The organism is Anaerovibrio slackiae, assembly GCF_009695585.1.
GTDB classification, from domain to species: Bacteria; Bacillota; Negativicutes; order Selenomonadales; family Selenomonadaceae; genus Anaerovibrio; species Anaerovibrio slackiae.
In genome coordinates this window covers 1-50,050 of record NZ_VUNR01000019.1, presented here as the reverse complement: position 1 = coordinate 50,050, position 50,050 = coordinate 1, and the positions used below count along the sequence as shown (strand labels likewise).

Annotated in this window: 39 protein-coding genes; 7 read left to right on the top strand and 32 right to left on the bottom strand. The window is 42.8% G+C overall.

Annotation, left to right across the window (positions count from 1 at the left end; all coding sequences use genetic code 11):
• The 5 genes from FYJ84_RS14480 to FYJ84_RS09865 all read left to right on the top strand — a co-directional run.
• Positions 1–197: hypothetical protein (locus FYJ84_RS14480; RefSeq protein ID WP_205764192.1), on the top strand; the 197-nt coding region annotated here is incomplete at its 5' end.
• A 120-nt stretch (positions 198–317) separates the two neighbouring features.
• Positions 318–485: a hypothetical protein gene (locus FYJ84_RS09880; RefSeq protein ID WP_154407448.1), complete on the top strand. Its 168-nt coding sequence runs from the start codon at positions 318–320 to the stop codon at positions 483–485.
• Positions 486–854: 369 nt separating this feature from the next.
• Positions 855–1,871, top strand: a complete 1,017-nt coding sequence (locus FYJ84_RS09875; RefSeq protein ID WP_154407447.1) for a type IV pilus twitching motility protein PilT — start codon at positions 855–857, stop codon at positions 1,869–1,871.
• Positions 1,872–1,889: 18 nt separating this feature from the next.
• Positions 1,890–2,486: a 5-bromo-4-chloroindolyl phosphate hydrolysis family protein gene (locus FYJ84_RS09870; RefSeq protein WP_154407446.1), complete on the top strand. Its 597-nt coding sequence runs from the start codon at positions 1,890–1,892 to the stop codon at positions 2,484–2,486.
• Positions 2,487–2,549: 63 nt separating this feature from the next.
• Positions 2,550–3,179, top strand: coding sequence for a hypothetical protein (locus FYJ84_RS09865; protein ID WP_154407445.1), 630 nt, complete (start codon positions 2,550–2,552; stop codon positions 3,177–3,179).
• 76 nt (positions 3,180–3,255) lie between these two features.
• On the opposite strand, the gene FYJ84_RS09860 is transcribed toward FYJ84_RS09865, so the two are convergent.
• From FYJ84_RS09860 to FYJ84_RS09800, 12 genes are all read right to left on the bottom strand, one after another.
• Complete coding sequence (locus tag FYJ84_RS09860) at positions 3,256–4,461, bottom strand: hypothetical protein (RefSeq protein WP_154407444.1); 1,206 nt, start codon at positions 4,459–4,461, stop codon at positions 3,256–3,258.
• 24 nt (positions 4,462–4,485) lie between these two features.
• On the bottom strand, positions 4,486–5,403 hold the full coding sequence (locus FYJ84_RS09855; RefSeq protein WP_154407443.1) for a hypothetical protein: 918 nt from the start codon (positions 5,401–5,403) through the stop codon (positions 4,486–4,488).
• Between the two features lie 130 nt (positions 5,404–5,533).
• Complete coding sequence (locus tag FYJ84_RS09850; RefSeq protein ID WP_154407442.1) at positions 5,534–6,403, bottom strand: hypothetical protein; 870 nt, start codon at positions 6,401–6,403, stop codon at positions 5,534–5,536.
• 27 nt (positions 6,404–6,430) lie between these two features.
• Positions 6,431–8,296 (bottom strand): peptidoglycan DD-metalloendopeptidase family protein, encoded by a 1,866-nt coding sequence (locus FYJ84_RS09845; RefSeq protein WP_205764191.1) that lies wholly within the window; start codon positions 8,294–8,296, stop codon positions 6,431–6,433.
• Between the two features lie 158 nt (positions 8,297–8,454).
• Positions 8,455–15,288: a helicase-related protein gene (locus tag FYJ84_RS15115; protein ID WP_235901416.1), complete on the bottom strand. Its 6,834-nt coding sequence runs from the start codon at positions 15,286–15,288 to the stop codon at positions 8,455–8,457.
• Positions 15,289–15,302: 14 nt separating this feature from the next.
• Positions 15,303–16,028 carry a hypothetical protein gene (locus FYJ84_RS09830; RefSeq protein WP_154407438.1) on the bottom strand — a complete coding sequence of 242 codons (726 nt, stop codon included), beginning with the start codon at positions 16,026–16,028 and terminating at the stop codon, positions 15,303–15,305.
• Positions 16,029–16,046: 18 nt separating this feature from the next.
• Entirely contained in the window at positions 16,047–18,071 is a 2,025-nt protein-coding gene (locus FYJ84_RS09825) for an ArdC family protein (protein ID WP_154407437.1), read from the bottom strand.
• Between the two features lie 140 nt (positions 18,072–18,211).
• Positions 18,212–19,861 carry an AAA family ATPase gene (locus tag FYJ84_RS09820; RefSeq protein ID WP_154407436.1) on the bottom strand — a complete coding sequence of 550 codons (1,650 nt, stop codon included), beginning with the start codon at positions 19,859–19,861 and terminating at the stop codon, positions 18,212–18,214.
• Positions 19,862–19,939: 78 nt separating this feature from the next.
• Positions 19,940–21,448, bottom strand: coding sequence for an AAA family ATPase (locus FYJ84_RS09815; RefSeq protein WP_154407435.1), 1,509 nt, complete (start codon positions 21,446–21,448; stop codon positions 19,940–19,942).
• 135 nt (positions 21,449–21,583) lie between these two features.
• The gene (locus tag FYJ84_RS09810; protein ID WP_154407434.1) at positions 21,584–22,501 is read right to left on the bottom strand and encodes a hypothetical protein; all 918 of its coding nucleotides are present in this window, start codon (positions 22,499–22,501) and stop codon (positions 21,584–21,586) included.
• A 64-nt stretch (positions 22,502–22,565) separates the two neighbouring features.
• Positions 22,566–23,699, bottom strand: a complete 1,134-nt coding sequence (locus FYJ84_RS09805; RefSeq protein WP_154407433.1) for an ArdC-like ssDNA-binding domain-containing protein — start codon at positions 23,697–23,699, stop codon at positions 22,566–22,568.
• Between the two features lie 315 nt (positions 23,700–24,014).
• Positions 24,015–24,332, bottom strand: coding sequence for a nucleotidyltransferase family protein (locus FYJ84_RS09800; RefSeq protein WP_154407432.1), 318 nt, complete (start codon positions 24,330–24,332; stop codon positions 24,015–24,017).
• A 733-nt stretch (positions 24,333–25,065) separates the two neighbouring features.
• Between FYJ84_RS09800 and FYJ84_RS09795 the strand changes: the two genes are divergently transcribed.
• Entirely contained in the window at positions 25,066–25,392 is a 327-nt protein-coding gene (locus FYJ84_RS09795; RefSeq protein ID WP_154407431.1) for a hypothetical protein, read from the top strand.
• Between the two features lie 52 nt (positions 25,393–25,444).
• Here FYJ84_RS09795 and FYJ84_RS09790 read toward each other — a convergent pair whose 3' ends face one another.
• The 19 genes from FYJ84_RS09790 to FYJ84_RS09700 all read right to left on the bottom strand — a co-directional run bounded on the left by FYJ84_RS09790 (position 25,445) and on the right by FYJ84_RS09700 (position 48,564).
• Positions 25,445–27,022, bottom strand: a complete 1,578-nt coding sequence (locus FYJ84_RS09790; RefSeq protein ID WP_154407430.1) for a type IV secretion system protein — start codon at positions 27,020–27,022, stop codon at positions 25,445–25,447.
• Positions 27,019–28,494, bottom strand: coding sequence for a hypothetical protein (locus tag FYJ84_RS09785; RefSeq protein ID WP_154407429.1), 1,476 nt, complete (start codon positions 28,492–28,494; stop codon positions 27,019–27,021). The genes FYJ84_RS09790 and FYJ84_RS09785 overlap by 4 nt, the downstream gene beginning before the upstream one ends.
• 185 nt (positions 28,495–28,679) lie before the next feature.
• Positions 28,680–29,474 (bottom strand): hypothetical protein, encoded by a 795-nt coding sequence (locus tag FYJ84_RS09780; protein ID WP_154407428.1) that lies wholly within the window; start codon positions 29,472–29,474, stop codon positions 28,680–28,682.
• Positions 29,475–29,488: 14 nt separating this feature from the next.
• On the bottom strand, positions 29,489–30,088 hold the full coding sequence (locus tag FYJ84_RS09775) for a lytic transglycosylase domain-containing protein (RefSeq protein ID WP_235901415.1): 600 nt from the start codon (positions 30,086–30,088) through the stop codon (positions 29,489–29,491).
• Positions 30,089–30,091: 3 nt separating this feature from the next.
• On the bottom strand, positions 30,092–32,536 hold the full coding sequence (locus tag FYJ84_RS09770; RefSeq protein ID WP_154407427.1) for a hypothetical protein: 2,445 nt from the start codon (positions 32,534–32,536) through the stop codon (positions 30,092–30,094).
• A 46-nt stretch (positions 32,537–32,582) separates the two neighbouring features.
• Positions 32,583–35,066 carry a TraG/VirB4 family ATPase gene (locus tag FYJ84_RS09765; RefSeq protein WP_154407426.1) on the bottom strand — a complete coding sequence of 828 codons (2,484 nt, stop codon included), beginning with the start codon at positions 35,064–35,066 and terminating at the stop codon, positions 32,583–32,585.
• Positions 35,059–36,078, bottom strand: coding sequence for a hypothetical protein (locus FYJ84_RS09760; RefSeq protein ID WP_154407425.1), 1,020 nt, complete (start codon positions 36,076–36,078; stop codon positions 35,059–35,061). Before FYJ84_RS09760 ends, FYJ84_RS09765 begins: the two co-directional genes overlap by 8 nt.
• A gap of 81 nt (positions 36,079–36,159) precedes the next feature.
• Complete coding sequence (locus FYJ84_RS09755) at positions 36,160–36,426, bottom strand: VirB3 family type IV secretion system protein (RefSeq protein ID WP_154407424.1); 267 nt, start codon at positions 36,424–36,426, stop codon at positions 36,160–36,162.
• 15 nt (positions 36,427–36,441) lie between these two features.
• Entirely contained in the window at positions 36,442–36,882 is a 441-nt protein-coding gene (locus tag FYJ84_RS09750; RefSeq protein ID WP_154407423.1) for a hypothetical protein, read from the bottom strand.
• Positions 36,883–36,960: 78 nt separating this feature from the next.
• The gene (gene trbB, locus FYJ84_RS09745) at positions 36,961–37,935 is read right to left on the bottom strand and encodes a P-type conjugative transfer ATPase TrbB (protein ID WP_154407422.1); all 975 of its coding nucleotides are present in this window, start codon (positions 37,933–37,935) and stop codon (positions 36,961–36,963) included.
• Positions 37,919–40,666: a type IV secretory system conjugative DNA transfer family protein gene (locus tag FYJ84_RS09740; protein ID WP_154407421.1), complete on the bottom strand. Its 2,748-nt coding sequence runs from the start codon at positions 40,664–40,666 to the stop codon at positions 37,919–37,921. The genes trbB and FYJ84_RS09740 overlap by 17 nt, the downstream gene beginning before the upstream one ends.
• An 11-nt stretch (positions 40,667–40,677) precedes the next feature.
• On the bottom strand, positions 40,678–41,976 hold the full coding sequence (locus tag FYJ84_RS09735; protein WP_154407420.1) for a TrbI/VirB10 family protein: 1,299 nt from the start codon (positions 41,974–41,976) through the stop codon (positions 40,678–40,680).
• Between the two features lie 10 nt (positions 41,977–41,986).
• Positions 41,987–43,156, bottom strand: coding sequence for a type IV secretion system apparatus protein CagX (locus FYJ84_RS09730; RefSeq protein ID WP_154407419.1), 1,170 nt, complete (start codon positions 43,154–43,156; stop codon positions 41,987–41,989).
• Between the two features lie 13 nt (positions 43,157–43,169).
• Positions 43,170–43,922 carry a conjugal transfer protein TrbF gene (gene trbF, locus FYJ84_RS09725; RefSeq protein ID WP_154407418.1) on the bottom strand — a complete coding sequence of 251 codons (753 nt, stop codon included), beginning with the start codon at positions 43,920–43,922 and terminating at the stop codon, positions 43,170–43,172.
• The gene (locus FYJ84_RS09720; protein ID WP_154407417.1) at positions 43,913–44,815 is read right to left on the bottom strand and encodes a hypothetical protein; all 903 of its coding nucleotides are present in this window, start codon (positions 44,813–44,815) and stop codon (positions 43,913–43,915) included. Before FYJ84_RS09720 ends, trbF begins: the two co-directional genes overlap by 10 nt.
• Positions 44,778–45,230, bottom strand: coding sequence for a hypothetical protein (locus FYJ84_RS09715; protein WP_154407416.1), 453 nt, complete (start codon positions 45,228–45,230; stop codon positions 44,778–44,780). The genes FYJ84_RS09720 and FYJ84_RS09715 overlap by 38 nt, the downstream gene beginning before the upstream one ends.
• 244 nt (positions 45,231–45,474) lie before the next feature.
• Positions 45,475–46,806, bottom strand: coding sequence for a hypothetical protein (locus FYJ84_RS09710; RefSeq protein WP_154407415.1), 1,332 nt, complete (start codon positions 46,804–46,806; stop codon positions 45,475–45,477).
• A 117-nt stretch (positions 46,807–46,923) separates the two neighbouring features.
• Positions 46,924–47,409: a hypothetical protein gene (locus FYJ84_RS09705; protein ID WP_154407414.1), complete on the bottom strand. Its 486-nt coding sequence runs from the start codon at positions 47,407–47,409 to the stop codon at positions 46,924–46,926.
• 174 nt (positions 47,410–47,583) lie between these two features.
• A complete protein-coding gene (locus FYJ84_RS09700) occupies positions 47,584–48,564 on the bottom strand; it encodes a tyrosine-type recombinase/integrase (RefSeq protein WP_205764189.1) in 981 nt (326 codons plus the stop codon).
• Between the two features lie 42 nt (positions 48,565–48,606).
• Here FYJ84_RS09700 and FYJ84_RS09695 point away from each other — a divergent pair, with 42 nt between their 5' ends.
• The gene (locus tag FYJ84_RS09695; RefSeq protein ID WP_154407412.1) at positions 48,607–49,062 is read left to right on the top strand and encodes a hypothetical protein; all 456 of its coding nucleotides are present in this window, start codon (positions 48,607–48,609) and stop codon (positions 49,060–49,062) included.
• A gap of 20 nt (positions 49,063–49,082) precedes the next feature.
• Here FYJ84_RS09695 and FYJ84_RS09690 read toward each other — a convergent pair whose 3' ends face one another.
• Entirely contained in the window at positions 49,083–49,799 is a 717-nt protein-coding gene (locus FYJ84_RS09690; RefSeq protein WP_154407411.1) for a gp53-like domain-containing protein, read from the bottom strand.
• Between the last annotated feature and the right edge of the window lie 251 nt (positions 49,800–50,050).

Genomic DNA, 50,050 nt, shown 5'->3' with positions numbered 1-50,050 from the left:
CGCATAATCTCTTTGATTATTGTAGCATCAGGAAATCCAATTTCATAGAAAAATATTTAGTTGTAAAAAGAAAAATAAGTTTTGCATACAAGGCGGATATCTTGCTTACAAAACTTATTATACGAGGAGTTGATAACGTGACAACCTGGCCATTACCACTTGCTGGAGCATATGACATAACATATAACTCCCTGTAGAACTTAAATTGCTCAAGAAATGATTTGGAGGCGTGTTCATTTATAAACTGGCATTAGCGTATGATGTTATCCAGGAAACGGATATGGAAATCAAATTTTACTTTGAGGAGCGTGGTAAGGATGACTAACAGAGAAAAATTAGCGACTATGAGTAATGAAGATTTGGCAGAAATATTAAGCAACTTAGTAGATCCTTGTAGGTTTTGTATTGACGATTCTTGTGGTCAAAAAACTTGCGTTGATAATATAAAGAGGTGGCTGGAAAGCGAGGCTGAAATAACGCAATGATGGATGAAGTGTATGAGAATCTCGTAACAATTTCGTTTGCTATTGAGATTAGCGCGATAATAATTTGGGTAATTGATGAGGTGATTTTATGACAATTTATTGCGGCATAACCCCTATGTTGATAGGATTATGGAATGGTTAGAAAGTGAGCATTTTGATGAGCTTTAACGAATTTATATCAAGTATCTTTTTATGGATTGTCCTGGACATCGTCTGGTGGATATTAAAATATTTTAGATGTCCAGGTTATAAAATTACTGATGCACTACGTAATATAATCATTAGTATTGTTCTATTTTTGCAACTGTATTTTTTGATTATATTATTTTCAAGCAACTAATTTTTAATGAATCATAGGAGTAATTGATAATGATTAATATGAAGATAACCGAACTTATTGAAAATTGCAGAGCAGCTCATGGTAGCGATATACACATAAAAGCTGGACAGAAATTTGTATATCGTGTTGATGGCAGCCTGAAAACATCTACCAACTCTTTTTCTAACGAAGATATAAAAGAACTTATCCTATCTGGCGAAATTTCTTTGACATCAATACAAACGCACATGATTCAATCATATCAAATTGGGATGCCAATTAATATGGATACTACATGTACCATGGATATGAATTGCCGTATTAATATCTACTCGGATTTGCAGGGATTAAATCTTGCCATACGGCTGCTGCCGAAAAACATACCTACCATGAAAGATCTACGCCTTCCCCCTGCCATACAAAACTTTACCAAGCTGGAACACGGCCTGGTCGTTATTTCCGGCCCTACAGGCAGCGGAAAAACCACTACAATCGCATCTATTCTTAATGAAATCGCTGCCACGCAAGCAAAGCATATCATAACCATTGAGCAACCTATAGAATATAAAATTTCATCTGCCCTATCACTTGTTACTCAGCGTGAAGTCGGCACCCATGTATTAGATTTTGCTGAAGGGCTGATCGAGGCACTCCGCCAGGATCCTGATATTATCCTGGTAGGCGAGATGCGTAATGCAGAAACCATCTCCACCGCTATGCAAGCAGCTGAAACAGGTCATTTAGTTTTTACAACATTACATGCAGGCAATACCATGGAAGCTATTGACAGATTTAGCCAGTATTTTCCTGCCGACCGCAATTTAGAGATAAGAAATCAGCTGGCGAATTGCCTGAAAGCGATTGTCACACAGAAACTATTACCTGCATCAGAAACAGCCCCATACAACAGAGTGGCCGCTTTTGAAATTATGTTGGTTACGGATGCAATAAAAAACACCATCCGCAGCGGTAAATCTTTCAGGCTAAAAGATTTTATGAACCGTGCAGATGGCATGATTACTATGGATGAGTCTGTCACCGGACTAAAAAATAGAAATTTAATTTGAAAATTAGGAGGACATATTATGAACGGGGACTTTTCTTTTACTTTTTTTATTTTTCTAATACTCGCGTCGATTGGGGGATTTTGTATGGCTTATGCCGAAAACTTAGAAAAACAAAAGGAGAAAGAAAAAGATACTGTAAAGCAGAATACATCTAAGGAAGATAAAGATAATTATTTTGATGAGCTTTATAAAACAATGATTATAAACACATCAAAATTTAATGAATTAATAAAAAAATATCAAACGATTAACTATGGACCAACCGATACAGAGTTAATATCAAACCTAAAAAAGATGGAAACAATCACCGAAGCCATCATAAATGAAGTAGAACGTGATGAGTCAACGAAAAAACAAAAGCTACGTTTAGCAAGAGACTTTATAAACTATTATCAAAGCAAATCTATATATTTCTTGGATTCTTTGTGTAATTTGATCTCATCGGGAGTTGAAAACTCAAAATTTGAAAATACTATTCGTTCAATTACAAAAACGCTATATGATTTTGGTAATGAATATGAAAAACAATACTGTAAAATTATGGAAATCGAAATTGCAAAAATCGAATCTGAAATTAAGGTTATCAATATGAACGAAACTTATACAAAAGACTAAAGTATTATTGCTTACACTTCTTGATATATGTAATCAGCACAATCGAAAATAGAGGTGAAAATAATGATGACTAATAAAGCATCTGATAATTCATTAAAAGGAGAAGATTATATTGTAATATTTATTGTATTTTTTATTTCAATTATACTGCTTGTATATGGACTTCTTTATAATATTTACAATTGCTTCGAAAATTTAATATTTAAAGAAGCTGTAATTGAGACAAATTCTGATAAAAATATATTCAATGAAGATATTCATTTAAAAGATTTACATAAAACGATATTGCTAAACACCTCAAAATTTAATGAATTAATTAAAAAATACCTTAATATAGTCAATAATAAACAAACCGATACGGAACTAATATCAAACCTGAAAAAGATGGAAACAATCACCGAAGCTATCATAAAGGAAATAGAACGTGATGAGTCAATGATAGAACCAAAACTACGTTTAGCAAGAGACTTTATAAACTATTATCAAAGCAAATCTATATATTTCTTGGATTCTTTGTGTAATTTGATCTCATCGGGAGTTGAAAACTCAAAATTTGAAAATACTATTCGTTCAATTACAAAAACGCTATATGATTTTGGTAATGAATATGAAAAACAATACTGTAAAATTATGGAAATCGAAATTGCAAAAATCGAAGCGCAGATTAAAATTCATGAAATGAACAGTCAGTAAACTTGAATTATAACAATACAAAAAAGATGTTCCTTGTTTGCTATATAGGAACATCTTTTTCTGTATATATTGATAATTATCTTTTTTTCGCAACAGCGGTTATTTTCCCCTGAGACAACACAGATTGGCCTTCTTTCTTAATGCTATCAAGTATCTGCAACTGCTCCTTTGAAGTTAGCCCAGAAGCTCTCAGGGCCTCCAAGATGTCATTTTTCACTGCACTAATCGTCTCTATTCTGGCAGCTTTCTCGCCGTTCTTGATAAACTGCTTAACCTCATCTACGGAATATGGAATAGTATCATTATACTCGATCGCCTCTAAATTGATTTTATCATAGTTGTGTTCTATAAAATTTTGGCTCAACTTATACTTTCCAGAAATACACTCCCAGCCATTTTCTTCCAGGCCGGATTTATATTTTTCAATGAACGCCTCTGAAAAGTTTCTTTCTTGCGATATATACCGATATGTAACCAGGCGATCTATATTATCTAATACACAAAGCTTGTCTTCATATTTTTGCAGTATATTTTCTGAAAGCATATATCCTGTATTTACTCTTGCTGCTAAAGCCTCAGAAGGAAGCTCGTCTATATGAGCTTCAATAAACTTATCATCCAAATTGTACTGATAAGTTGCAATATTCTTCAATATTTCCCACTGATAGCCACTGTAATCCTTACTCATGAAGTATTCCAATGTCAGCTGGTCCATATTGGTCAAATTGTGTGTGAGCCAGCAAACCTGTGCACCATGCCAAGGTTGATGCAGCAGAAAATCTCTTGAAGAAAACTCACTCATATCAGGATCATGAAATTCTTTCAGCTTTGCCATATCCACTGCTTCCACTGTTGATAGCAAGCTCAATTTACCTTCATACTCTAAATACGCACATTCATTTCCAGCAGAAGCAAATTCAAGCAAGGCCGCCTTAGTGCCTAAATCATATGGAACAGTAGGATTATTATAAAAAGCATCTGCATTGAAATGATCCTTATTGCAGTGCTTTACTACCAATTCTTTATATTCACTATCATATGGCTGATAACAGAAAATATTGTAGCTGCACGCATTAATCTCATACCATGTGAAATTATGATCAGTATGGTACTTGAAGGCCTCCGGATATGTACAAAATTCATCCAGCATCTTCTTGTTTACCTTATAATCATGAAATAAGGTCTGAAAATCCACATTTCGCTCTTGCCACCCCGGCACATCTTCCCAGGTATTAATCTCACCCTGGGAAAGTGGTAAATTTTTATAGATTTCGTTTTCCATAGCACACTACCTCCTAAAATCTTTTTATCTGTTCCTCGTTATGTTATTTCTATCTTTGTTCACCAATGCAAATCCGATGGATTTGATATTTTCCACCATGCGCAGCTTTTCAGCAGGCTCATTGGAAAAAGAATTAATTTCAGCAGCCAGTTCCCCAGGGGTAAGTACCGCATTATTCTCCCTTGGCAGCCCAGGCATAACCTGCCAGTTTACCATTAAGTTTTCCAAGGCTTCATGCAGCTTATCATAATGGCTGCCACAAAGCCGTACATTATCCTGCTCATCAATTTCACTTCCTTCAGGAGCTGGCACTTTAACTTGCTGTTCCTCCAAAAAATCCTCAAAAACATCGATAATCTGACCTAAAAATTCCCCACGTTGTCCTGCATCCGCCAAATTAACCGCATCAGCCATTTTTGCCTTTTTGTCCTCCGGCATAAACTTTTCCTGCAGCTGCATCCATGTAAGCCGTTCCTCCGGAATAGCATATTTATCTGCCATCGCCTTTGCGCCGCCACACTGCAGAGCTATCTTTTCTAATACATCTTTCATATCATAACGTGTATCGCCTGCCTGCCAATCTACAGTGGTCTCCCCTACACTAATCTCGTACATGTTAAGATTTTTAACAATATCATCTGACTCCTTACCGACACGTACATAATCACCGCCACACCTGTCACACCAATCATTCAGAAATTCATCTTCTCCTATGCTCCACCTCTTATAATTAGGCCAATGCAGCACAATGACATCCTCCGGCGAATTACCATTTACAACATCTAAGCTATCAATCGAGGTTGTTTCTCCAAGCACCAGCTTATCAGCTTCCTGGAAAAAATCTTCCAGCTCCTTCTTATGCTGATGTTGGCTAACTGACTTCAGCATTTCCTCATAATCCCTCCGCTGCATTGCTGCAGCAATCTCACTATAAGTCCCCATATTTTTACCTTCTTTCCTATATGTTTATGATGTATCAAGTATATCCTGCCCAAAACGCTTTAAAAACGTGATTTGTCGCAAAATTTGAAAGCCATCTGAAATGCAGCTTCAGATGGCTTTTTCAGGATCTTCAATCTTCAAATTTTACAAAACCAATTGGTTCTGGCTTTGGCACCAGCTTCTCCTGATGCTCCGATCTGTTATATGGATCCTGTATATTCAGTTTCGCCTCCCTGATTTGTCTGGCCGTGTTCAACAGTTCATTATTTTTTACTGTCTCCGTAACGCTTCTCATGTTGGCTAAATTGACCATCAACGCATTTCGCCTCGCCCAGACGGCATCCTTTAACGCTTGTATCTGCATGTTAATTTGCGCCAATTCCCGTTCTCCTTTTGCCTTAGCTGCCTGCTGCAAAAGTGCATCCAGCTGCCGATTAATTTCCTCTGTATCGGCTATGGCAGCTGCCGACGTTTCAGCAATTTTGGCAGTGGCATTCTCCACTGCCTGAGCCTGTTTGTCTGCACTGTATTCGTATTCATCTTCATTCCAGCGATTGGATTTCCTAAAATCCTCACTACCGAAAATTCCCTGCCCCTGGGATCTTTTATACGCTTCCGCAGTAATGGTCTGAGTCTTTTTTAACATCTGCTGATCCTTGTTGAAAATATCTGCAGATATTGGCAGACTGTTGATTATTTTCAACTCCAAGATATTTTCAGCATTGGAAAGCCAGCTTACGCACTGGCTGACAGTAGTAACCCACTGTGCCAGCCGCTTGGGATCCAGCACAGAGCCACCCTGCCAGCCCAAATCACGATAGAAAAAACTCGGATTATTGGTATCTGCCCAGGATATGCTTGTAGGCGAATAATAATTTGGCGGATCCCAAGGTTCATCCCAGCCTGGAACCGTCCTTGCATATACTGCGCTGCCGCCTACAATCACTAAGGCAGCAGCAACTGCTATGCAGCTTTTTTTCTTCAGTGATAACTTTGCCATGATAAAAAACCTCCCGATATAACTCTCTTATCCCTGCTCATTTCCCAGCCTGAACCCCGGCTGCCCGAATTGTTTCATAAATCTGCCGGAAATACAGTCAGCCATCTTCATAAAGATGATAACAACAAGCAGCAGCTTAAGCATAACAACATAATTTACTCTCTTTTCCATCACGAATCCCACACTGCCAGCAACCTTCCTTTGATATTCGTAAGCCTCTGCATTTTCCATGCCACCTGTCCCCTGGTTCCAGGCCCTGGCAGCAGCTTCCCAGCTGCCATATTCCTGATAATACCCCCTTGTGATATAACTTGCTACCAAATCCTGATTATGCGGACTCCACGGCCAGTGCGTTGCTGGCTCCGGAGCTGTCCCCTGCTCCCCATACCCATTAAAGCGTGTATAGCTGCTGTCATCATCAAGGGCCGGCCCATTACCACGATTAGCCATATAATCATCACACCAGCTGTCCCAATAATCCTTGCAGACCTGATAAGCTCCATAGTACCCAACACCATTATCGCAGTGGTAATTGCCATTGTAGGATTCCACCCTGCGCATCCCTGCCAACAGCTGCTCCTGGGATTGTATCTTACCAGTTGCGACAGCTGAAGCCGGATTATTTACCTGAGTTATAAATTCAGCCGTTGTAATATTCTGCATGGTATTTGTCAGCATAACGGAAAACACGCAGAAAAACATAAGATTTATGGAAGCCACAAATACACCGTTAAGGGCATTGGCTCCATATTTTCGCGTATAGCTCCAGCCGGAAAACAAAAAACCAGTAAAACTCATCAGGATTGTAAAATAGAATTGTAGGTATGCCTTGGCAATCTGGATGCCAATGATAAAGAAACATATCATAAATATCATCCCAAATATACCGCAGGAAATAGCCGTTATATTAAGCATCAACACATCCAGCATGGAATTAATGCTCAGCATCTCATTTATCAGCTGCGCTACAATGCTCATGCCCTTTTGGATAACTGCTGTCGGATCTGACAACAATTTTCCTGCTTCCCCCAAATTGCTGCCCACTGAAATTGCACCGATTGCCGGAAAACTATTTAATGCCAGGGTGCTGATTGTATCGCTCCAATGAGTTATGATGAAAACCAGGCAGCCATATAAGAAAAATTTCTCAACAAGCCAAACCCAGAATCTTCCATCTTCCGTTTGAAAGCGAGTGATAATTGCCCAGCCTAAATCTATGGTAAGCAATATAGCAAAAACAGTGTAAATCATGTCCTTGATATTGCTTATGCCCTTAGTGAGCAGTTCAACTGTATGATTGATAATGTCCCTCACCACTTTGGCAAAATCTTCCGCGATTTCCAAGGTTATAGGCGGCTTTCCCGAATTATATCCATCTGCGCTGCACTCCGCTGTCAAAATAGCTGGAATATACAGCCCTGGGTCTACCTTCGTGCCGGAAAAGACATCTCCTTGGATTACCTCAAAATGCAGATGCGGGCCCGTGCTGTGGCCGGAATTGCCTGAATAAGCAATAAGCTGCCCTCTGCTGACAACCTGCCCGGCATACACAAGCCGTTCATCCAGATGCCCATAAATAGATCCCATGCCATCGTTATGCTGTATGGCAATCCAATTTCCATAACCGCCCTCATCATAGCCGGATAATACCACGGTGCCACTATCAGCAGCATAAACAGGAGTGCCTGTCGGCACGCCTATATCCACACCTTTATGGATATGGTTTCTCACACCGCTGATTTCGCCAAAAGGGGACGTAACCTGAAACGGCGGATTCAAGGGACTTTTCATTTCCGCATAGGCTGTTGTTGCCAGACCTGTACCGCATATCAAAATCTGTATAAACGCTGCTATCATTAGCATGACGAAAAAATTGTGCTGTCTTTTTGGCATATATCCATCCTCCCACTTTGCTAAAACCATCATACTAAATTTATGGCATTTCAAATTGCGAATTTGTCGCAAATTTGCCCAAAAAAGAGTACCCACGCTATGTGGATACTCTAAATATCAAATATATGTATTGTTCAAATTGGACAGACTATATGTTTTTATCTCGCTATTGCCATACCTGCACAAGAGTCCTGATATTCTTCCCTGGCTGCTGTCTGTTCAGAATTATGATATTGCTCCATAATCATCCCTAAATCCTCATAACTCGGTACACTAGGGGAATTTTTAATAATCACATCCACAACATCAAATGCATCATAGCCGTGCTCGCCGTTGCGAGATTCCGTTATACCAAATTTTTCCACCAGCTCCTTGTAAATTTCAAAATCAAATTCCTTGTCCCATTGATTGTCGTGCTCCTGATAAAGCATTGCCGCTTTAAACCAAAAAGCACGCATCAGCAAATCTTCTTCCGGCAGCCTGTCCGGGCAAAACTCCCCTTCATTGTCAAAGAGAGCTATGACGTTCCCCAACCTGACATAACCTTCCTGCTTTATCGCACTATCCTCGTCCATAGCTGACTGGATTTTCAGTTCCAGCTCCTTCTGCCTGGCAGTCACTTCCCGGAGCAGTTCTTCCTTCTCAAAAGGCTTTTGCAGTTCCTGCTTGGCAAGCTCAAAATCATGCTTCAGCTGATCCAGTCTTTTCGTCTGGTTCTTGATGTCACTGTATATCTGCTCTATAGCTGCATCCATACGCGTTATATTATACGTATCCACACCAGACAAATTACATTCCTGCTGCCCTTTGTAGCTGAGCACAATATTCGTCAGCCCGGTCCGCAGTTCATTACGCATCGTCAAAGCCAATCCCCTGTAGTGTCCCTTTACCTTGGTTAAATCGCCTTTGGCTGCCTTCATAAGAGCCTGTCCGGCCTCTTTCTTGTCAATATATGTCTTGCCGTTCAGCTCCAGCGAAAATAAAATCTCGCCACTTTCCATCTTTATGGTATTGGCTTCCGCCTGCCGCTTCATATCCTGCAGCTTTTCAATATTGGCTTCCAGGGACTTTATCTGCAGCGGATATTCCATCTGGCACTTTCTCTTGAGCTTATCCTGGGCAGTCAGATAATTAGACTTGTCAATTTCCAGCCTCTTTACCTGATTATCAACTTCCATTTTTTCCTTAATAAGCGGATTGCCTGTGGCACATGCCTTGACTTCTGCATAGGACAAGGTTACTTCATCACAATCCTCCGAAGTACGCGTTGGCACCTTCGATGTCATGATCTGGGATATAAACCGCTGCTTATTCTCCAAAATCTGCCACATATAGGCATCAAAAGTCCCCTCAGTAATATACCGAAAAATCTTCACACTGGCATTGGTATTTCCTCGCCTAACTATCCGGCCCTTGCGCTGTTCCAAATCTGACGGTCTCCACGGCACATCCAGGTCATGGGTGGCAATGAGCCTGTCCTGTACATTGGTACCCACGCCCATCTTATCCGTTGAACCTAACAGGATTCGCACCTCACCTTTCCTTACCTTGTCAAACAATGCATCTTTCTGCGCATCCGTCTTGGCATCGTGTATAAAGGCAATTTCTTCAGCCGGTACTCCGTTAGCAATCAGCTTTGACTTGATGTCATCATACACATTGAAATTTCCTGCCTTATTCGGTGTGGACTTATCGCAGAATATCAGCTGGGTAGCTTTATCCTCGCTGGTTTCCCTGTACAATTCAAGCACATTGCTGACACACTTATTTACCTTGCTGTCCGGGTTATCAGGTGCATCCAGCTGCATAATCCTCTGGTCAAGAGCTAGCAATCGCCCCTCATTGGTGATTTTAAGCATGTTATCAACCGAGCTGTCCACCAGCTTGTCACGTACTGCCTTGGCACGTTCAGCCAGCATATTAACCATTTCCTTCTGCAGCGGTGTCGGCTTCATGCGCTCCACGATAATATTTTCCTCTGGAACCGGCAAATCCAGCATATCAGAAGTCTTGATATCAGCAATCTCCTTGAACATGGCCATAAGCTCCGGTAGATTCTGAAACCTGGCAAATTTGGTACGCTCCCGGAAGCCCTGTCCCTCCGGATTGATTTCCATATCCGTTTCCTGCTGACCGAAGTTCGCAGCCCAGGCATCAAAAAATCCAAGCCCGCTTTCCTTCAATGTCTCAGGCTGCAGGTAACGCTGCATGGTATACAGCTCCGTCATGCTGTTAGATACCGGGGTGCCCGTGGCAAATACAAGACCGCGGCAATTAGTGATCTCATTGATATACTTGCACTTCTGATAGAAATCCATGGTCTTATCTGCCTCAGTCGTCTGAATACCGGCTACATTGGATAATTTGGTAGGTGTATATAAATTCTTGAAGTAATGAGCCTCATCCACATAAAGCCTGTCAATGCCCAGATCCTCAAACACAACAGTCTGATCCTTCTTTTCCTGTTTGTTCATGGACATGAGCTTTGATTCCAGCTTCTTCTGCGCACGAATCATCTGCTTGACCGTAAAATTATTTTTGCCATACTCATCGGCATATTCTTCCATGCCCTCAATAATCTCATTAATCTGTTCCTGCAGAATAATCTTCTGCCTTTCCAGGCTCAAAGGAATTTTTTCAAACTGGGTATAGCCCATAATGACGGCATCCCAATTCTGGGTAGCAATCTTTGAACAGAATTCCTCCCTGTTTTTGGCTGTAAAGGTCTTGTCTGTGGCCACAAGTACCTTTGCTCCCGGATACAACCTCTGAAAATCCTCTCCCATCTGCTCTGTGAGATGCTTCGGCACGACAATCAGTGACTTGCTTGCCAGTCCTAACCGCTTGGATTCCATTGCACTGGCAATCATCTCAAAGGTTTTTCCGGCTCCTACACAATGAGCCAGCAATGTATTGCCACCATACAAGGTATGAGCTACTGCATCCTTTTGATGCTTCTTTAAAGTAATATCCGCAGTCATGCCGGGAAATGTCAGGTACTCGCCATTGTACTCCCTAGGCTTGATGCTATTAAAATGGCGATTGTAATACTCCGTGATTTTTCCTGAACGCTTTTCATCGGCAAAAAGCCATTTCTTAAAAGCATCTTTCAAATCCTGCTGCTTGATGCGTGCCTCCAGCGTTGCTTTTTCATTGAGTTTTTTCCGCTCACGGCCATCCACGTAAACCGTATCATAAATCTTCGCTTCACGCAGATTCAAAGCCAGCTCACAGAGCTCAAGGGCATTTTTCCCATTTGCACTGGAGCCGGATGTACCATAGGTAGTATTCACCAGCGGATTATCTTCCAGAACATTTTTATTGTTGATTTTCCATTCCCCTGTCACATGGGAAAATTCCACCGTTATATTGCTTTGATAAGATGGGATATTCAAAGTCTCAAAAAGGAACTCCCTGACAGTGGATGGTTTTAGCCAGGTTGCACCGAGATTGACCGAAATTTCTCCCGGCTGCAAATCTTCCGGCTTGGCAGCTTCCAGAGCCTGCCGGTTGCGCTCCAGCTTATCAATTTTTTGCTGCAGCTGCCGAACCTCATCAGCTTCTACCAACTCGGCAACCTTTTGCTGATAAGCTTCCAAAAAGGCAGGAAAATCTGCCGCTTCCTTGTCAAAAAAAGCTTTTTGTTCCTGGTAGGATAAGCCACGCACCTTGCTCTGGTATTCTTCCACATCCAGCTCTGAACCCTTTTTCAGCAAAAAATTGTACACTGGAGCCATGTATTCCGGATTTTTCCAGGCATCTGGATGGTCAGGATTATCAAACATGCACTCACGGATATTAAACTGAACAAATTCTGGAATTTTAAGCCGAAGCAAAAGTTCATGATAATATGACGCCATATCCCATCCCCTATACCGCTGTTCCATCGGTCTGCCCAGCTTGATTGCCTGCAACGGAAATAATGGATCCTTGTCATATTCAAGCGGTATGGAGATTAACTGTGCCGCATATGCCATCAGCATCAGGTCACGATTGTCATAGTGTTTATGGAGATACATCTTGCAGTCCTTGTCGACATTGTACTCCTTGACACGGTTTTGAATCGCACTGTAAATATGCGCCTCTATCTCATTTGCCGGGGTGAACTCATATCTGTCCCAGCCAGGAAAAATCTTTTCTGCCACAGCCTTTTGCTTCCGCTCAGACAAATCAGCTATAACCTGCTCTACTTCCTCAATTTTCTGGCGAATATTGCCGGACAAGTATTCATCTGCCAGCTGGTATTTATCTGCTGCAGGATTGTAGTAAATGCTGGTAAACTCCAGGTCATTGATAACATCCTGCTCTGAGCTGCCTGTCAGCCCTGCCATATACTCAAGGTCTACATCGCCACGCTCATTCAAGGAAATCTTTAGGGCATCCTCAGCTGTATCAGCATGTTGAGGTGCAATATCTGGCTTGATAGTTCTCTTGGTGAAAATATCCGCCTTTTTAAGGAATATCTTGTTATCATACACTTCCAAGGAACGCAGCAGGGAATAAGACGGATCCTGGGCAAATATCTTTTTCAGCTTGCTGTCCTGCTGAATCCTGCCATATCGTGCCACATGCTCATCGTACCATCTGTTCAAAATGTGCTGCTTTTCTGCCAATACAGCATCCGTGCAATCCTTACGCTGATTTTCCAGCAAATCATACACTGCTTCCCGGATATGGATAGCAGAAATAAGCCGCTTTTCATCAGCAGCTGAAACATCAATATTATCCCGCGTGCCATCAGACTTAATCTGCACAACACGGCCATCCTCATAGAAAAATCCTATAGCCCCTGCACGGGCAGCCTTTTCCTGCACCGGCACAGGCAACGGAATTGCACTTTCCTGATATATTCCCTCTGGAATTTTCGTCTGCACTGCCTCATCCAGCAGCTCGGCCAAAGGCCTGTCCGGGTTTTCGTCACAGAACCATTCAGTGCCAAACGGACCGCTGCGCTGCCGCATATTCCCCAAAACATTATCCGTGAAGTTTTTTCCAGATTTTGCATAAATATCGCGATAATAATCATTTGTGGGTATGTAGCCATTAACATCCGAATTGATCCATTTCTCATGACGTACCTCATCCAGAGATAATTCATGCTCACGTTTTTTGAAAAAAAGGATATCCGTAGTTACTTCCGTACCTGCCCCCTTGAACGCTGTGTACGGCAGGCGAAATGCCCCTACCAGCTCCGCTCTCCTGGCTATATACTCACGGGTCTTGGAATTGTGCTTATCCAACGTCCCGGAAGAAGTAATGGCAGCAACAATACCGCCTGGGCGCACCTGATCCACCATCTTGGCGATGAAATAGTCGTGCAGCAGCATCCCCTTGTCTCGATACGGCAAGTCAGCACGCATCTTATAATCGCCAAATGGCACATTGCTGATTGCCAGGTCAAAGGAATTGTTGGCAAACTTGGTCGCCTCAAAGCCCTGATTGGTAATCTCCGCTTCTGGATGAGCAAGAGCAGCAATACGGCTGGTGAGGCTGTCCAGCTCTACGCCAAAAAGATTGCTGCCCTCCTTCATTGTCTGAGGCATTTCCTCAAAAAACCTGCCGGAACCCACTGCCGGTTCGAGGATATTGCCACCCTGAAAGCCCATCTTCTCAAGAGCCTTGTAGATCCCCTGAATAACCTCCGGGGAAGTATAATGGGCATTAAGCACAGAACCCTTGGCAGCCGCATATTCCGCTGCTGTCAAAATGTCCCTGAGCGCATCATACTCATTTTCCCAGGACTTATTAAACTCATCGAACACCTCCGGGATGCCGCCAAAGCCCCGATAATTTTTCAGAAGTTCTCGCTCATTGGGCAGGGCCGGTCTCCCGGCAGCCTCCAATTCCTTTGCCAGCTTGATAGCTGCCAGATTTATGGCAAACACTGCCCTCTTGCCTTTAGCCGAAGACATATCAGCAGTGAAATCAAAGCTTCCCAGGTCTATATCTGTCAATCCATCTCGCAAATCTCCCTCAGCAGGCACTCCTGGACTATCTCCCTCACCTGGTTCAGCAGTCCCGCGTACTCCAGGCACGACATCCCCGGTGGAAGCTGCTCCGGTATGCCGTTTCTCTCCATCAGCTGCTTCTCCAGACGATCCGCTTTCTGGCTGTATTCCTCCTGATAATTCGTCAGGTAGCTTTTCGCCGTCCCCTTCTGCAGCATCTCCTGCCACTGGTTCGGCCTCTCGCTCATCAAGAAGCTTCTCCGGGCGTTCCCCCACTGCCCCAGATACAGATTCTCCAGAGGAATTTTCTCCCTCTCCCAGCTCATCTCGTTGTCTTCCATTGCTCTCATCGCTCCTCGTTTCTTCTTTTGCTTTTTCCTGATTCTTGATGATAAGGCCAATAGGAGTTAGCATGTTTCCTGTCATGCTGTTAACCTGGCTAAGCATGAACTCCGCATTGAAATCCTGCCAATCGTGCAGCATGAACTGCATCCCCAGCTCATCCTCCGCATTATAGCCCAGCCGCTGCAGCATGATATAGCTGCAGCTGAGGGCATAGAGTTCTGTATCAGAGATTTTTTCACTTATTCCATCCAGGGCATTATATCGCTCTGCTGCCGCAGTAAAGCTATCCATCATGCGCTCTGCCAGGGAGCCTTCCCCAGGAAACATATTATCCAGTATCTCCTTGTGCTCATCCTCGCGAAATGACCACAAAATACTTTCCGGCTGTGTCCCGGCCTTGTACTTATCAGTATAGCGAAAATCATAAACTTTCTCCACATCAGTAGATGTAGAATCTAAAATTTCTATACCGGGAGCATTTTCTTCCAGCTGCCAGCCAAGGGTGCTGTTCCATATAGGTGCTGTTGCCACAGCTACGGTGGATGCCGGAGCATGGAAAAACAGGTTAATCTGCTGCGCCAATGAATACTTGTGAAACTTTGCCATTGTATTCAAAAATTCCACATATCTCTCAGGATTATTCTTAACATCAGCCAAAAACTGGCTATTCTCAGCCAACAGGCTTTCTTTGCTTGTCATGATATGTTCTCTCCTTATCTGCCTTTAGCCTGGTCCTGGCTGCTGGCATAATCCTTCTCACCTAAAAATCTCTGCAAGGCCTCCCTGCCTTTGGCCTTGATGCCATCCAGGGACTGTACCATTTCACGGAAATCCAGCATAGCTTCCTTCATAGTTTCATAAAACTCCGCCACCAACGATGGTTCTTTAATCGGCTCGTCGTAAAACGCTTTTTCAGCAAACCTCAATATATCTGTACTTTTCCGAAAAGCTTCCTCCGCTGGCATATCAGGATTATCCAATATTACAGCCTTATGGACATAGGTCAAAATATCAGCTGCGTAATATCCATCCTCCAGCATTTCCATTGCCTTGACTATTGCTTTTTCATCGGACTCCTGAAAGTCCCTGAAATCTACAGCATCGATATACATCTCCCTGAGCTTTGGCATAACGCTGCACAGCATCTCTCCGGCAGCTTCCACCCTGGCATTAATCTCAGGCATTATTTCTCCTGCCCTGTAGGGATTTTCATCTGCAACAATCAGATAATCATCACGCCCGGCTATCCTCAGCTCCCCAAAATCACCAATATCCTTCTCATGTTCCCATGCCTGCAAAAATTCCACCGGATCAGCAGGATAGTATTCATCCGGCGAAAAATACTCACCCACCACTTTTTCTGTGAGAATTTCCCTGATAATCTCAATCTGATTATCATTCATGCCAAAATCCCGCAATTCCATTTCATACTCACTCATAACGCTATACCCTCCTATCTATCTCTGGGAGCTATTTTCTTTGCTCATTCCCATGCCTGTTTTGATTTTCTGATATTCCGGATTTTTCATGATGCAATCCGTAAGATAATCACTGTATTCCAGCTTTGGATTAGCGACCGCATAGGGGCTATGCTGCTGAACGATGTTTACAGCATTAAACATAGCTACAGCATCACCCATGCTGTTCTCAAAAGCCTTCAGGCAAAAATCCATATCAGCCTTTTGCCAGGCTTTCTGATCGCATGGCCGGATTCCAGATAACCCGTAATCAAAGGTATGATCATAAATAAATTTTTTATACTGCATCTCCACATTATCTTTGATATTTTCATGGGAAGCCTTTTCCCCGGCAAAAAACACATCCCGGAACTGCGCCCTGTAAGCATCGAAAGCCTCCTGCCCAATCTGGGCAATCTGCTCCGCCTTGATCTGCTCCCTTTTCTTTCCTTCAAGCGGCGCAAAAATCTGCATACCCTTAAAATTACGGATTGAAACTTCCTGAAAAAAATTATTCTCCTTGATATTTGACAGCTTACCCGATTTGTTTAGATAAAACAGCCTGTCTTCCACCTGCAGCACATCACCAGCCTTGACATCCAGCTGCATCAGATACTCTGTCATTTTCTCCTGCACAGCAGGTATAATATCCGCCGAAGACGATTTGTACTGCTTAAAGTCGATTGGCAGCTTTTCCTTAACTGTTTCAATAAATGATTTGCCTGCCCACTTCATCCCATCATCTACATGATGAAGCCTGACACTCATCAGTTTTTCGAGGCTATCGGCAGTTTGGGGAGTTTCCGGCACTGGCTCCGGCTGATTGCTCTTTTCCTCTGATCCCTTGCTGCTTTTTCCTTCTCCACCCTTTACCGCTTCATCTGGCTTGGCAGGATTATTCTTCCTGCCCTTGTTTTTGTCCTCACTATCCGAATATTCACTATCAGGATTTTCCCGGACAGCTTCCAGCTCCTTTACCTTGTCCCTGACAAGGTTGTTGATGTAATTAATAATCCGATGAGCCTCACGCTGGGCCATCTCCATCTCTTTGGGATCTTTATCCAGGACTTCCAGCCAGTTTTTCAGATAGGCACCATGCTGCTCCGAAAGCGGTATATTGAAATTGCTACAAATAAAAGCTGCAGCAATTTCAACGCGCAATTCTTCCCTGGCATATTCCCTGCTGCCAAAACCGCCTCTCAGATTGCGATTTAACCTGCTGGAATGACCTGTCCAATGGCACAGCTCATGCAGTGCGGTACGATAATAGTCATTAATATCCTTGTAGGTTGAAGGCGGTGTCAGATGCAAAGCATCTTCCCCAGGCCGATAAAAGTTCCTGTTGCCCTGGTCATGGGAAATTACTGCACCAGACTTCTTTATTAAAATCTCAATCAGCTCGTTAGTTTCTTCATGAGTGTAGGGCCTAAACCGGGGCACATACTTCGGAAACGGCTTGTCTTCCATCTTGTACAAAAACTTGCCGTTTTTGCCTATGCGCTGATTGCCATCCTTATCCAGCAGGGGAATTTTATTGCCATCCTTATCCAGCACATATACTGACTGCCTGATCTGGCTCGGATGAAACACAGTGCAATAGGTCTTATGCCACTTTTGCTCCTCCAGCGGTAACGGCTCCCCATCTTTATCGAGGGTATTTTTGAAATACATGGTGATGCAGCAGCCATGCGCCCCTTTTACCAGGTGATACCCTTTGTCCGCGTGCTTTTCTATCTGCTTGTAAGTATAAAAGCGCGGATCAACGTTGCCTTCCGGATCACGCAGCTGATTGAGCAGCATAGTCAGGAACAATTTGTTAGCACCTGTATAACCTCTGCCGGAGCCACCGCTGATAGGAGTTCCCAGCAGTTCATTTCCCACATTGCCATCCCACGGCTTCTGCCAGGGAACATCATTATTCATGATGCTGTCAACCAGCTGCTGATATATATCCTGATAACTCTTATTGCTCATTACCGCATTGATTTCTTCCAGTTTCACTTTTTCTTCTTCAGATATAGCCACTTGAAAAACCTCCTACAGAAATATCTATTTTATTGCTGGCAATAGCATATCCTATCCAGAGGTTTTTAAATTCCGAATTTGTCGCAAAATAAAAGAGATGCCATTCTCATGACACCTCTAAATGGACTACGATTACCTATTCATTTTGTTTTGCCTTGTGAATGTGAGGCAACTATTCTCTGCCCCAGATTTTTGACATTATCCGCTACAGCTAAGCTATTGGGAAACCTGACAATTTCCTCTGCCAGATCTCCGGGAGTAACACATCTTTTTCCACGTTCATAAATCTGTGTAAAACACTCAAGAGGGGACATTAAAAAGTCCTCTGCATTAACGTAACTCACCCCATACAAATTTTCTGGCAAGGTATCTCCCATATATATAACCATCTTACAAACAATTTGAGACTGCATTTGAGCTTCATATTTAGCACAAAAATCATCATCATTCAAGTACCTTGTCTGAGCCTTCACTGCTCTGTCAGAATGTTTTACCTCAATGACACACGAATTGCCGTCCTTTTTGTTCATTACCGCAATATCAAATTCGCATGAACCATCACTGAACTTGCTTATAATGAATTTCTCTGAAAAACCAGGCTCTTTAGCTAACTGATAGAAAATGATATCCTCCAGCATCTGCCCTTTCACATCGGCATCCAGCTGCTGGCATAATTCATCCCTGACCTCATAAGATAACTCTGATAAAACAGAACTATTCTTTAATAAATCCATTGCTGCCGTAACCTGGCAATATCGCAAGCCAGGCTGAGTAAATATAACTTCCTCATCCTGCCCTGCTTCCTGGCTTGCAGTCCCCGGAAGCCTATATATTACATCCAATGTCTCCAGCCACTTTTTTGCAGCTTCAACCGCCCTGGCATCGGCAGTCTGTACCAATGGCTCTTTTATTTTCAGGGCATCCATTATTTGCTGCCGGAGGTCAGGCGATTTGAGCTTTTCAATAATCAGCCTCTGATTTGCGGACTTTTTTGCCACTAAATCTTTTAAACTGCCTATATCATGCGATTTAAACCTTCTATTAACAGTCTTCGCCAAAAATGTTCTATTATGAAGCTCAATAATTTTGTTCAGGAAGGTAGTCAACTCATCATCAGCATAAAAGGACAATAATGGGCCAAACTTACCTCCCCTGCCAATATACTCCAAGCTATGCTGTATATTTTCAGCAATAGCACTATTAGTATATGCCTCACATATCTCTTTGTTGTAAAACGTACCATCCGGAGTAAGCGTCCCACCATACATTATATAATCTTCCAGACCTTTGCCCAGCAGATAATTATATTCTTTATATGGGATATACGTTGTATGTATAAGGTAACTGCGGTCAAACAGCTCATCCTTGGAAGCTATTTCAAACCCCAGGGAATCCGTACCTGCCATAATTATATGTTTCCCTGCAGTAGCATATATATCCGAAAGAACGGAAGCTGTGTTGATAAAATTTTCTAACTTGGTAGCTTCGTCAATAAATATATAGTCACAGTTATCATTATCTTCAATCGCAGATCGCAAATCCATCATATCGTCAGAATACTGGCATTGAATGAAACACATTCTATCATACTCATTTATCTCCTGCATAAGCTGCTGCATGAGAACAGTTTTCCCTGTCCTGCGCAAGCCGTACAAGGAGATAACTTTCTGATTATGCGGATTCAAAAAAATACCTCGCATATCATCATAGCAAAAACGTTTCCGATAAGAAGCCAGGTTCTTGTTGTTATCAATATATTTTTTTAATACATCATGTGTTAATGTAACCATAATTCATTCTCCTAAAACGTTGCGCTATTAATACATCTCCAGCGAGGATAGAATAACATTTAGAACGATACATTCACTTTACCGTTCATCATTTTCCTGAGCTCGCTCCACATATTTTAATGGTGATTTCAGCAGGTCTTCTGCACCTACATAGTTCACATTAAAGCATTTTCCATCCAGGGTTTCCCCCATATACACAACCATTTTCCCTGTTATCTTCGTGTGAGCCCAAGCTTCAAATTCTTGGCAGCACTGCGCATTATTTAAATGTCGTGTCTGCTGCTCTACACGTTTAGCAGAATGTTTCACTTCCATTACCACCGCTTCATTTGACCTTCTATGTATACATACAATGTCAAATTCGCCATCAGCGGCTGCTGTCTTAAACTTATCCAAAACATAATCCCTGTTAAAATCAACATCCTTAGACAACTGATAAAAAATTATATCTTCAAGTATTCTCCCCTTTATATCGTTTAAAAGCACCTTTGATAGTTCTTCACGTTCCGTTACGCTATAAGGCAACAAGGAAGTGCTCTTTAATACTTCCACTTGTGCTGCAGCCTGGCAATATTTTAAGCCTGGCTGCGTAAATATAACCTCATCAGTATTCGGCACTAAAAGTACCACATCCAGCATTTCCAGATATTTTTTCGCTTCAGACACGGCTTTCTCTGTGGCCTGATTAAGCAATGGCTCCCTGATTTCTAATTCTGACATAATTTCTTGCCGTAAAGCTTCATTTTTTCTAGTGTCTAAAGGAGCAACATCCTCAACAATGTCATGCCTGACTGCATATTTTTTTAAGTTCAAAAAGTCATGGGTCTTGAACTTCTTATTCACAATCTCCATTGTGAACCTGCGTGTATACAGCTCAACAATCTTATTGATGAACGTAGTCATCTCGCCCTTTTCCCGGAAGGATGCCAAGGCCCCGTACTCACCATCCCGGCCTAAATTATCAAGACTATGCTGTATATTTCTAGCAATGGCGGTATTTGTATACTCATCACAATTTTCCTTGTTGTAAAACTCACTGCCATCTGTCAAAGTACCGCCATACATAATATAATCTTCCAGGCCTTTGCCCAGCAGATAATTATATTCTTTATAGGGTATATACGTTGTATGTATCATATAGGTACGATCATACAATTCATCCTTCTTAGCAAGATAAAAGCCTAGTGAGTCAGTTCCTGCCATGATTATTTTCTTGGCATACAATTCACTATATTTATCTGCCAGGATTGAAGAACATTCTATAAAATCTTCCAGCTTAGTTACTTCGTCTACAAAAAAATAGTCACACTTTAAATTATCATTAAGGACATTCTTTAAATCCTGAATACCGTCACCTTTTTCGCACCTGATAAAACACGTTTTTTCGGAATCACCTATCTCATTAAGCAGCTGCAACATTAACACAGTCTTGCCAGTACGGCGCAGGCCGTATATCGACATAATCTTGCGCGTATTGGGTTTTGATATATAGTCCTTTAATTGGTCAAAACAAAATCGCTTTTTATACGCATCAATTTCTTGCAGCCTTGGGATATTTTTCAATGTATCACCTGTAAAAAATTCCATTCTTCTCACCACCTAAGACACCAATTCAGATAATACTGCTCTTGTTAAGTATACTATAATTGCCCCAAAAACAAAAGACTGCCTTATTAGCAGTCTTTTTAGAACTTATATCCTGTCCAAATTGAACAGAACTTATTATCGCCTTGCTAAATCCAATTCACTTTCTGACTTCATGCGCACTGGAGAAATATCCTTAAGAAACTTAATACCAGTATCTTTAAGTACACTGCAGGCAGTTACGATGTCGCGGACACTATACCCGTTCTCTTTCATGCTCAGAAATACAGCTGCCATCTCTGCCGGAGAAATAATATCTGCCTTATTGAAAACAGTCCTAGTCCTGACTATAAAACTCGGCTTCCTGACTTTGAAAGACATAAAATTCTCCGTAACCTGATAATTATCATGGGCAATATCCTGCACTGTCTGAGCTGCCTTTTCTTTAAACGCATTGTAGGATTCTCGCGTTCGCTCCTTTACTTTATCCAAGACCTCCCGCGGCATCTGCTTGATACGCATCGTCATATTCTTTGCCCTGTCCAAGAAGCTTCTGCCCTGCTCCACAATATTTTCGACTGCCTCTTTCGCTTTGATGCCCTTGCCCACCAGCTCTACAGCCATAGCTTCTGCCATTGCCTTTGGTGAAATTATATTCAACATGATATACTGTTCATCGTTGTCCATCTGAGCCATAAAATACGGCTTACCTTTGCCAGGCTCCATATACGGAACCAGCTTCTGCCATTCCTGCCTGGACAAATCCAAGGTAGGATTTTCTTTCAGGGCTGGCAAATTTATCTTATCCAGATTCTGTATGACAAATTCAGGCGTCATATACTGTGTTTTTGATGCCATATTCCAATCCAGATAATCACCAAGCTTTTCCATAATATTTTCTGAAAGATACTCGCTTTCACAAATATCCACCCACATGTCATCATCAGGCGAAGGACCATCATACTCATTATAAATTGCCTCTGGAGATAATCCTCTCACATCATCAAGAGACATGTTCTCAAAATCTTCACGCATTTTTTTCCAATTAAAAGCCATTTTCTGCACCACCTTTTAATATCGACTGCCCGGTAAACCAGGCAGTCGAAGCCCAGATACCACATTACCGAGAAAATACCTTAGATTCTATATTTTCCTGAACCATCTTTAATCCCTGTTCCTTGATTTTGGCAAATGCCAATAACATCTCACCGTCACTTGCTCCAATTGCTTTCATGCTGTCAAACAGTGATTTCGCTAAATTTTCACTGAAAATTATCGCCGGAGATTTTGCCATATCCGCCTCCAGGGCAGCTTTTTCAACCTGCACTTTCTCTGCACTCTGCGGCCTGACTGCTACCGGCTCAGCTACATTATTTACCAAGTTTTCCGGCACAGGACCAAACGGAATATCATCCTCATAATTATGTTTGACTGGCTCTGCCTTATGCTGCTTGCCAGCTTCCCATGCCAATTCCCTGTATTCCTTTACAATGCAAGACGCATCATACACGGCATTGGCAAATTCCTTCTTATTAGCGTGCAATGCCTGAAGCATAGCTTCCCTGTCCATAGAATAGTCATCGCCAATAGTTGCCTTGTTATTGGTTTCCGCAGCAACCATCATGCTTGCCAAGGCTGCCCGCAAATCTCGCTGGCCAGGATCAGATACATTCTGCAACGTATTTTCAACTGCCGTATGAAAGCTTGCAGCCGTATCGTGATTAACCAAATACGCCTTTTCCTTGACATTTGGCTCCACAGGCGGAATAGGCACATCATTATAACGATACAGAGGCTGATTGTTGTACTTGCTGAATCTCTGATTGCCATCCCTATCCAAAAGCGGCACCTTATTCCCCTGTTCATCAGTCAGGTACACACGCTTTACAACATCGCTGGCATGAAATACATTTTCAAAATGGCTTTCCCGTTTCCCCTGATCATTCTTCACCTGATCGATAGCAATAACCGCAACAGATTTCGTACCATACGGAACAGAATAGCCATGCTCCTGAAGCTGCTTATAGGTGAAAAAACGCGGATCATTGCTTTTCTTCTTCTGCTGCTCCATCATGAGCAACAGATTGCTGTTAAAATCATAACCTTTGCCAGTAGCACCATTGATCGGGATTGACACCATATCCAGATTGTCAAAAAAATCTGCGCCACTCTCCAGGTGCTCAATCACGGTATTGGTCATCGTCTGATACCAATCAAACTTCTTCTGCTCCTGTGCTCCATACTCATTAGCCATAATGAATTACTCCCTTCAAATTAACATTGTATTGAAATTTACTATGGCTAAAGTATATACTGCCCAAAACATTCTAAAAACGTGATTTGTCGCAAAAAAATAAGTGCAGATGTCAGAGTTGATTATCTCCAACAACCACACTTTTATGGTCAGTAGTTATTTTCTTTTTATGGAATTCATATTTCCTGCCTGATTTTTCATAAACGCTTTAACATCTGGCATATCCTCAACAACATTCACAATTTCCAGCATATACGGCTTATTGCCCTATATTGCCGTTTTGACATATCTAGCAAAGTTTCTCTAACATAAGTCTTATCCTTTATCATAAACAGTTACTCCTGTTCGGCAAATTTCATAATCCAACTTACGATTTACGGTAAAGTTATCCCACTTATCCCAAATACTCATATCACCTAATGATGGCCAAGGAGTTTTATTTCCTTCAAACTCATAATAAATATCAATATCGCTGTCTGGTCGGCAATCATCTCGAACGCTACTGCCAAATATGACCACACGTTTTATATTCGGATCCTGCTTGCACAGCTCCACCATCTTCCCTACAGCTTCCTGCTGGTGAGGATGTATTTTTTCGATATTCATAAATGGTTTTGCAACTGCTTTCCACATGACAATCACCACCTTGCTTTACATACATTATACCATATAACATAGACATACGCACCATATATGACAACCATCTTTTTTTATAAAACCTAAATTCTGTCCAAATTGAACAGAACATAATCTTTATTTAAATAAAGACATAAGAAAAACCGCCATGCCTGCCAGCTAACGGCGGTTTTTCTATAACCACTGTATGATTGGGGCAACCGTCTATCGGTACTCCTCTTCTTCTATTGTACACAATGCAGTTAAACCTTGCAAGATTTTATAGATGTGTTATAATGTTGCATAAGAGGCATTGATGTGTCGGCTTCCTCCTCTAAGGAGGTGATGCCATGAGTTTGTATGAAATGTTATCCTTACTGGTAGCAATTCTGACACTTATGGTGTCAATCATACAGTTTTTCAAGAAATAACCTTCTGAAAAAACACTGAGCCGACCATTTGCACTGGTCGGCTCACCCTAAATTCGCTGAGGCAGCTGACAATCGCAACATCAACTGCCTCTTTATGCTTTGATTATAGCACCAAATAAACAATTTGACAATATATGACTATATTTTATACAAAGCCTGTAGCTAAGGCATAAGAAAAACCGCCATTTAGCTTCCAGGCATGGCGGTCTTTCATGATACGTTTAAAAATCCTGGGGCAACCGCTTATCGGTGCTCCTTTTGCTACTATTATACACAATGCAGTAAAACTTTGCAAGATTTTATAGATGGGAGTTGTTGGTATGGGATTGTTTTCATCCAGCTATGAGAAAGAGGATAAACGATACAATGAGCTGATTAGAGCCCTCAAAAAGCCTATAGAAGAACGTACTTTAGAGGAATATGATGAAGATTGGCATCCTGGAAAAATATACAGGACACGAAACCATGCTGAGTTGGCATATTTAGCCGAAAGATGCGGTTATCAGGGAGATTATATAGGAGTTATATATAGAAATACTATTTGCATCTATGACAAGCTGGAGGAAATGACCAAACGAATGGATAATCTTGTTGCCCGTCTTGAAAAGTTAGAAGAAAAAGTAAACACTTCTAATTTGACCAGATAGAAAAAGAGTTTATTACAGCAAACAATGTATTACCGTAATAAACTCTTTTTATTTAGCTCTCACTCTTTGGCGTATTCGGCTTATTTGTTGGATTGGCCATAGTATCAACCTTCTTTTCCAATTCCTCCACTCGCTCAACAGCCTGTGCCGCCTGCTTCCTTTGTTCATCCAGGAACATTGTTACTGTCTTCCCCTGCCTTGCAGCAGTTACAGACTGTGCCCCGGAGTATTTTGCATTTTTCAGACCACCTATAGCCCCCATCTCATTCATATAGGACAAACCTATATCACGAAGCATACCTTTACCGAATTTTGCATTATTTCTGTAGGCTGCACCAGCCCTTCCGGCAAAGCTGGCACCGCCTGTAGCAACAGATGCCCCAGCATCCACGGCACTTTTAGCGGTATTCTTCAGCTGTGCTGTCATCATGCTGCCACCGAGGGACGGTTGGCCACTGAGCAGGCCGGATACTATGTTGGAGATATTCTTTGTCAGCAAATACATCAGCAAGGATGCCAAAAATACCTGCAGCATTATAACTAAAGAATCACCAACACCTTCTGCCTGCTGCAAATCCTTTATATAAGCATTGAAGAATGGCACCATAATCCCTGTCATGCAGGCTATGGTACATACCTTGATTGCCAGGTTGAGCATCAAGCCTATAGCCTTGTCCGAAAGAAAACTGAACTTGCTGGTAATCATGAACGGCAACAGCGGCATCACCATCATCGCCATCAAATAAAATTCCATCCGCGCCATGAACATGTCTACTGCTGTTACCAAAAGCAAACCAACTGTCAGGATGGTAATGACCAGCTTTGCTCCTGCAATTCCTATGGAATCATTCTCTGTTGGCCAAAACATATTGAATATAATCATCCCATTATTGACTATGCTGTCAGGGCTTAAATCCAGGCCTGCATTGGACATGGCATATCCCAATGCCTCAAAACCATGGGACAATGCCCCCATCAAATTCATGCCATCCAGCCAGTTCTGTTCAATGAATACTATAATGCAAAATTTCACAACTACAGAGATTAGGTATTTTATCTTGTCACCAGAAATTAATTTGAAGGCAACATCATAAGAAGCCTGAATAATGGTCAGGATTACCAAAAGCTTTAGAGCAATAGGCAGAACTGCCCTGGAGCCGGGTAAGACCACCTGATCTTTAATGTAATTGAATGTCTGAGACAATATATCTGTCGGCCCGTCTGCACCCTGCTTTAAATCCACCTGCAAAGGCGGCACGGTATGCGCCCCTCCCCCGGAGGCAGCAATCATATGGTCTACCCCAATAGCCATAAGCACTGAACCAAAATTCATAGCCAGACCAATGCCTAAAATCCAATTGAAAGCCATCTTTGGGAACTGCTCCAGCCCGATGAAATACATCAAAATGCCGGCACCTGTCATGCAGACACCTATAATCCTGGACAAAAGCACAAAGCCCTTGGCTAAATCCTTCAATGTATTATCAAATGCCGTATCCATGCCAGTGCCCTGCTCTATAAGTCGCATGGAATCATCACTGGCTGCCAGGGCTGTACCACAGTCCAGCATGTACCATATAGCTATGGCTGCCAGCCCCAGCAACATCAAATTTGGTTTTATTTTACTCATCTGCACTTCATCTCCTCTTTCTTATCCCCCTGCCCTATCCTGCCTGCAACCGCATCCACCATTGTTTGGGCGGCTCCCATCGCCTGGGTACGATTCAGATTCCTAAAGCATGGTGAATGACTGACCGCCAGCATCACATCATCTTCGCTCCGCCTTGCCGCCAGCAATTTTTCTATAATCAAGTTATCAGCTTCATCCTGGGTTACACCGGAATTTTTTGTTACTACATCCTTTAATGCAGCAAAATACAAGACCTCCGCAGCTATGCTTTCCCGGTGAATGACATCTGACAGTGGTTCCGCGTGCTGAACCTCCGGCAGCTTCATCAGGGGATTTTGCTGCTGCAACTCAGCCATTTTCTTCATAAGTTCCTTAGAACACATCTCTATCTTGGCATACAGGGGCCAAAAAGCATTCCATTGCTTCCTCTCCTCCTGCACATCCTTGATGGATTGAAGCAAAGCCTTGATATTTGCCTGCAGCTCCTTATCAGGACTGGCATTCAGGCCAAGCTCCATCGAAGCTCTTTCCAGCCCCACAGCCCAGATATTCAGTGTCTTTCCCATATTTTGCAGATGCTGCAGCCGGGACATGGTATCACTGATGATATTGATGGCTGTCTGCCAATACTGGAACCCATCTCCCTTTTCGTGCAGCTCCTTCATGGCGCGAATCTTCTGCTGCATATCATCATAAATTTCCTGATCAGACAACTTTTTAACCTTAAATGGCCCCGGGGCTTCCTTTGTCTTTCTGACTGCCTCTGCCAAAAAGTTATCCAGCTTTTCACCGACAATTTTGTTATGTTCATGCCGTACAACAAGGTCATCTGAATTGCTGAAGTTGAAATTCAGTGAATTGCTCATAATCTGGTGCAAAAGCCTGTCATCTTCCTTAACACCTGCATTTAAAAGCAATCTGACAATTTCCTCATCTGCAGACTGGATTGTAAGATTAGGCATCTTGCACAATACAGTCTTCAGGCAGCTGCTATATATTTCCCCAGGCTCGTCAGCATGTATATTTATCAGTGCCAACGGCTTTGCCTGTACCATATCAGTGAAGGATAAAACAGGATTTACAGCCAGGCAGGTAAAGGATGTTGCCTTGTCCCACCTTTTCTTGAAATCTCTCTTGCCTGAACCTGCAAACATAGGAGAATAGGACATGCAACGAATGATTGACTGGTAGTCCATATTGGCATGAAGCATTTTTTCGGCAATGGCAAAATTCAGGACATTTTCCTCTGCCTCGCTCTTATAAAAATAATTTTCCCCATGCAATGCTTCCTTTAAAAATGCGTAATATATATCTTCATCAGTTGCACTCATATCCATCAGCACATCTGCCACTGCGCCTGCCTTTTGAATGGCTTCCATTGGATCATCAACCATCTCATACAGCAAATCATCCGTGTAGCAATCTTTCAGGCTGTCTTCCAAGCTAAACTCAACAGAAAGCTCCAATGCCATAACTCCTGCTCCCTTCTACTTTATGTTCTGTCCGATTTGAACAGAACTGATAATCTGTCCAAATTAGACAGAATAAACATTCTCTTTAGCATAAACATATTTTCTGTCCGATTTGGACACAACAAACGATCTGTTCAAATTGAACAAGACGTATATTCTGTCCACTTTGAACAGAACATATCCTTTTAAAAACTCTTAACCCATTCGTCCAGTTTTTGATGTGCCACCTGCTCTGCCTTGCGCCGCATGGTATCTTCCATATTATTCGCAGCCTGAACCTGGGCAGTGGAAGCTGCCATCTGTGCCAATATCAGATTGCCATTCTGAATGCTCCGCACCTGAGCTGCAGCTATCACTGCATTTGCCTGCTCCACCTGCATGATGCCTTCAGCATTATTGGCTGCTTCCAGGGCATCATCGATGCTCTTTGCCAGCTCCGCATCTGAATACTGCACATTGCTTGCAGTCTGGGCAGTGTCCTTGAGGCTTGCTTCAACTGCAGCTGCCCTGGTAAATGCCCTGTCATTAGAATTTTGCCAAAACTCAGCATTATTGCCATTGATGACATCCTGCACCCTGCCTATCGTCGATGCCATGACCGCTGTCGGAGTGGAATGACGATTCAATACTCCCGGCAGCTCCCCGGATTGGGACAATTCAGCCGGAGTTTTGCAGAAATCACCATTGCTATTCTGCGCCTCTGCTTCTGCCTGGCCTTTCAATATGGCAAGCCACTTGCCTGCATCCAGCTTTTTGTTATTCAGGATATCTATCAGCAGCTGCTTTTGGAGATTGGTCAGTATGTTATAAGTATTGGCAACGGTTTCGATAGCCTGGGCTATATTTTCATCATCGTGTACCAGCACCGCTGCATTAGTATTTTTGGTTGCCAGCAATGAACCACCTACAAAAGATGCAGCTCCCAGAAATACTCCCAAAATTATTGCCTTTTTCTTGTTTCTTGATATGCTCCGCAGCATAATAAACGCCCCCTTTATTGGCTGTAGTAAGATGTCAGAAGCCTGTTGTAGGCATCTGACACACGGATAACATAATTTTGCGTCTCACTATATGGCGGACAGCCGCCATAAGCAGTCACAGCAGCCGGGCCTGCATTATATGCAGCCACTGCATTGGTCACGGCATATTCACCATAGCCGGAAAAATCATCCAGCATGTTCCTGAGATATGCCGTACCGCCAACGATATTGCCTAGCGGATCGTATGGATCTACGCCTATGGCAGCAGCTGTCCCAGGCATAAGCTGCATCAATCCGATAGCCCCTGCCGAAGAAGTTGTATAAAAAGTGCCAAAGGAAAAATGGCTTTCTGTTTCCATCACAGCAGTAACCAGCAGAGGATCTACCTGATAGAGGGAAGAAGCGTAGCAGATAGCATCCGTTATCCAGTAAATTTGGGTACTGTTACTGTTGTAGCAGCTTATATCTCCGGCAATCACATCTGAAACCTCTGCCGCTTCAGCATCCTGCATGGCAATGCCAAAAGCAATAGAAAAAATTAATACCATCCAAAAAATGATCGCTGACACCGTATCATATATGGATTGCTTGATTTCCTGCAACCTGTTCATCAAGACTTAACTGCCACCTTCCACAACTGTACTTCTTATATTTTCTGTCACATTTCTGCTGAGAACGCGGCTATTGACCAGGCTATTGTCCTCATAGGTATTCTCTATAGTAGTTTCAACAATAGTCTCCCGCTCCTCCACAATGCTTTTGCTGGCAGCATTTTTCGTAACAGACAAGCCATAGTTTTCCTGATTCTCCCGGCACGGTGAACACTCATCCAACGCCCCGGCAATCTCATACTCAGGATAGCCCTGCAGAAGCATAGTCTCTGCTATCAGCACATCCATAGCCGTCTCAAATGGCAAGGCGATAGCTTCAAGAATCTGCTGCTTATGATATTCATACTCCCTGTCAGCATTCTCCTCTTTCTGCTGCCGAGGTGACGGATGATAAGTTTTGAGCTTTTCTTTTTCCGTCCTGAACAGGCTGACAGCTGTCGGATAGACATACTCCATATAATAGTCACTCCCCCTGCCTGGCTGAGCAGCGATAGGGGAAAGCTCCTGCACAACATCTTTGATCTCTGTCTTTTTATAAACCTTTGCAGCCAGCATATCCTTGACTATTTCCGGGTCCATGCTGGCGTTAATAGACTTTCTGAGTTCGTGCTGCAGTGCCAGGCGATTGAGATAAAAAATCCTGGCTGAAACGCTTTTATCCTGCCCGGATGGAATATGTTCCTCCACGATCTTCATCCTGTTCAGCACTTCCCTGTTCTTCTTGATGATGCTGTTGGTAATAGCTTCCATCTGATCTTCCGGCGCATCCACGTTGCTGATGATCATCTTGCGCAAAACCATCTCATCGGTGTTATTCTGCATCATTGACAGTGCAGCCCTGCCCACATGATAAATTGGCATCTTCATGCTGGCCGTTTCCCCTGTCACGCCCTGATGCAGCACATCCTGCTTCTGGCGAAATGCCTCCTTCAGCTGCTCGCTCTCCTTGTTTGTTTCTTTTTGCTTGTCAATGCGCTTCTTCGCCGTTTCTACGACATTTTCCACATAGTTCTTTTCCTCCGCCATCTTGCTGCCAGACAAGATAATAGCTCTGGGAAAGTTTGCAAATACGCCCCGCATAGCATCGAGGTCAAAATCCGGATACCTGCTAAGTGCGCTCTCTGCCAAATCCTTATCTACAAAATTTTTATGCAGAACATGCCTCATGCTCGGATTCAGCTCCAGGCGTTTTTGCAGCAGGGAGATAATAATATCCTTGGGCGCAAATCCCTGGGCAATTACCTCACTATAGCTTCCTTCCGGCAGGATAATAGGCGGCTTGCTGAGGATATATTCTTCCTTTTCAATAAGTTTCCTGGCTTTAGTCATTACCCAAAGGGTATAGCCGGGAAATGACCGTGCTGCATCCTCCGGGCTAAATTCCTTCAATACCCGGACAATATCCGCCTCAGAATAATGCTTGTTAAACAGCTCCTTGACCGCCAATGTATCAAAATAAACCCTGTTGATGCCCTCTTTTACGCCATCAGTAATGCCCTTTTTCTTGAGCTTGCTATTATATATTTCAATAAGAGCCTTATACTCCTGCTCAACATCTACCACCGGCTGACGTGCCAGGCCATCTGAAAACTCGCTGTGGTTGCTGTCTCCGCTGAGAACAGCCTCCACATAAGCCTCGTTTTTTCTGCCCGGCTCATTGGCTACAGGCGATGCTTTGAGCATGGCCGTGCGGATAAATTTATCCGGGAGCTTGATTGCCTTCAGCTGTTCAAAAATTGCCATATCATCACTGTAGGACAGGGTTTTGATGCCCAGCTTTGCCATGTGCTCCTTTGCCAGGGAGCGATATACGTCAAACTCATTGCGTGCCTTTGCAAGCGGCGGTGCGGCCTGGATATCTGAATAGGCACGCTTGACCACCATGCACTTTTCCATGAGGCTTTTGATGTATATCTCATCATGCTCAGTATTTTTCATCAGCACATCAGCGACTGTCTTTTCTGGATATCCTTCATTTACCAGCATGCTGATTACAATTTCGCCATCATGATATTCACTGAATGAATTATCATCATCCATATACTTTTTGCTCAGATTTTTCTTGATTCGCTCAAAAGCATCTGATGCTTCAACAAAGTCGGTTTTTGACCGCTTATGCCTCTCGGCATTGACAAGCTCTATGACCTCATCTGTATATTGCTTAATTAATGCAGCATCATCATATTCATTGATAATCATGGGATTATTGGCGTAATTCTCCATGACATCGCGCCAAGAATAACCGATATCCATCAAATCACATATAACTGACAAATCAGCCTGCTTGTAAATCTTGACAATATCTTCCCTGTGCTGCGCCATATATTCTTCCGGCTTGATATTCCGGCTCTGTGCCTGATGCAGCAAAGCAGCTTTGCTGTTTGCTACCTTGTCATTCACCTCTAACTTATCAATCAGGCGCAGATACGCATGAGTCAGCGATTCCATCATCTGCTCCCCCTTTCCTTATATGTCACGATTATTTCCTTTGACAACATCAGACAGCCTCCTCTTTTGCTGCAAATGTACCTGGTATGTCCAATCCATGTTCCTTTAACCAGAATTGGTTAAACTTTTCCAAGCCATAATTCTCTATAATCTTCTCGCACAATGCCAGGTCTTTCTTGCCCACGGCTACATAGGCAAGGCTTAAAGGGCAGCTTTCCAGCCCCAAATCGTAGAGCCTGGAACCTTCGGGCGAAGTGTAGTAATAATGCTTTTGCTTTTTCGCAACAGAGAGAATTTCCATCTGCCGCTCATTAAGCTTGAACTGTGAATAAACAGCCTTTCTTTTCGGCTCCATTGCCATCTCATCCGGCAGGAAGATATGTGTTTTGCAGGAACCAAGAATAATATCAAAAAGCGGTGACTTCACCACATCATCCAGGGACTGGGTTGCGAAAATAACCGAAGCATTGAATTTTCTAAGTGTACGTAGCCAGTCCTCTATCTTTAGCGCAAAAAGTGGATTTTTGAAGAACATCCAGCACTCGTCCAAAACTATCAGTGTAGGGCCATCCTGTGTCACATCATGACCATCATACCCCTTCAGCATATTCTCGATGCGATGGAAAATATACATCAGCACAGGCCCGATGATATTCTGCTTGTTGATAATCTTGCCCATTTCAAAACTCTGCCAGCTGCTCAGCTCAAGGGTATCAATATTGGAATCAAAAATGCTGCCATATTCATTCCCCATCGTCATAGGCGCAATAGCCTGCTTCAGATGCTCATTCTGTATATAATCCTTAAAGGTAGATATGGTCCTATGCTCTTTGGGCAGGCTGGACAGGGTTGAAAGAGCCTCCCTAATCAGGCTCTTGATATGCGGCATAACCTCTATGCCTTCATCCTGCAGAAAATCACACAGCCACTCCATAGCCCACTGCCTCTCGTCAGGGTTATCAACCTGGGCAAGGGGCTGAAAGGACAGGCCATTCCTTTCATCCGCCAAATCGTAAAACCTGCCTCCAACCCCATAAGTAAGCACCTTGCTGGACTTGCCGTTATCAAAAATAATAACCCTGGCATTTTTATACCGCCGGAATGCCGCTTCTATGCAGCATAAATGCACAGATTTACCGGCACCAGTATCTCCCACCAGCATGGTATGCCCTATCTGGCCTACATGGAGATTAAGCCTGAAAGGCGTGTTGCCATTGGTCTCCGTGTATAAAAGCGGTGGCCCCTCAAGATGCCTGTTATAGCCATTACCAGCCCATATAGCAGAGATGGGCATAAGATGGACCAGGTTGCCGGTACTGATGATTTCCCTGCGGATATTTCTCCCCACCAGCCCCGGCAAGGAACCCATCCAGGCTTCCACGGCATTCAGGGTTTCCACACTGACTTTTTTGAAGCCACTATCCAGCATGAGCTGCTTGATAGTCCTGGCTCTCTGATCCGCTTCCTCCGGATCATCTGATGCTACAATAATCGCCGTAGTATAATACACAAACCCAAAAGAATCGGCCTCTACTGCCAGCCTTGCTTCTTTAATTTCGTGAATCAGTCCCTCCACGTGCTCATCATTGTATCTTTCCAGGTTTGGATCATCCCGGTGGATGAAATAGCTCCAAAAGCTCTGCAGCTTGGCATACCACGCCTTGCGCATGGTTTCCAACGTGCTCAAGGTATCGTTCTTGGTCATGCAGAAGCAGCGAGTGGACCAGCGATATGGAAAATCCAAATTATTCAGGGCATCCAGCAGTCCGAAGGCCGTTGCATGAGGATATTTAACCGGCACGACAATCCGCAAATGCTGCTTGTTCAGCTTCGGCTCCAGGCCACCGTATAGGGGCGTATCATAGAGATAGCTGTCCAGCAGAAGCGGCTTCCCTGGTACTTTTATGGGACGCGGATTATCCGATATGGTAGAGTGCAGATAGGTAACTGTCTCATCAGCAGTCAGGGGCCGTATCGGTATTCTCAGCCCTGTTATTACCATGTAGAACTTATTGACCTGCTCCAGGAACCTGTCTAACGTATCCTCCGCATGAACCACCTTTTTCTTGCGCCCCTCAATGAATATTTCCTTCATTTTCTCGGCACTGTCCAATGGTGGGCGATAATAAATTGTCACATAAAATTTTGATTCATAGTGACCGCCATCAGAAAACAGCACCTCCCGTTCCTTGTCCATCGCCTTAGTAACCATATCAGGGAAGTACTGCTCTGTGGGATATGCTAACGACGGCACACGCTGAGATTCAAAGTACAGTACATAATCTGTAGGCAGCGAACAAAATTCCTTGCTGAGCTGCACTGTTATCATCGAAAGCTCCGCCTCTATAGACGAATCCAGATCCGGCCCATGATATGCCATAGTCAGCTGAAAGGAACCATCCTTGTTCAGTACGATAGCTACCTTTTCATTGCTTCCCGGCAATCTGCCTGTATGCAAAGTCCCCCACACCATTGCATCACGCAAAAAGTGTTTTTTCTTGTATGTATTGGAAAATAAGTTCATCTTATACATTTTCTTCATCTCCTGAGTGCAGCAAAAGCTCATCGATGCTGGCAAACCCAACTGCTGGCGGATGGGCATAAGGCTCTGCCATGCCCGGCAGGCTTGCCCACCAGATATTTTTGCTGTTATACGCTTCCATGATATACGAAGCTTCCTCCCTGGCTAAAAACTCCTGCAACTGCTGTCTTGCTTCATCAGTTTTGCTTTCCGGCACAGATATAATCCAGGCATTCAGATAATAGCCGTTTAGTCTGCCAAGTATATTGGCTGTTATGATACTTTTCACTGAAGGACGGCCCATGCACCACAGGCGGGTATAGATATTTTTTTCTCTTTCAATGTGCTTTTTATCAATAATCAGCAGCCTTTGCACATGGCGATAATTCAGCTCCTTGGCATTGAGGAAATCCATTACTGTCCTCTCATCACAAATATTGGATGGCGGCGGCATTGTAACAATCAGGAGATTGTTGCTGCCTATAAAGACAGAATTATTGCCAAAAAATATATCTGCATCCTGTGTAAGCAAGGCATCCATATACAAGGGAACATCCGGCATTTCAATGCTTGGCTCCTTCACGGAAATTGACGACTCCAAAAAGCTAATCAAGCCTTGATACTCCAGGATGTGACATGGCGTAACTTTGTATAATATGTTAAATATGCCCACCACCACTTCCAGAAACTTTTCCCTGGCATTTTCTACCATGATTTTCCCTGTCACATAATTTTTAATCGTGTCACCATTGGTATAAAATGGATTCCAATAAATCACCAGGAAGCATTTCGTGCTTCCATTTATGTGCTGGTCTTCAATCCAGTACGCCCAGCCATTGCAAAGCTCCTGCATCTGCTGCAGCATATCGCCTATATCCGACTTATACGGCTTATAGGCAATCACGGAAAACATACTATAGTCTTTATTCTGCATGATTTGTGAATGCAATAATCCGCTCCATTTGAGCCAGTAGCTGACATTTTCCTCGTCTTCTATGTATTCCTTCCAGCTTGCATCTTTCAAAAAAATCACCTTTCTTATGAAAAAGGCGAGACTTGCATCATCACTCCAGCAGAATCTCGCCTAGCCAATTTCCCTGCTTGCTCAGGTTGAATAATAATCATGTTTTTTGATGTACTTTTGATAACAGTCAAAAAACTGTGCATCCCCGGCTGATAAAATTGCAGCAACAAAATACAATACCCCTGTGATAACAAGTATGTAAAAGAATTTGAATATCACTAAAAAGGCTGCCGTTATCACACCCAGGACTACCAGCACTGACTGCGGCACCTTGGCAAACAGCGGATGCTCAGTCAGTGCCTGGAACAGTGGCAATTTTGCCATTGTGAATCTCTGTCCGTCCTCCATATCGCACTACCACCATTAGAAAAATACCAGGCCGGATGCATCCAGGGAAACGGAGAGCCCTGTTACACCTACCAGCGAATCAGCATTTGCCAGAGCAGCACCGCCACCTACAAGGCCTATAGATGTACCAAGCCCCTGCTGGCTTTGTGAGGTGAATTTCTCATATGCAGCCTTGCCAACACCAACTGCTGCCATCAAGCCGCCTACACCTTTGGTAGCAAAAAATGCCAACTGGGTTATCGGAGCTCCTATAGCCTTCATGAAACCATTCGTGTCAGACGAAGCGTTTTGGGCAAATCCTGTATCCGTAAACACACATAATGCTCCAATTAATACTCCGGCATAAACGACTTCCACACGATGCTTATGAAAAATTTCACCAGCCTTTTTGCTCAACACCTCCCGCAGCTGCCTGCCACCCTGAACTTTCTTGAAAATCTTTTTTGATATACTCATGATATTTAGCCTCCTTTTGCTAATCTGATAATATTGTACGCCTGTCAAGCTTTTCTAAAATGCTAATTTGTCGCAAATTTACACAACCTGCTCAATCTCATATTCCTGAGATTGAGGATTATATTTCTTTACCCGGATTATTTCCGAAACTTTCCTTTTTACACCATCCTTTTTGATATAGATTACCATGCCTACGGCCTGCCCGATTGTACGCTGCTGGGGAGATACAGAAATCTCTGAAATCATCTGCTCCAAACGATACAGCGATTCCAGGGCAGAATCACTGTGCAACGTTGCACAGCCTCCATCATGGCCTGTATTCCACGCCTTTAGCAGTGTCAAGGCTTCCTTGCCCCTGACTTCTCCCACCACAATTCTCCGTGGCGATAAGCGCAGGGACATTCTCAAAAGCTCGTTCATGTCAATATACGGCTTCTGAGTTTTCAGCCTCACATGATTCGGCGCATTGCACTGCAGCTCAGGCGTATCTTCGATGATAACTAGCCTATCCCCGGTATCAGAGACCTTATCCAATATGGCATTCAATAGGGTTGTTTTGCCGGAACTTGTACCACCAGCAGCAATGATGTTTTCATGGTTCTGTATGCCCTGCAAAATAACCTCCCGCTGCCGCTCTGTCATAGTCCCCTGCCGTACATAATCATCCAGGGTGAATACTGTCCTGGCATGTTTCCTGATATTGAATATGGGCACATCCACAATATCAGGAAGCTCCGCCTGAAAGCGGCATTTGGGCCAGTACGGCTCCCAGGGCTTCATTTCAGCTTCCAGATACGGCTTGTTTTCCACATCAATGACTGTATCTGCCATCGCTGCCACACCGTAAATAATCTGCTTGGCGATAGACGGCAAAACTTTATGCCCGGTATCAACCCATCCCCTATCGAAGGTATCAATCCAAAGCCGCTGATCCGTATTGACCGCCAGCTCCAAAACCTTGGTGTCAGCCAGGTATTCAAGAATAAATGAGCCCATTGCATTAATCAGTGTCTTACGAGTTCTGATTTCTGCTTCATTAAGCTGATGTTCCATGCTCTCCACTTCCTTCCTGCTTTATATTGTTCAAATTACCCAGGCAGAACCTAAACTCAGGATCGTTATTGACAGGTTCATCATCATACCTAATCACTTCTTCCTCACCTGCTGGCCATGACCGTGGTATATCAGATTGCTGAGATTGCCTTTTGTCAATGTCTCCTGGTTCTGCTGTATGGTCTTTTTCTTTTTCTGGCTTAACGTCCTCTGATTGCTGCTGAATGTCGCCTTCGGCAGTGTTCTCTGCGTGTTCAATTTGCTCATCTTCCTTTCCTGAATCTTCCGTCACTGCTTCCAGCGACTCAGCAGCTTGATTTTCCACTGCCTTATCGGTTCCCTTCTCGGTTTGATTACCTGCACTATGATTGTCAACAACTGATTTTGGGGCATCACCAGCCTCTGTATCTGCTATTTCGGCAGGATGTTCATCAGTATTAGCGGCATTATTAGTGGCATTTGCACCACTTTCTGCCGTTTCACTATCCATACGTGCCTGATTTACCTTTTCCTGCCGTTCTTTTATATCTGCTACCTCAGCTGCATGAATGGCAAAAAGCTGCTCATAGTCCCTGATAGCTGTACAGGTATCAGAAAAAATAGGAGCTGAAATAGCAAAGACACGCTTTTTAAAGTACGGTTCCTTATACCACCTGATTTTTTTAGCCATAATCGGCTTACCGCCCTGGACAAGCACCAGCTGATTTTTGTCCTTGTCCATACGCATTATCTCATCCGGGTTAAGCAGTTTTCTGCCCTGCTCCGATGTAGATGTGGATCCGCCTTTAAATAAACCATTGCTTGATGTGCTTTGCGCTGTAATGGTCTTGTCACCGATGGTATCAGATAAAACCTTGGCTGTATCATATTCCGATGGTGTCATATAAATCTGTACCTGGCTGTTTGATAAAATCTTGTTGGAGCCGTCCTTGGTGTAAATCTCGTTGAGCTGTGTGATATTCTGGACAACAATGCAGATTTTTACACCATAACCGGCACAAATTGCCAGCGTATTTCCGATGGTTTCCATCTTCTTTAGCTGCGGAAACTCATCCAGCATCAGCAACAGCCTCTGCTTCTTGGCATCAGGATTGTCAAATTTCATATCCCTGACCGTTTTGGCTATCATAGTATTGACAAATAATCTGGTAAGCGGCCGAAGCTTCTCTATATCATTTGGCTGCAGCACCATATACAAGGATATTGCCTGCTCCGGATTCATCAGGTCCCGGAAACAAAAATCTGACACTGCCGTATTCTTGCGGATGAGCGGGTCCTGGTATAGTGCCAATGGCGTTTTGGCAGAGCTCAGAATTGACTGACGTGTTTCCTTGGCACCTTCCAAAATATTGGCTGCCGACTCTGCCACCTTGGCATGTACCAAAAGTTTATACAGGGGCGATTTGTGGGTATTGATAACCGCCTCTATCTCCTTGATATCTTTGCAGCTGCGGATTTTACTCATGGGAGATTTCCAGCTGACCAGATCTTTTCTGACCACAATCGCCTTGCGCAGATTTTCAAAGGCTGCCTGCAATTCCTCAGTAGGATTTTTCCCTTCCATGTCCATGATGGAGCTGTACTCCTCATCTGTCAGCGGATTTGCCTTTAGTGACTTGAGATAATCTACAATGGGGGCAAAATCCGTATAATAAGTGCCGTACACTTCCTTTAAGGGATTATGGTACTGCTTCTTTAGCTTTCTCTTTTCTGCTCCATCTCCCACTTCTTCCTCGTATTCCAGCTCCATGAATTCTTCCGGGGAAATATGCGGATAAACCTTCATTATAGAGAAAAGCTGATCCGTATTCAGGTTTGGAGAAGACAGGAAACTGAATACATCTGTCGGACAGGGCAGCTCCCTGTTCTCCTGGCAATTCTTGTACATTAAGTGCATCACAACACCATTCAGCACATTGATGGCAGAATCATTCCAAAATGGATCTGAATTGGTCTGCTCCCCTGTCTTCACCATCGTTTCATTGATGGTTGTGACATCCGAATATTCCTCATAACTCTGAAAATTAATTTCCGCATAAGGATTCCACTTGGCTGCGGAACCATCACTGCACAACGGCTCAAATTTCAATACCTTCTGCTTGAGAATTTTCTGCCGGAAGCCAGCTGTAGAGGCCCATAATTCCCCCTTTGGATCAAAGAAAAAGATGGAATGTTTCCAGATGATACCTGTCGGTATGATAATGCCCACGCCCTTGCCGGAACGCGTAGGGGCTGCCAAAAAGATATGCTCAGGACCATCATGCAGCATAATCTTATCCGTATACGGATTTCTGCCACAGACTACGCCATTATCCTTTGCTGTAAGACCAAGCTTCTCAATATCTTTAGCACTAGCAAATTCGGCAGTACCATGAGAATCCAGCGTTTGATTTTTCTTGCTGAGCAGGTAGCACATCCCGGCTCCTAGCAAAATTGCAGCCAGCGGACAGATACCATAGCTGTTTACTATATCCGGCATATTTTCCTGTATTATGGGATCAGCCACCCAGGTCTTCCAGGCAAAGGGCTGATAGATATGCAGCGAGCCTAGCGAAAACCCATTAGGTATAGAAAAAACTCCCAGCTGGACACTGCTCTGCTCCAGATATTCCAGATACCCGGCATCTGCCGCAATCAGGCTGGTTTTCAGCCAATTACCCAGCAGGACAGCAAATACCATAATACACAGATAAATCAGCCAGATATGCTTTTTGCTATTTGAATTTTCCATAACATCACCTTTTAAAATGAGAATGAAATAGGCCTGGTAACAAAAATGTTGAACTCATATCCAGGCTCCACAGTCACCGTAGGCTGGATATTGGTACTGCTCTGCAGCAGTGACTGTAATCCGCTGGTATCAATATTTGCCTTGTTCGCTCCAATGGTGCTCAAAGCTGTAAATCCAGCACTGAGTACACCATTCATCAATGTTCTGCCGATAGTTGCATCCATGTGCTTGTTCATATTGCCACGAATTCCGTTATATCCCTGATCATCCACTGCTACCATGCTGTCACCAATAGAATATGAACCACCATTAGGAAAAACCAAGGTGGAAAAAGTAATCGCTACACGGTCGGACGTACCTGCTCCTGCCTGATATGAACCAATGGCTTTGGTTCCCATCGGTATAAGCAATGTGGAACCTGTTGCAGTATCGTATACATCGCTTTGCACCTGGGCAATAACCTGCCCCGGATTATCAGTATTGATGCCTGTATAGAGCATCATGGGAATAATGGTTCCTGCCTGCAACATCATGCCATCAGGACCGGAATAACCTGCCGCATAAGAAGCCATATGAGCTGAAGCGGTATTTCCCCCGGAATTTGCCACATCAGCCACGCTTCCTCCACCACCACCAATAGCGAAGTCAATAGCAGAGCGGAATTTATCAACCAGCTCCTTGGCTTCCTTGCTTTGTGCTTCAGCAGGCTCCTGCTTTCCGCCCTGATTAGGGGCATTTCGACTGGCATTGGCATCAATCTGTGCCAGAGCGGACGGCAGCATATACGGTGCTGAATAAGGCTGCTGGGCTGCCCGGATAGCCGGAACTTGCTGCTGTGTGCCTGCTGGCTGCATATTTTGCACATTACCAGCAGCCCTGCTGCCATTGGCACCTGTATTGCCGGTTTTCTGCTGATTAGCCGCCTGCATCTGCGCTTGAACATCTTTATAATTGGTTTCCTTAATCTGCTTTTTGGCCATGTCCAGATCAGCTGCCTGTTCATTTCTTTGCACCTGGCTGTTATCCTGCTGGCTGCTGCCGTCACCGCTGTCCATGATGTTATAAGCAAATGCCACCAAAATAATCAGGCCAGAAGCTACCAAGGCGATATTGACAAATTGCTTGTTTATCCCCAAGGTTTTGTCCTTTTCGCCATCTGTCATGCTGATATTTCCAGGCTGCCTGTCTTCCTCATCCTGCTCATCATATGTATCATCATCTGAATTATCCCTGCCTGCCGCCTGTCTCTTTTTCGGCAAACGGCTGATAATCAGCTGCTTTATAGCTGTAATATGCTTTGAAATATCCATATTGCTCTCCTCAATCCTTATGCTTTATGGTGATAATGTCACTGTCAGATTCCCTGATCTGAGCTATATCAAAGGTCTTTTCTATGATCATGTACTTATCCTTTATGGTGTAATTAACCAAAGACATTTCCTTGCGGTTTTTGCTGCGGACGAAAATAGGCACCTGTTTTTTGTTCATCTTGTCAAATTTCAGATATGTCTTCTCGCCATCGCTGAATACCATCACCGGCTTATTGCCCTTGCCGGAAATTTCGTAATCAAAATCCATCTCTGTAAGATTGGCTGCATTGACAGTGCCAGTAACAACACGTTCTTCTTTTGCTTTATTCAAGAGATTCTCCTGAATAGCTTCCTCACCATAAACCCACTTTACCATGGGATTGTACCAGTCAGACGAGTTGACAATCACCTGATAAGTATGCCGATCTGTAGCGATAAAGAAATTTGTGGTGCCTGTTTCAACCACCGGCTTCACCAGCAAATGCTCCACACCATCTACATTGGTCTTGCTGATGCTCCATGAAGCAGTATCACCGCCACCGACATAGGAAATTGTTTCTCCTTTTTTAAACGCCAAATCTGTAATAAATCCCCTGCGGCAGTATATTTTGTACATCTGGTTCGGACTATATGAGAACACCATAGTGGAGTTGCCCTGAGAATTTATGGCATCCTGGGTATAGCTCACATCACTTCCCTGCCCTCCGGGATTGACTAAATAATTACGGGTTGCCGGAGAGCCATATTCCCGATAATTATCCCCCAAATCCCTTGCCTGGGCTGCCACTACCTTGCGAGCAGCTGCTTCATCCTTTCTTTCCTGCTCCAGCTTTTCCAGGAGTGACATCATCCGCTCCTGAGTCTCAATAGTATCTTCCAACTTTGCCCGCAAATCCATCACCTGGGCAGAAAGGTCTGCTACAGCCTGAGAAGAATTTGCTGCATTGATTTTTTTCTCCAAAAAATCAATTTTATTCAAAATCTCCTTGCTGTTCTTCTCTGACTTCTTTTGCGTAAGCTGCGCCAATATCTGCTGCTGGCTCTGTATCATGCTGTCAATATCATCAGCACTATCCGCAGCAAAAGCTGGCGTATATGCGACACTGCAGCCAATAAGCAAGGCTGAAATAGTAACTTTCCTGAAACGCCTGATGATGGTTATTTTGTTAAATTTGCTCATGTTCTTCTGCTCCTTAATTCTTGTTATTGATATTTTTCACTGCCTGATTGCCGTTATTGTTTACTGAAGATATATCCTGTATGAAATCAAACCCGGTAATATAAATGCCCAGCGGATTATTCAGGATGTTTTCCTCTTTCACCGGCAGCATAGTGTAACTAAAAGTGCCTGACATCGGTACATCCTTGTACGAGGAAGTTGATACATCCACTTCCTCCTCAATCCAACGTACCAGGAAAGATGCCTGGGATTCTGGCACCTTCTGAACAGATATGTTCTTGATTGTTATCAGGCTCTTACCCACTTTTTGCTGCTGTGCACTGTACTTATTTTGATACCTCTGAGCTGCCTCCTGTGTCATATACGCCATAGCCTTTTCCTGCTGCTTGGCATATACCACCGGGTCATATCCCATGCTACGTGCGTTTTTCACGAACTCAGCGATGAAGTACTTGATTTCCGCTTCCTGCGGAGTATAATCAGCCTCCACAAAAGCTCCGGCCTTCTTAATCTCTCCTGTAGTCTCATTTACAGTGACTACGTAAGGAATTACAGTTGTTTTCATGGACTGCCATACCAGGCCTGCTGCCAGGACGATGCAGACAACAATCAACCCCAGGGAAATCCTGCGCCAGTTATACGCTTGAACCACGGCAGAGCCTATGCGCCTGTCCCATACAGCTTCTGCCCGTTCTGCCGGGGTAGCCGGATTTTTATGCTGCTCCGTGTTAAACTTCTCTTGCTGATTAAACAAACTTATTGACATAATTTATCCCCTTTCCTAAATTCCCGGTAAGATTCGTAGACAAATTTAATAAATCCACTTAATGAAAAACCGATGCATATTATAAATTGCATGTTAAACATATTGAAAACCACCATAAAGGCCGCTACCAGGAATAAATCCCAGGGAGCGATAAATCCCTGTAGCTCCTGGAACTTTGTTCCTTTGTAAAACTCTGATTGTAATAAATTCTCCACCATTTTGTGATATACGTAGCATAAGAGAATAAACACTATCACACACTGAACCACTGATACCCATCGCCAGTTTACGTTTAATATTTTGCTTGAAAAATCACCTATCGTATGATGAATTTCCATAAGAGGCACATATATCTCAGCAGCTCCAACAGAATAAAAATATAAAACCGCACCGCTATAGATTGCCATTGACACCGCCATAATAGGTAAAAATGGCAACTCTAATGTTTCATCTATGTCATTTTCACCCCCATCCTTAGTAAAAAATGACTTGACATGATTTGTTATATTCTTAACATCCGAGGCAAGAAAATTGACCAATAGCAATGCTAAGTTGATAAAATGAAGCGATAGCACATAAAATGCAAATAAGGCAACAGATGCTAAAAAACCATATTGCGAAACACTAAGCAATAAGATAATCAATACGACCGCTTTGCGAATATCTATCTGCTTCGTTTGCAAATCTTCTGTGACCATATTTATAAAGAGCAGCATCGCCAATAACCACAGAAAACCAGCAGACGGTACAGCAGGGTCTATTATTGATGCGCCAAATATAAATGCTGGAGAACAAACAACCAGCAAAATCAAATACAGCAGCAAGCTGCATACCTTCGGATGCTCATGCGTAAAATCATTTATTGCTTTGCGGACTTGTATAAAATTTACCATCTGGTAATGTCACCCCCAATTTATATGTCATGCTGCCATTAGGATTTTTCTTCACTGAGTAAGTAAACTGAGAAAAATCTATTTCCTTGGAAAAATACCCCTGCTCATCCTGAATTATTCCCAGCTGCTCCAATGATTCCGGGAAAATATGCGTATGGCTGTATGTAATTCCTTTTTCATCATCAATCTGCACAGAATCTGTCCGTACAGCCTTGTGCATCTTGGAATACATTGCCAGTGACCTGTCTATTACATCACATTGATGTATCAACAGATCTTTTTTGTAATTCTCCACAAACTGATAGCCAATAGAAACACCTCCAGCAAACAGCACTATGCACATGACTGCATATATCACTGTGCTTGTCATAAGAACCCCAGGTGCCTTCATTATTTTTTTATTTTGCCTATTCATTCACATTCACAAAATCCTTTCCATCTTGATATACAAATCTTTAACACCTATAACCTATAAAATCTCTAAAACTATCTTATAGGAAAAAAAGCAAAAAATATTACAGATTTGTCGCATTTTTTGACAATGAAAAAGACCACTCTAATAAAAAGTGGCCTTATGTGTATAAAGTTGCAAAAATTTGTTCTGTTCAATTTGGACAACTCATTCGTTCTGTCCAAATTGAACAGATTATATGTTTTAATTATCGCTGATTTGCCATGTGGTGATTTTCTAAAGACTTTTCTTCAGCCATCTGCCTGCCCTTCTGCACTATCCGCAAAGCATAATCTTCACACAGTTCCTGTCTTGATATGGCAATAGGTGAACAGTTCATTACCATATCCATGCAATATTCCAGGCTTTTCCCTTCAACCAGCATGTCCCGTACCACTTGCGAGGCAGCTGCATCATGGTCTTCATAGGCATCTGGCAGACTATCCTTGGTGGAAAAGTGCGTAGAACATGTATTATAATAAGCTGCATATCGGTTGTGAAATATCTCTATCTCATAATCATGGTTATGTATATCTTTTATCGAAAAATAATCTTTACCAAATGCCGTCTCTATATCAGCCAAACTTCTCAAATCCGGCCCTAATAATATACTTTTAGCAGGATATACTTCAAATTTATGTGGATATTGCCATTTATAATTAGTACATACGGTAAGATATGATGTTGTTCCTTTATTTTTATCTTCATGAACACCTAAATTTCTAAAAACACCAGCTTTATAAGATTTTTGTATATTCTTCATCTCATCAAGCCCGCACTCAAAATCGAATTTCCAATCAGGATTTTGCTCAGACAGTATTGTTTGGGGATTATCAAATGAATATAACGTATTTCCCAATAATTTGCTCTGCATATTTGTAGAAGCCATAACCGCAAAACGCTCCCCTATGTAGCTGGCTGGTATATGAGTGCCTGGATATTTTTTATCCAGGAGCTGTAACTGCTTGTGCCTGGCTTCTCCCGATGGATATAAATTTTGCATTACATCTGGTTCTGATTTCCAGGCCAAGTGATCAATAACTATATCCATGTGCTCTTTAATAGCTTCTTTCTGCCAAAAGCGATAATCGCTATCCAGCGCATCCAGTGTCTGACGATCTCCTACGCTTAAGTCATGCTTATTTTGCAGAAGACCGGCATGAGTCTCAGTAATTGCTCTTTCTACACCTGCTTTAAACTCCTCGTATGTGATTTCACCATTAATAAGCTGCTTCGCAGAAAAACACTTTTCAAGCTGCGTGATAAGGCTGTCTGCATCGTAATTAGTATCAACTTCATCCTTTTCACCATAATAGCCTGTAACCTCCGGCAATAAAATATCCACACTGAATAACGGCTCCTGAGCATCTCCGCTATATGCCGCACAAAATTTGATTAGTGCATCATTGGCATATAAATATCCGCAATACTCCGGCGAATCATCCTGCTTATATTTCATAAAATCCGGCTTCAAACATTCTCTGAGATGGATAAAATCTTCTTCCTGAAAATTCAGCCAGTCATAAAAAATCTTGTCCACTTCGGACATTCTGTGCAAGTTCATGATAGCCGCTGTTTGCAGCAACCTGTTTTCTTCACTGAGCGGATCATACATGGCAGGCTTGACCGATTCTTTGGCAATGGTTTTTAGCTCAGATTACTGCTCCGGCGTAGGATCGTCATAATGCTGCCACATTGCCTCAAAATCATTGCCAGCCATGTAATAATAGCCATCATAGCTGACAGACTCAACCCGTGCTTCAGTATTCCATATCCTATGTGCTGCCATAGCCAGCTTAACAAAGGGATCTGCGGAAGTTCCCACTGTCGAAAACTCCAAAGCTATACCAGGCAATACCTTGTCATGATAAGCAGCATTGGTCAGGTTGGTATGCAACGTTCCATCTGTCAGCTTTTCCTCTACCTCGTTAAGAAATTCCTCACTATAACCCATGTTCTTCAAAATAATCCAGCCATCAGCTTGTTTAGGCTGCATCTCATAGCATTTGTAAAAATTATGGTCGGATGGCTCTGCCACGCGCCCCTCGCTATCAGATGCCTGCACTATGCTGTCAAAAAAAGCCTTTAGTGTAGGCCTTACTGAAAATTCAATAAACACACTTGTTATACATTCACGTTTCATTTTTTCTTTCTCCTTTAACATGCCATTATGAGATTGAATTTGTTATTGCCATTTTTACTCTGCGCTACTATGCTACGCCACATATAATACAGTATGTGAAAATTTCTAAAAACTTGATTTGTCGCAAAATAAAAAAGCATAATCCTTTGAAACCTCTTGAATGATTCCAGATGATTATGTCAGTTCTTTATATAGCTTTTTTAAGGCCTTGCGCTGGCTATCTTTAACAGTATGTGCGTAAATATTGAGCAACGTATCTGGCCGTGACCATCCGCCAACAGCCTGTATATCCGTAATGCCAATACCAAGCTGCACCATATTGGTTGCCCAGCTATGCCTGGCAGAATGAACATGCAATGCATCGGAACAGAAGTCCAATTTCTTCACCATCGCCTTAAAATTTCTGCTGAAATATGCCGGATTATGAGGGGAGCCATCCTTGTTGGCAAAAACCAAATTATACTCATTTTTATACCCTGGTTGCCGGCTTTCTTCTCTTTGTTGTTTACGCCACTCTGCCAGCATGGCCTTTATTTCCATCGGGATTGGTATGGTTCTAAGTGAACTTTTCGTCTTCGTGGTTTGCTTTAACGTAACACTGCCATTTTCCATGATGAGAGTTTGCCGTATCTTGATAGTGTTATGCCTGAAATCAACAGCATCCCAGGCCAGGCCCAAGACTTCTCCCCTGCGACACCCCAAGTAAAATAACAGTATATACGCAACATAAAAACGATGCCCGGAAACGGCAGCCAAAAACTTTCGCTGTATTTCCGGGGTAAATATGGGCGAATCATGCCAGGGAATGGATATAGGTTCCGTGTTTTCTGCAACATTCTTAATCACAAATTCTTCCCTAACTGCTTGCCTAAACATAGCTATCAGCAGTTGCCTGAGCTTAGTAATAGTATGCGCTGATAACGGCTCACCACGCAAATCTAAATTTTTAAGCTTCAACTTTTTACCGTGCAGAAACTCATTGGTCAAAAATTCCTGGATATCTCTTGTTGTGATCTCAGACAGCTCCATCTCCCCTAACTTACTTGCAACAATGTGATTCTTGATTAAATTCTCCATAGCTATCTGCGTAGTACGCTGCTGCTTCGGACTCCTATACGTTTGATACCAGTACACGATGTAGTCTTTTAGTAACATTGCAAAACCGCCTTTCATATTTCATTGATAGTAACATGAAATATGATAACATATAATGGTTATTGGTTTCTATGGAATATTATAGGTGCTTCGCAAGGAAATAATACTCTCCCTATAGGGACAATACTGCCATATGTCGGTGAGCTAAACAAAATACCACATGGATGGTTTTTATGCGATGGCACAAACGGTACACCTGATTTGCGCGATAGATTCCTACAAGGAAGTAATGTGCCAGGCAAGTTTATCAAAGCTGGTCTTCCAAATATAAGTGGTCATATTTCAGCACATAAAATGTGGGAAAATGTATATTCAACATCTGGTGCATTATATACTTCAAGTTCGTCATATAATCAACTAGGACATGATCAAGGAGCGCATGGCGATGAAATTTCAAACATATTCTTTGATGCTTCAAAAGCAAATCCAATTTATGGTGCTTCTGCGACAGTGCAACCATCATCATACACAGTATATTATATAATCCGTATTATATAATATGCACATAGTTTCATAGTTTAGTATCCTAATGCTATGTAATACCTTGATTCACCACTATCTAAAGCATTGTAAAAACCATTTCTATCGAATGATGTAACATAATAAAAATCACCTGATATTCTTCCACCACCTCGGTACTCCATGATTGCCATACTTAATACTGAATGTGGAAAAGGAATAGGAAATAATGTTTTTTCACTCCCATCTACCCTGCGTGAAGCAGTAGTATTTCCCCACTGCATAATTAAACCATTAGGAAATTTGTAATATCCGCCTTTGGGATCGAATATATCCGGATCTTGTTCTGATGTATTACTTCCTTGCGAAGATAATGGTACTTCTACCGTGTATCTTGGCAGCGTATCGCCAACTTTGTACACGTTCACAGTTGCAATTCTCTGTTTAGCATCATCACTTCCGACTATCGTAGACTCTGCTCCTATTGTTACTTCATCCTGCCAATCGTCTGAAGATATACCTTCAATTTTCTTGCGACCATGCGCCCCAGAAGCATCTAATTCATCATAGTTTATGTTTTTCAATTTATCCAGTGCTATTTCAGCATATTGCTGTGCCTGTAGTGCTGTTCTACTGGATGAAATCATTTTGAATTGACCACTAAACGTGATAAACATTGATTGGGCTATCATTATCCAAACGATAGCAGCAACCATAACGGATGCTAAAATTGAGCCACTGCGCTTATATTTTTTATTTCTGTTGCTTATAGTCATAACATATCCTTCCTTTTTCTGTCATATAGAGTATAATAACCTTGTATACTTCTTGCACTGTACATCATATCGCAAAAACAAGGAAAAATATTACAGATTTGTCGCATTTTTAGGTGGTATTGTATGGTCCTATGTCAAGATTTAGTACAACATAAAATGAGAAATTTTAATTATTTTCAGCTTACCAATAGTGATTCTCTAGCAACGCTCGCATTGTAAAGTTTTTCGAAGTCATCTGGCGAAAGATATCC

What these genes read in the sequence shown, in the direction of transcription:
- FYJ84_RS09720 (WP_154407417.1), bottom strand. Translation starts at nt 44,815, where the DNA reads ATGGTAAATTTTATACAAGTCCGCAAAGCAATAAATGATTTTACGCAT.
- FYJ84_RS09690 (WP_154407411.1), bottom strand. Translation starts at nt 49,799, where the DNA reads ATGACTATAAGCAACAGAAATAAAAAATATAAGCGCAGTGGCTCAATT.
- FYJ84_RS09810 (WP_154407434.1), bottom strand. Translation starts at nt 22,501, where the DNA reads ATGGCTTTTAATTGGAAAAAAATGCGTGAAGATTTTGAGAACATGTCT.
- FYJ84_RS09735 (WP_154407420.1), bottom strand. Translation starts at nt 41,976, where the DNA reads ATGGATATTTCAAAGCATATTACAGCTATAAAGCAGCTGATTATCAGC.
- FYJ84_RS09815 (WP_154407435.1), bottom strand. Translation starts at nt 21,448, where the DNA reads ATGGAATTTTTTACAGGTGATACATTGAAAAATATCCCAAGGCTGCAA.
- trbB (WP_154407422.1), bottom strand. Translation starts at nt 37,935, where the DNA reads ATGGAACATCAGCTTAATGAAGCAGAAATCAGAACTCGTAAGACACTG.
- FYJ84_RS09715 (WP_154407416.1), bottom strand. Translation starts at nt 45,230, where the DNA reads ATGAATAGGCAAAATAAAAAAATAATGAAGGCACCTGGGGTTCTTATG.
- FYJ84_RS09860 (WP_154407444.1), bottom strand. Translation starts at nt 4,461, where the DNA reads ATGGAAAACGAAATCTATAAAAATTTACCACTTTCCCAGGGTGAGATT.
- FYJ84_RS09785 (WP_154407429.1), bottom strand. Translation starts at nt 28,494, where the DNA reads ATGGCATTGGAGCTTTCTGTTGAGTTTAGCTTGGAAGACAGCCTGAAA.
- FYJ84_RS09770 (WP_154407427.1), bottom strand. Translation starts at nt 32,536, where the DNA reads ATGATGGAATCGCTGACTCATGCGTATCTGCGCCTGATTGATAAGTTA.
- FYJ84_RS09820 (WP_154407436.1), bottom strand. Translation starts at nt 19,861, where the DNA reads ATGGTTACATTAACACATGATGTATTAAAAAAATATATTGATAACAAC.
- FYJ84_RS09700 (WP_205764189.1), bottom strand. Translation starts at nt 48,564, where the DNA reads ATGTTACTAAAAGACTACATCGTGTACTGGTATCAAACGTATAGGAGT.
- FYJ84_RS09795 (WP_154407431.1), top strand. Translation starts at nt 25,066, where the DNA reads ATGGGATTGTTTTCATCCAGCTATGAGAAAGAGGATAAACGATACAAT.
- FYJ84_RS09865 (WP_154407445.1), top strand. Translation starts at nt 2,550, where the DNA reads ATGATGACTAATAAAGCATCTGATAATTCATTAAAAGGAGAAGATTAT.
- FYJ84_RS09870 (WP_154407446.1), top strand. Translation starts at nt 1,890, where the DNA reads ATGAACGGGGACTTTTCTTTTACTTTTTTTATTTTTCTAATACTCGCG.
- FYJ84_RS09875 (WP_154407447.1), top strand. Translation starts at nt 855, where the DNA reads ATGATTAATATGAAGATAACCGAACTTATTGAAAATTGCAGAGCAGCT.
- FYJ84_RS09740 (WP_154407421.1), bottom strand. Translation starts at nt 40,666, where the DNA reads ATGGAAAATTCAAATAGCAAAAAGCATATCTGGCTGATTTATCTGTGT.
- FYJ84_RS09880 (WP_154407448.1), top strand. Translation starts at nt 318, where the DNA reads ATGACTAACAGAGAAAAATTAGCGACTATGAGTAATGAAGATTTGGCA.
- FYJ84_RS09705 (WP_154407414.1), bottom strand. Translation starts at nt 47,409, where the DNA reads ATGAAACGTGAATGTATAACAAGTGTGTTTATTGAATTTTCAGTAAGG.
- FYJ84_RS09830 (WP_154407438.1), bottom strand. Translation starts at nt 16,028, where the DNA reads ATGAGTGAGTATGAAATGGAATTGCGGGATTTTGGCATGAATGATAAT.
- FYJ84_RS09750 (WP_154407423.1), bottom strand. Translation starts at nt 36,882, where the DNA reads ATGAGTATATCAAAAAAGATTTTCAAGAAAGTTCAGGGTGGCAGGCAG.
- FYJ84_RS09780 (WP_154407428.1), bottom strand. Translation starts at nt 29,474, where the DNA reads ATGCTGCGGAGCATATCAAGAAACAAGAAAAAGGCAATAATTTTGGGA.
- FYJ84_RS09850 (WP_154407442.1), bottom strand. Translation starts at nt 6,403, where the DNA reads ATGGCAAAGTTATCACTGAAGAAAAAAAGCTGCATAGCAGTTGCTGCT.
- FYJ84_RS09695 (WP_154407412.1), top strand. Translation starts at nt 48,607, where the DNA reads ATGATAACATATAATGGTTATTGGTTTCTATGGAATATTATAGGTGCT.
- FYJ84_RS09805 (WP_154407433.1), bottom strand. Translation starts at nt 23,699, where the DNA reads ATGGCTAATGAGTATGGAGCACAGGAGCAGAAGAAGTTTGATTGGTAT.
- FYJ84_RS09800 (WP_154407432.1), bottom strand. Translation starts at nt 24,332, where the DNA reads ATGTGGAAAGCAGTTGCAAAACCATTTATGAATATCGAAAAAATACAT.
- FYJ84_RS09765 (WP_154407426.1), bottom strand. Translation starts at nt 35,066, where the DNA reads ATGTATAAGATGAACTTATTTTCCAATACATACAAGAAAAAACACTTT.
- FYJ84_RS09855 (WP_154407443.1), bottom strand. Translation starts at nt 5,403, where the DNA reads ATGGGGACTTATAGTGAGATTGCTGCAGCAATGCAGCGGAGGGATTAT.
- FYJ84_RS09730 (WP_154407419.1), bottom strand. Translation starts at nt 43,156, where the DNA reads ATGAGCAAATTTAACAAAATAACCATCATCAGGCGTTTCAGGAAAGTT.
- trbF (WP_154407418.1), bottom strand. Translation starts at nt 43,922, where the DNA reads ATGTCAATAAGTTTGTTTAATCAGCAAGAGAAGTTTAACACGGAGCAG.
- FYJ84_RS09790 (WP_154407430.1), bottom strand. Translation starts at nt 27,022, where the DNA reads ATGAGTAAAATAAAACCAAATTTGATGTTGCTGGGGCTGGCAGCCATA.
- FYJ84_RS09845 (WP_205764191.1), bottom strand. Translation starts at nt 8,296, where the DNA reads ATGCCAAAAAGACAGCACAATTTTTTCGTCATGCTAATGATAGCAGCG.
- FYJ84_RS09755 (WP_154407424.1), bottom strand. Translation starts at nt 36,426, where the DNA reads ATGGAGGACGGACAGAGATTCACAATGGCAAAATTGCCACTGTTCCAG.
- FYJ84_RS15115 (WP_235901416.1), bottom strand. Translation starts at nt 15,288, where the DNA reads ATGACAAGCAAAGAAAGCCTGTTGGCTGAGAATAGCCAGTTTTTGGCT.